The sequence below is a fragment of the Anaeromyxobacter soli genome, assembly GCF_022808855.1.
In the GTDB taxonomy this organism is placed as follows: domain Bacteria; phylum Myxococcota; class Myxococcia; order Myxococcales; family Anaeromyxobacteraceae; genus Anaeromyxobacter; species Anaeromyxobacter soli.
Window position 1 is genome coordinate 1 of sequence record NZ_JAKZLF010000039.1, and the last position, 40828, is coordinate 40828.

Annotated in this window: 38 protein-coding genes and 1 pseudogene; 29 read left to right on the plus strand and 10 right to left on the minus strand. The window is 74.3% G+C overall.

Annotated elements, in window-relative coordinates:
• Positions 1-483: 483 nt before the first annotated feature.
• The 11 genes from MLV88_RS24335 (at position 484) to MLV88_RS20475 (ending at position 11424) form a co-directional block, all read left to right on the plus strand.
• Positions 484-915, plus strand: coding sequence for a hypothetical protein (locus tag MLV88_RS24335; RefSeq protein WP_279324354.1), 432 nt, complete (start codon positions 484-486; stop codon positions 913-915).
• Positions 916-995: 80 nt separating this feature from the next.
• Positions 996-4145, plus strand: coding sequence for a valine--tRNA ligase (locus MLV88_RS20430; RefSeq protein ID WP_243338539.1), 3150 nt, complete (start codon positions 996-998; stop codon positions 4143-4145).
• 9 nt (positions 4146-4154) lie between these two features.
• A complete protein-coding gene (nadC, locus tag MLV88_RS20435) occupies positions 4155-4991 on the plus strand; it encodes a carboxylating nicotinate-nucleotide diphosphorylase (protein ID WP_242341087.1) in 837 nt (278 codons plus the stop codon).
• A 12-nt stretch (positions 4992-5003) separates the two neighbouring features.
• Positions 5004-5993 (plus strand): biotin--[acetyl-CoA-carboxylase] ligase, encoded by a 990-nt coding sequence (locus tag MLV88_RS20440; protein WP_243338540.1) that lies wholly within the window; start codon positions 5004-5006, stop codon positions 5991-5993.
• Between the two features lie 59 nt (positions 5994-6052).
• On the plus strand, positions 6053-6817 hold the full coding sequence (locus tag MLV88_RS20445) for a type III pantothenate kinase (protein WP_242341089.1): 765 nt from the start codon (positions 6053-6055) through the stop codon (positions 6815-6817).
• Entirely contained in the window at positions 6814-7359 is a 546-nt protein-coding gene (locus tag MLV88_RS20450; RefSeq protein ID WP_242341090.1) for a tetratricopeptide repeat protein, read from the plus strand. The genes MLV88_RS20445 and MLV88_RS20450 overlap by 4 nt, the downstream gene beginning before the upstream one ends.
• 44 nt (positions 7360-7403) lie before the next feature.
• Positions 7404-8540, plus strand: a complete 1137-nt coding sequence (locus MLV88_RS20455; protein ID WP_242341091.1) for a hypothetical protein — start codon at positions 7404-7406, stop codon at positions 8538-8540.
• Between the two features lie 31 nt (positions 8541-8571).
• Complete coding sequence (gene murJ / locus MLV88_RS20460) at positions 8572-10209, plus strand: murein biosynthesis integral membrane protein MurJ (RefSeq protein WP_242341092.1); 1638 nt, start codon at positions 8572-8574, stop codon at positions 10207-10209.
• Positions 10210-10389: 180 nt separating this feature from the next.
• Positions 10390-10599 carry a glycine zipper domain-containing protein gene (locus MLV88_RS20465; RefSeq protein ID WP_242356701.1) on the plus strand — a complete coding sequence of 70 codons (210 nt, stop codon included), beginning with the start codon at positions 10390-10392 and terminating at the stop codon, positions 10597-10599.
• A gap of 50 nt (positions 10600-10649) precedes the next feature.
• A complete protein-coding gene (locus MLV88_RS20470) occupies positions 10650-10973 on the plus strand; it encodes a hypothetical protein (protein WP_242356699.1) in 324 nt (107 codons plus the stop codon).
• 139 nt (positions 10974-11112) lie between these two features.
• Positions 11113-11424, plus strand: a complete 312-nt coding sequence (locus MLV88_RS20475; protein WP_242341095.1) for an STAS domain-containing protein — start codon at positions 11113-11115, stop codon at positions 11422-11424.
• Between the two features lie 6 nt (positions 11425-11430).
• Here MLV88_RS20475 and MLV88_RS20480 read toward each other — a convergent pair whose 3' ends face one another.
• From MLV88_RS20480 to MLV88_RS20490, 3 genes are all read right to left on the minus strand, one after another.
• Positions 11431-12957 carry a response regulator transcription factor gene (locus MLV88_RS20480; protein WP_243338542.1) on the minus strand — a complete coding sequence of 509 codons (1527 nt, stop codon included), beginning with the start codon at positions 12955-12957 and terminating at the stop codon, positions 11431-11433.
• Between the two features lie 102 nt (positions 12958-13059).
• Positions 13060-13890, minus strand: a complete 831-nt coding sequence (locus MLV88_RS20485; RefSeq protein ID WP_242339800.1) for an anti-sigma factor family protein — start codon at positions 13888-13890, stop codon at positions 13060-13062.
• A gap of 20 nt (positions 13891-13910) precedes the next feature.
• Complete coding sequence (locus MLV88_RS20490; protein WP_242339798.1) at positions 13911-14549, minus strand: sigma-70 family RNA polymerase sigma factor; 639 nt, start codon at positions 14547-14549, stop codon at positions 13911-13913.
• Between the two features lie 336 nt (positions 14550-14885).
• Here MLV88_RS20490 and MLV88_RS20495 point away from each other — a divergent pair, with 336 nt between their 5' ends.
• A complete protein-coding gene (locus tag MLV88_RS20495) occupies positions 14886-16220 on the plus strand; it encodes a radical SAM protein (RefSeq protein WP_242339796.1) in 1335 nt (444 codons plus the stop codon).
• A complete protein-coding gene (locus MLV88_RS20500) occupies positions 16217-17443 on the plus strand; it encodes a class I SAM-dependent rRNA methyltransferase (RefSeq protein ID WP_242339794.1) in 1227 nt (408 codons plus the stop codon). Before MLV88_RS20495 ends, MLV88_RS20500 begins: the two co-directional genes overlap by 4 nt.
• Positions 17444-17502: 59 nt before the next feature.
• Here MLV88_RS20500 and MLV88_RS20505 read toward each other — a convergent pair whose 3' ends face one another.
• Both MLV88_RS20505 and MLV88_RS20510 read right to left on the minus strand, forming a co-directional pair.
• Positions 17503-18087 (minus strand): alpha/beta hydrolase, encoded by a 585-nt coding sequence (locus MLV88_RS20505; protein ID WP_242339792.1) that lies wholly within the window; start codon positions 18085-18087, stop codon positions 17503-17505.
• Between the two features lie 71 nt (positions 18088-18158).
• Positions 18159-19718 (minus strand): hybrid sensor histidine kinase/response regulator, encoded by a 1560-nt coding sequence (locus tag MLV88_RS20510; protein WP_242339790.1) that lies wholly within the window; start codon positions 19716-19718, stop codon positions 18159-18161.
• A gap of 196 nt (positions 19719-19914) precedes the next feature.
• Between MLV88_RS20510 and MLV88_RS20515 the strand changes: the two genes are divergently transcribed.
• Positions 19915-20460, plus strand: coding sequence for a hypothetical protein (locus MLV88_RS20515; protein WP_242339787.1), 546 nt, complete (start codon positions 19915-19917; stop codon positions 20458-20460).
• A gap of 57 nt (positions 20461-20517) precedes the next feature.
• Here MLV88_RS20515 and MLV88_RS20520 read toward each other — a convergent pair whose 3' ends face one another.
• Complete coding sequence (locus MLV88_RS20520) at positions 20518-21501, minus strand: type II CAAX endopeptidase family protein (protein WP_242361244.1); 984 nt, start codon at positions 21499-21501, stop codon at positions 20518-20520.
• Between the two features lie 128 nt (positions 21502-21629).
• Between MLV88_RS20520 and coaBC the strand changes: the two genes are divergently transcribed.
• On the plus strand, positions 21630-22850 hold the full coding sequence (coaBC, locus tag MLV88_RS20525) for a bifunctional phosphopantothenoylcysteine decarboxylase/phosphopantothenate--cysteine ligase CoaBC (protein ID WP_242339783.1): 1221 nt from the start codon (positions 21630-21632) through the stop codon (positions 22848-22850).
• Positions 22851-22939: 89 nt separating this feature from the next.
• Here the strand turns inward: coaBC and MLV88_RS20530 are convergent, their stop codons facing one another.
• Positions 22940-23884: a zinc dependent phospholipase C family protein gene (locus tag MLV88_RS20530; protein WP_242339781.1), complete on the minus strand. Its 945-nt coding sequence runs from the start codon at positions 23882-23884 to the stop codon at positions 22940-22942.
• A 75-nt stretch (positions 23885-23959) separates the two neighbouring features.
• On the opposite strand from MLV88_RS20530, the gene MLV88_RS20535 reads away from it, so the two are divergent.
• The 4 genes from MLV88_RS20535 to MLV88_RS20550 all read left to right on the plus strand — a co-directional run bounded on the left by MLV88_RS20535 (position 23960) and on the right by MLV88_RS20550 (position 27795).
• The gene (locus MLV88_RS20535; protein ID WP_242339779.1) at positions 23960-24784 is read left to right on the plus strand and encodes a uracil-DNA glycosylase; all 825 of its coding nucleotides are present in this window, start codon (positions 23960-23962) and stop codon (positions 24782-24784) included.
• Positions 24785-24786: 2 nt separating this feature from the next.
• A complete protein-coding gene (locus MLV88_RS20540; RefSeq protein WP_242339777.1) occupies positions 24787-26148 on the plus strand; it encodes an NfeD family protein in 1362 nt (453 codons plus the stop codon).
• Positions 26149-26201: 53 nt separating this feature from the next.
• Positions 26202-26966 carry a slipin family protein gene (locus tag MLV88_RS20545; RefSeq protein ID WP_242339775.1) on the plus strand — a complete coding sequence of 255 codons (765 nt, stop codon included), beginning with the start codon at positions 26202-26204 and terminating at the stop codon, positions 26964-26966.
• 115 nt (positions 26967-27081) lie between these two features.
• Positions 27082-27795, plus strand: a complete 714-nt coding sequence (locus tag MLV88_RS20550; protein ID WP_242339773.1) for a head GIN domain-containing protein — start codon at positions 27082-27084, stop codon at positions 27793-27795.
• A 159-nt stretch (positions 27796-27954) separates the two neighbouring features.
• On the opposite strand, the gene MLV88_RS20555 is transcribed toward MLV88_RS20550, so the two are convergent.
• The gene (locus tag MLV88_RS20555) at positions 27955-28467 is read right to left on the minus strand and encodes a hypothetical protein (protein ID WP_243338543.1); all 513 of its coding nucleotides are present in this window, start codon (positions 28465-28467) and stop codon (positions 27955-27957) included.
• A 350-nt stretch (positions 28468-28817) separates the two neighbouring features.
• Complete coding sequence (locus MLV88_RS20560; RefSeq protein ID WP_242339764.1) at positions 28818-29753, minus strand: isoaspartyl peptidase/L-asparaginase family protein; 936 nt, start codon at positions 29751-29753, stop codon at positions 28818-28820.
• Positions 29754-29896: 143 nt separating this feature from the next.
• Here MLV88_RS20560 and MLV88_RS20565 point away from each other — a divergent pair, with 143 nt between their 5' ends.
• The 7 genes from MLV88_RS20565 (at position 29897) to MLV88_RS20595 (ending at position 37044) form a co-directional block, all read left to right on the plus strand.
• The gene (locus tag MLV88_RS20565) at positions 29897-31078 is read left to right on the plus strand and encodes a thiolase family protein (protein ID WP_242339762.1); all 1182 of its coding nucleotides are present in this window, start codon (positions 29897-29899) and stop codon (positions 31076-31078) included.
• A 9-nt stretch (positions 31079-31087) separates the two neighbouring features.
• Positions 31088-31789 carry a CoA transferase subunit A gene (locus MLV88_RS20570; protein ID WP_242339755.1) on the plus strand — a complete coding sequence of 234 codons (702 nt, stop codon included), beginning with the start codon at positions 31088-31090 and terminating at the stop codon, positions 31787-31789.
• Positions 31790-31802: 13 nt separating this feature from the next.
• Positions 31803-32459, plus strand: coding sequence for a 3-oxoacid CoA-transferase subunit B (locus MLV88_RS20575; RefSeq protein WP_242339751.1), 657 nt, complete (start codon positions 31803-31805; stop codon positions 32457-32459).
• Positions 32460-32487: 28 nt separating this feature from the next.
• The gene (locus tag MLV88_RS20580) at positions 32488-33258 is read left to right on the plus strand and encodes an SAM hydrolase/SAM-dependent halogenase family protein (RefSeq protein ID WP_242339749.1); all 771 of its coding nucleotides are present in this window, start codon (positions 32488-32490) and stop codon (positions 33256-33258) included.
• A 126-nt stretch (positions 33259-33384) separates the two neighbouring features.
• Positions 33385-33744, plus strand: coding sequence for a TIGR02266 family protein (locus MLV88_RS20585; RefSeq protein WP_242339746.1), 360 nt, complete (start codon positions 33385-33387; stop codon positions 33742-33744).
• A 67-nt stretch (positions 33745-33811) separates the two neighbouring features.
• The gene (locus tag MLV88_RS20590) at positions 33812-35137 is read left to right on the plus strand and encodes a class I SAM-dependent RNA methyltransferase (RefSeq protein WP_242339744.1); all 1326 of its coding nucleotides are present in this window, start codon (positions 33812-33814) and stop codon (positions 35135-35137) included.
• A 110-nt stretch (positions 35138-35247) separates the two neighbouring features.
• Complete coding sequence (locus tag MLV88_RS20595) at positions 35248-37044, plus strand: AMP-binding protein (protein ID WP_242339742.1); 1797 nt, start codon at positions 35248-35250, stop codon at positions 37042-37044.
• A 78-nt stretch (positions 37045-37122) separates the two neighbouring features.
• Here the strand turns inward: MLV88_RS20595 and MLV88_RS20600 are convergent, their stop codons facing one another.
• On the minus strand, positions 37123-38400 hold the full coding sequence (locus MLV88_RS20600) for a M48 family metallopeptidase (RefSeq protein ID WP_242339740.1): 1278 nt from the start codon (positions 38398-38400) through the stop codon (positions 37123-37125).
• Here MLV88_RS20600 and MLV88_RS20605 point away from each other — a divergent pair.
• From MLV88_RS20605 to MLV88_RS20615, 3 genes and pseudogenes are all read left to right on the plus strand, one after another.
• Positions 38357-39082, plus strand: coding sequence for a hypothetical protein (locus MLV88_RS20605; RefSeq protein ID WP_242339738.1), 726 nt, complete (start codon positions 38357-38359; stop codon positions 39080-39082). The genes MLV88_RS20600 and MLV88_RS20605 overlap by 44 nt on opposite strands.
• 10 nt (positions 39083-39092) lie before the next feature.
• A complete protein-coding gene (locus tag MLV88_RS20610) occupies positions 39093-40496 on the plus strand; it encodes a VWA domain-containing protein (protein ID WP_243338545.1) in 1404 nt (467 codons plus the stop codon).
• Positions 40497-40510: 14 nt separating this feature from the next.
• Positions 40511-40828: pseudogene (locus MLV88_RS20615) on the plus strand (hypothetical protein); the annotation flags it as partial.

Genomic DNA, 40828 nt, shown 5'->3' on the forward strand with positions numbered 1-40828 from the left:
TACCCCGGCGCGATGCCGCCCGGCGCCCGTCCTGGCCCCGCCGCCCCCGCGGCTCCCCCCGGCGCGCGACCCACGATGCCCGGGTTCCCCCCCGCCGCCGCTCCGCGGCCGGGCGCCCCCATGCCGCCGCCCGGGGCGCGTCCGGCAGGCCCGTTCCCCGGAGCCATGCCTGCGCAAGCTCGTCCGGGCGTCCCCGGCGCGGGCATGCCCCCCGGCGTCCGTCCCGGCATGCCACCTCCCGGCGCTGCCGCCGCGCGCGCGGGGGCTTTCCCGCCCGCCGCCGCTCCCGGCGCGCGGCCTGGCGTGATGCCGCCGGGCGCGGTGCCGCCGCCGGGCGCCTACCGCCCCGGCGCTCCGGTCGCCCCGTCCGCCGGCCCGCGTCCGGCGTCCTTCCTCGGCGCGCCGCCGCAGGCAGCTCGCCCGGCAACGCCGGTCCAGCCGGCCCGGCCGGCGCCGCCCGCGGCGCAGCCCGCGCCCGCGCCGGTGCGCAAGGATCCCTTCGGCTTCGGAACGCCCGCCCAGCCCGCGCCCGTCGTCGCGCCGCGCCAGGACGACGACTGGAGCGACGTGGACATGGGAGAGGCGGCGCAGGCGCGCCACGAGCCGCTCGACCTCGGCCTCGGCCTCGGGCTCGACGCGGCGCCGCGCGCGCCCGCGCCGATCGAGCTGCCGCCGGCCGAGGCGCCCGCGCCGGAGCTCGCTCCGATGCACGAGTTCGTGCCGCCTGCGGCCACGACGGGCCACGCGCCCGCCGCGGCCTCCGCCGCCGACGGCGGCGAGACGGCGCTCCGCGACGCGCTCTCGAAGGCCTCCCGCGAGGTCATCGAGCGCATCGTATGGGAGGTGGTACCCGAGCTCGCGGAGACGATCATCCGCGAGAACCTCGACCGCCTCGTGAAGTCGCGCCAGGGCTGAGCGCCCGGCGCCATCCCGCAAGGACAACCTCATCAGGCCCTCCCGTCCGCACGCCGGGCGGGAGGGCGAATCGAGACGTCATGGAGAACGACAACCGGACCGAGCTCGCGAAGGGCTACGAGCACCGCGAGGTCGAGGCCCGCTGGTATCCCTTCTGGCTCGAGCGCGGCTACTTCCACGGCGACGAGAACGACCGCACGCGCCCGCCGTTCTCGATCGTGCTGCCGCCGCCGAACGTGACGGGCTCCCTGCACCTCGGCCACGCGCTCACGGCGACCCTGCAGGACGTCCTCATCCGCTGGAAGCGGATGAGCGGCTTCAACACCCTGTGGCTCCCCGGCACCGATCACGCCGGCATCGCCACGCAGATGATCGTGGAGAAGGAGCTCAAGAAGACGGAGAAGGTGAGCCGCCACGACCTCGGCCGCGAGGAGTTCCTCCGCCGCGTGTGGGCGTGGAAGGAGCGCTTCGGCTCGCGCATCGGCGAGCAGCACAAGGCGCTCGGCGCCTCCCTCGACTGGGAGCGCGAGCGCTTCACGATGGACGAGCGGTCCTCCCGCGCCGTGCGCGAGGTCTTCGTGCGCCTGCACGAGGAGGGGCTCGTCTACCGCGAGAAGAAGCTCATCAACTGGTGCCCCGACTGCCGCACCGCGCTCTCCGACCTCGAGGTCGAGCACGAGGAGGCGCACCCCGGCGAGCTCTGGTCGTTCGCCTATCCGCTCGCCGACGGCTCCGGCGAGATCGTCGTCGCCACCACCCGGCCGGAGACGATGCTCGGCGACACCGCCGTCGCCGTCCACCCGGAGGACGAGCGCTACCGGGGGCTCGTCGGCAAGAAGGTGCGCCACCCCCTCCTCGATCGCGAGATCCCGATCGTCGCCGACGCCATCCTCGTCGATCCGAAGTTCGGCACCGGCGCCGTGAAGGTGACGCCCGCGCACGACTTCAACGACTTCGAGGTCGGCAAGCGCCACGGGCTCGAGCAGCTCACGGTCATCGGGCTCGACGGGCGGATGACCGAGGCGGCCGGGCCGCTCGCCGGCCGGGATCGGTTCGACGCGCGCGAGGAGGTGAAGCGCCTCCTCGCCGAGAAGGGGCTCGATCGCGGGACGAAGCCGCACGTCCTCCCGCTCGGCCGCTGCCAGCGCTCGCAGACCGTGCTCGAGCCGCTCCTCTCCGACCAGTGGTACGTGAAGATCGAGCCGCTCGCGCGGCCGGCGATCGAGGCGGTGGAGCAGGGGCGGACGCGCTTCATCCCGGAGCAGTGGACGAACACGTACATGGCGTGGATGCGCAACATCCACGACTGGTGCATCAGCCGCCAGCTCTGGTGGGGCCACCAGATCCCGGCCTGGTACTGTCCGGACGGCCACGTCACCGTCGCGCGCGAGACGCCGTCCGCGTGCGCCACCTGCGGCAAGGGAGCGCTGCGCCAGGACGAGGACGTGCTCGACACCTGGTTCTCGTCGGCGCTCTGGCCGTTCTCGACCATGGGCTGGCCGGACCGGACGAAGACGCTCGAGACGTTCTACCCCACGTCCGTCATGGAGACGGGGCACGACATCATCTTCTTCTGGGTCGCCCGGATGATGATGATGGGGATCCACTTCATGGGCGAGGTGCCTTTCCGGACGGTGTACCTGCACCCGATGGTGCGGGACGAGAAGGGCCAGAAGATGTCGAAGACGAAGGGGAACGTGATCGACCCCCTCGTCATCACCGAGCAGTACGGCGCGGACGCGCTCCGCTTCACGCTCGCGGCGCTCACCGCGCAGGGGCGCGACATCAAGCTCGCGAAGGACCGCATCGAGGGCTACCGCGCGTTCGCGAACAAGCTCTGGAACGCGACGCGCTTCGCGCTCATGAACCTCGAGGGCCACGTCCACCGCGACGTGGACCCCACGAAGCTCGCGATGACCCCCGCCGATCGCTGGATCCTGGCGCGCACGCAGCGCGCCGTGAACGACACCCTCGCGGCGCTCGAGGGGTTCCGCTTCAACGAGGCGGCGAGCACGGTCTACCAGTTCGTGTGGGGCGAGCTCTGCGACTGGTACATCGAGCTCGCCAAGGAGGCGCTCTACGGCGACGACGCCGGCAAGAAGGCGGCGGCGCAGGCGACGCTCACGCACACGCTCAAGACCGCGCTCCTCCTGCTGCATCCCTTCATGCCGTTCATCACCGAGGAGCTCTGGCACGTGCTCCGCGCGCGCGTCGGCGCGGACGGCTGGCCCGACTCGATCCTGGCGGCGCGCTACCCGCGCGCGGCGGAGGTGGACGAGGCCGCCGAGCGCGGGTTCGGCCCGGTGATCGGCGTCGTCGACGCCATCCGCAACATCCGCGGGGAGATGAACATCCCGTTCAAGGTCGTGCTCGAAGACGTGGAGCTCGGCTCGCTCGACGCGGAGGCCGAGGCGACCGTTCGCGAGGAGCTCGGCCGCATTCACCGGCTCGCCAATGTGAAGGACGCGCGCGTGCTCTCCGACGGGGCGGTCCCCGCGAAGCGCGGCCAGAGCGCGGTGGCCGTCGGCGCCGGCTTCGAGGTCCGCGTCGGCCTCGCCGGCGCGATCGATCTCGCTGCGGAAGCGGCGAGAATCGAGAAGGAAATCGCCAAGTTGGATCAGGATCTCGCCTCGGTCGGGAAGAAGCTCGAGAACCCCAGCTTCGTCGCGAAGGCGCCGGCGGAGGTGGTCGAGAAGGACCGCGCGCGGCTCGTCGAGCTTCGCGAAAAAAAGCACAAGCTCGAAGCGCATCGTGCAATGCTCTCGGGTTCCGAGACGCTTTCCACGAGGAGGCAATCCATGGAGAACCAGAACGAGCAGAAGCCCACGACCGAGGAGTCGCCGTCCACGCCGGCCGCGGCCGTCCAGGAGGCCGCCGGTCAGGTGCAGACGGCGGTCGCCGGGGCCGTCGAGAAGGTGGTCGCCACCGCGACGGAGATCGCGAAGGCAGCCTCGAGCGCGGTCGTCTCCGGCATCGAGGGCCTCCGCAAGGAGAAGAAGCCGGCGCGCCGCTCCGCCCGCAAGCCGGCGAAGAAGGCCGCGGCCAAGAAGGTCGCCGCGAAGCCGGCCCGCGGCGGCAAGAAGGTGGCCGCGAAGAAGGCCCCCGCTCGCAAGGCGGCGGCTCGCGGCGGCAAGAAGGCGGCTGCGAAGCGCGTCGTGAAGGCCCCGGCGCGCAAGACGGCCGCGAAGAAGGGCGCTCGCAAGGCGGCGGCGCGGCGCGGCAGGAAGTAGCACCGCGGGATGCCTCGGCTCTCGGCCCACGCGGAGCGCCTCGTCGATCTCGCGCTCGAGGAGGACCTGCTCCTCGGGGACGTCACGAGCGAGGCCACGATCGACCCGGCTGCGATGGGGGAGGGGCAGTTCCTCGTCAAGGAGGAGCTGACCCTCGCCGGGACGGCCGTCGCCGTCCGGGTCTTCGAGCGGCTCGGCGCCGAGTGCCGCTTCGATCGAGCGGACGGGGCGCGCGCCCTCCGCGGCGAGGTGGTCGGCGTGGCCACGGGGCCGGTCCGCGCGCTCCTCGCCGCCGAGCGCACCGCGCTCAACTTCCTGCAGCGCCTGTCCGGCGTCGCGTCCGCGACGCGCCGCTGCGTCGACGCGCTCGCGGCCGGCGGCACCCGGACGCGCCTCCTCGACACGCGCAAGACCACCCCGGGCTGGCGCATGCTCGAGAAGGCCGCGGTGCGGGCCGGCGGGGGGAAGAACCACCGCTTCGCCCTCGGCGACGGGATCCTCATCAAGGACAACCACGTCGCGGCCTGCGGCGGGGTGGCCGAGGCGGTGCGCCGCGCCCGCGCCCAGGCCGGCGCGATGCTCAAGATCGAGGTCGAGGTGGTGGACCTCCCGGGGCTCGAGGCGGCCGTGGCGGCGGGCGCGGACATCGTCCTGCTCGACAACATGGACGACGCCGCGATGGCCGAGGCGGTCCGTCGCGCGAACGGCCGCGTGCTCCTCGAGGCGAGCGGGAACATGACCCTGGAGCGGCTCCCGCGGGTCGCCGCGACCGGGGTCGACTTCGTCTCGATGGGTGCCATCACGCACTCGGCCCGGGCGGTCGACATCTCCTTCGAGCTCGCGTAGCGTCCTCGCAGCATGGCGGAGGCCTCGAGCAGCGAGGAGCTGGTGCTCGCCTTCCTGGCGGAGGCGGGCGACGAGTTCGTCTCGGGCGAGGCCATCTCCGGCAAGCTCGGCCTCACCCGCGCCGCCGTCTGGAAGCACGTGGACGCGCTCCGCGCGCAGGGCTACCGCATCGACGCCGTGCCCGCGCGTGGGTACCGCCTCGCGGAGGTCCCCGACCGGCTCACCGCGCTGGAGCTCCGGCCGCTGCTCAACACGCACGACCTGGGCCGGGAGCTGCACTGCCACGAGGAGCTCGGCTCGACGAACGACCGCGCCAAGGAGCTCGCCGAGGCGGGCGCCGAGCACGGGACCATCGTCGTCGCCGAGACGCAGACCGCCGGCCGGGGGCGCCGCGGCCGGGCGTGGGTCTCGCCCCCGCGCCGCAACCTCTACTTCTCCGCGATCCTCCGGCCCGACCTCTCGCCGGCCCGCGCCCCCGAGCTGACACTCGTCGCCTCGATCGCGATCTGCGAGGCGATCCGCCAGGCGGGGGTGGAGGCGGGGATCAAGTGGCCGAACGACCTCCTCGCGTCGGGGAGGAAGCTCGCCGGCATCCTCACCGAGCTCGCCGCCGAGCCGGACCGCGTCCACTGGGTGGTGATCGGCGTCGGGGTCAACGTGAACGCGCGCACGGAGGACTTCCCGGAGGAGCTACGCGCGGAGGCGACGAGCCTCGCCATCGAGCGCCGCACCCCCGCGCCCCGCGCGCTCTTCGCGGCCGCCTGCTTCACCGCGCTCGAGGACTGGATCGACCGGCACGCGGAGGAGGGGTTCGGCGTCATCCGCGAGGCCTGGCGCGAGCGCTCCGTCACCCTGGGCCGCGAGGTGACCGTGAGGACGGACGGGCGCGAGATCGTGGGGATCGCCGAGGACATCGACGCGACCGGCGCGCTCCTCGTGCGCGGGCGCGCGGGCGTGGAGCGGATCCTCTCGGGCGACGTCGCCCTGCTCCGGCCGCGATAGCGGCCCGGGAGGCGCCGACCGCGTTGACCCCGGCTGGGAGGCGACGCTAGGCTCCGGCCGTGCTGCTCGCCATCGACGTCGGCAACACCAACACCGTCCTGGGTGCCTACGAGGGCGCCTCGCTCCGCCATCACTGGCGGATCGAGACGAGCCACACCCGGACCTACGACGAATACGGCATCCTGGCCCGCCAGCTCTTCGCCGCCGCCGGGCTCGACCCCGCGGCCGTGACGGCGGTGGCGATCTCGAGCGTCGTGCCGCCCCTCGCCTTCACCCTGGAGCAGATGTCGCTCCGGTACTTCAAGGTGAAGCCGCTCTTCGTCGGCCCCGGCGTGAAGACCGGGATGTCCATCCTGTACGAGAACCCGCGCGAGGTCGGGGCGGACCGGGTGGTGAACGCGGTCGCCGCGTACGAGCGGTGGCGCTGCGGGCTCATCGTGGTCGACTTCGGCACCGCGACCACGTTCGACGCGGTCTCGCCGAAGGGCGAGTACCTGGGCGGCGCGATCTGCCCCGGCATCGCCATCTCGATGGACGCCCTGTTCCGGCACGCGTCGAAGCTCCCGCGCGTCGAGTTCCAGAAGCCGCCGCACGTGGTGGGCAAGAACACCGTCGCGTCCATCCAGAGCGGCCTCGTGTACGGCTACGTCGGCCTGGTGGACGGGATCTGCGCGCGGATGGCGGACGAGCTCGGCTTCGGCCCCAAGGTGGTCGCCACCGGCGGGCTCGCCGCGCTCATCGCCGGCGTCTCGAAGACCATCACCGAGGTGGACGAGCACCTCACGCTCGACGGCCTGCGCCTCCTCCACGAGCGGAACCGGTGACTGAGCCCCTCTCCCCGCCACGGGCCGCCCCCGAGCCGGCGGGCGACGCCGCCCTCGAGGAGGGGCTCGCCGCGTTCGCCGCCCGCGACGTCGACGGCGCCCACGCCGCCTTCGAGCGCGCGTTCCGGCGCGACTCGCGCGCGCCGCGGGCGATGTCCTGGTACGGCGTCACCCTCGTCCTCGTCGAGCGGAACTCGAACCTGGGCGTCTCGCTGTGCGACCAGGCGGTGCGCGCCTCGGGCCCGGACCCGGAGCTCCTGCTCAACCTGGCGCGGGTGCACCTCGCCCTCAACCAGCGCGACCGCTCCGTCCGCGCCATCGCGCGCGGGCTCGAGCTGTGGCCCCGCGACGTCCGGCTCCTCGCCGCCCGGGAGGCGCTCGGCACCCGGAGCGACCCGGTGCTGCCGTTCCTCTCCCGCAAGAACCCCCTCAACCGGACGCTCGGCAAGCTGCGCCACCGCTGGCGCCGGCGCCGCGCGCCGGTCTACGAGGTGTCGCCCGTCGCGCTCGGCTCACCGGCCGAGGCGCCGGAGGCGCCCTGAACGGACGATCCGATCGGATCGCGAGCCGTCGTCTAGGAGCCGAGATGCCCGGGTGTCCGCTGCCGCTCGACACGCTGCCGAAGCCGCTCCAGAAGCACGCCGACGAGAAGGCGCCGGCGGCGCTGCGGACGATGGGCGCGAAGGGGCTCGTCCCCGCCGTCGCGCCCGGGGACCTCGTCACGCTCCTCTGGTTCCTGTCGTTCGACGGCGACGCGACCGTCGCCGCCACGGCGCAGAAGACGGCGGAGGGGCTCCCCGACAAGCTCTGGGGCGTGGCCCTGCGCGCCGAGGGGGTCCCGGGGCAGGTCCTCGACTGGCTCGCCGACAGGCTCGCCGGCAAGGACGCCGCGCTCGAGCTCGTGCTCCTCAACCCGGCGACGCCGGACGCCACCGTGGCGCGCCTCGCGGCCTCGGTGTCGCAGCGGCTCGTCGACATCGTCCGCCAGAACGAGCTCAGGCTCCTGCGCTGCGACGAGATCATCCGCGCCCTGTGCCGGAACCCGAGCGCGCTCGCCTCGACGGTGGACGGCGCGTGCGACTTCTGCGTCCGGAACGGCCTCACGCTGCTCGACGTCCCGCAGCTCGTCGCGGCGCACGTGCGGATCCACGGGGTGGACCCGAGCGCGAGGGCGCCCGAGCCGGTCGAGACCGCGGCCGCCCTGATGCGCGACTACGGCGCGGAGCTGGCCCAGGAGCAGGGCGCGGCCGCGGCGGCGCAGACGGCCGAGGACGAGAAGAAGAAGCTCAACATCACGCAGCGGGTCATGCGCATGTCGGTGGCCGAGAAGATCAAGCTCGCCACCCTCGGCAACAAGGAGGCGCGCACGCTCCTCCTGCGCGACTCCAACAAGCTCGTGTCGATGGCGGCCGCGACGAGCCCCCGCATCACGGACGGTGAGATCCTCGGCCTCGCCAACTCGCGGACGGTGAGCTCGGACGTGCTCCGGTACATCTACTCGAACCGGGAGTTCACGCGGACCTACGCGATCAAGATCTCGCTCGTGAAGAACCCGAAGGTCCCGCTGCCGACGGCGCTGAAGATGATGTACACGCTGCAGGAGAAGGACATCAAGGAGCTCGCCCGAGACCGGAACGTCCCCCAGACGATCCAGGCGCAGGCGAAGTCCTTCCTGATGAAGAAGGAGGCCGCCGCGCGCGGCCCCGCGATGGGCAAGCACTAGCGGCCGCCGCCGAGCAGGGACCACGACCCAGATGACGCAACCGACGCAGGCGCCCGCGGGCGCGACCCCGGGCGCAGCCTCGGGGGCCACCTCGGCCGCGCCGGTGCGCGTGGGCCGGGCGCTGTGGCTGTCCGCCGCGACCATGATCTCGCGCGTCCTCGGCCTCGCGCGGGACCAGCTCTTCGCGATCCTCATCGGCGCGAACCGGTTCTCCGACGCCTTCGTGGTCGCGTTCCGGATCCCGAACCTCCTGCGGGACCTCTTCGCGGAGGGGGCGCTCTCCTCCGCGTTCGTCCCGGCGTTCGCCGACGCGCACCGGAACCGCGGCCGCGAGGCCGCCTACCGGCTCGGGAACGCCGTCGTCGCGCTCGTGCTCCTCGCGGTCGGGATCCTCACCGCGCTCGGGGTCGTCTTCGCGGGCGGGCTCGTGGCGGTGATCGCGCCGGGCCTCGAGGCGTCCGGCCTCGCCGCGCTGCTCGCGCGGATCATGATGCCTTTCCTGCTCCTCGTGTCGCTCGCCGCGGTGGCGATGGGCATGCTGAACGCGCAGAGCCGCTTCACCGCGCCGGCGATCGCCCCCGCGCTCTTCAACGTGGGCTCCATCGCGGTGGGGCTCGGGCTGTGGGCGGCGGGCTGGCCGCCCGAGCGCGCGGTGGTCGGCTGGGCGGTGGGGACGATGGTCGGCGGGGTGATGCAGCTCGCCGCCCAGCTCCCGGCGCTCCACGCGCTCGGCTTCCGGATCCGGCCGACCCTGGCGCGCGACGCGCTCGCCGACCCGGGGCTGCGCCGGATCGGCAGGCTCATGGGGGCCGCGGTCGTCGGCCTCTCCGCGACCCAGGTGAACATCCTCGTGAACACGGTCTTCGCGTCGCACCAGGTGGGCGCGAACACGTGGCTGCAGATGGCCTTCCGGCTCATGCAGCTCCCGCTCGGCGTGTTCGGCGTCGCGATCGCGACGGTGGCGGGGGCGGGGGTCGCGCAGCGCGCCGCCGCGCGCGACATGCCGGCGGTGAAGGCGACACTCGGGGCGGCGATGCGGCACGTGGCGTTCCTGAACGTGCCGTCCGCGGTGGGGCTCGCGGTCCTGGCGCGCCCGATCATCTCCATGATCTACGAGCACGGCCGATTCCGCCCGGAGGACACGGCGGCGACGGCGCAGGCGCTCGTGTTCTACGCGATCGGGCTGTACGCGTACTCGGGCGTGAAGGTGTTCGCGCCCGCCTTCTACGCGCTCGACGAGGCGCGGGTGCCGGTCGTCGGCAGCGTCCTCGGGATGGCGTCGAACGTGGCGCTCAACGTGACGCTCTGGCCCGTGCTCGGCTTCCGCGGCGTGGCGCTCGGGACCTCGATCGCCGCCGGGGTGAACTTCCTCGTGCTCGCCTTCGCCTGGCGGCGCCGCCACGGCGGCCTGGGCGGCGTCGGGATCGCGGCCCAGCTCGGGCGCGTGCTCGTCGCGACCGCCGTGCTCGGCGTCGCCGCGTGGGCGACCGAGCATGGGCTCTCGCGCCTGCTCGGCGCGGGGGGCGGGCTCGGGCGCCAGCTCTCGCTCGGGCTCGTCCCCGTAGCCGCGGGAGGCCTCGCCTACCTCGCCGCCGCGCGCGCGCTCGGCATCGCCGAGCTGACGGAGCTCCTCGGAGCCGTACGTCGGCGGCGCGCGGCGCGCCGCTGAGGCCCGCCGCCCGCCCGGGCGCTCCGTCGCGAGCCTCGAGCCCCGGGGGGGTGCAGGACGATCCGCCGGCCACCGGGACGCCCGTCCGGACCGCCGCCGCCGCCTCCACGGGGCTTTGGCGCGTCCGGCACGTTGCCTCTACCTTGCCGAGAGGATCCCTTTCACGCTCGAGGTTGGCACATGGAGAACGGCGGCAGCACCGTGTCGCACATGAGGCAAGGTGCGGGCGACATCGCCCAGGACGTACAGGATCGGATCGAGGAGCTCCGCGGGTACGCGGAGGACGCGGGCGAGATCGTCCGGAACTTCGCGCGCGAGCGCCCGGTCGCGGCGATCGCGATCGCCGCCGGGCTGGGCTTCGTGCTCGGCAGGCTCATGTCGCGGACCTGAGCGCGCCCATGGACGACCGAGGGACGAGGGGGGCGGGAGACATGGCGGCGATGGACGACATGAACGAGGTGGGCGAGACGCTGAAGTCGGTGAGCCGCCAGGCCCGCGACGCGGTGACGCGGTTCGCCGAGCAGGTCGAGCTCGAGCGGCACATGCAGGAGCGGCCGATGGCCGTCCTGGGGGTCGCCGCCGCGGCCGGGTTCGTCCTCGGAGGCGGGCTGTGGCCGGTCATGCGCCCGTTCGTGAAGGCGGCGGCGCGCGCGGCGCTCTCGCCCACGAACCTGATCGCGATCGGAGCCGCGCTCGGCGCCATGCGGGCCGCGAGCGGCGGCGACGAGATGTCGCAGGAGATCCCCGGAGCCGAGACGCACTAAACGGCCGAGCACGATTCGCGAACAGGCGAGTGAAACCCCGCGAGACCGCGTCGCAGTGGGGCTCGCTTGGGGTCGGAAGTTGACCGCCCGGGAGGGCGGCCACACCCTAGACGCTCGCAATCGCGAGGTGAACGAGATGATGGACGTGACGCGAGGCGCGCACGGGGAGCTGGTCATTCGTATCGGTGGAACGTTCGACGGGCGGGCCGCGACGCGCCTCACCGGCTGGCTCGGCGAGATCCCCTCGAGCGACGCGCTCGTCGTCGACTTCTCGCAGGTGCGGGACTGCCAGGACTTCGGCCTCGCCGCCGTCGCGCGCGATCTCGCGCAGCGCGGCGAACGCCTCCAGCTCCGCGGCCTCACGCGCCACCAGCAGCGGATGCTCCGCTACTTCGGCCTGGATCTCCGCCTGCACGGAGAGCTTCACGAAGAGGAAGAGGCGCTGGGGTAGGCCGCGCTACTCGCGAGGGGGCGCCGCGCGCGGGTCCTTCGCTCCCGGCTCCGCCGGCGCACCCTCGTCGAGGAGCTGCGCCGCGATCGCGAGCGCCTTGCGCACCTTGTCGCGCACCTTCTCGTCGCCCTTGATCTTCTGGTAGGCGCGGAGCACGCGCTCCTCGTTCTTGGCGTTCGCCGCCTCGAGCTCCTGCACGCGCTTGCGGAGCTCGACGGTGCGCTTCTCCGCCTCGCCGCGGGCGCCCTCGGCCTCTCCGCGCGCGACGACGAGGTCGGTCCGGAGCGCGTCGAGCTCCTGCTCGAGCGCCTCCGCGCGGGCGATCGCGCCGGAGGCCTTGGCGGACTCCTCGCCCTTGCGCCGCGCCTCGGCCTCGGCGAGCTCCGCGCGGCGCTCGGCGTCCGCCGCCCGGCGGCGCGCCTCGGCCGCGTCGCCCTCGGCGCGACGGGCCTGCGCCGAGAGCGCGTCGATCTTCTCGCGCGCGCCGGCGAGCGCGGCCTCCGCGTCGGCGGTTCGCGCGCGCGCGTCCTCGAGCTCGCGCTCGAGCCGCCCCACGTCGGCGCGGGCCGCGGAGCCGGAGGTCGCCGGCGCGGGCAGCTCGTCGAGGAGGGGGATGCCCGCGGCGCGGAGGAGGTCTGCGCTCGCGCCGCGGACGGGGGCGCGCGGAGCCGGCCGGGCCGCCCGGGCCGGCGCAGCGTCGTCCGGCCGGTCGTGCTCACGGAAGGGCGGGCGGTCGTCGTCGCCCTCGGGGAGCCCGAGCGAGTCCGGCCCGTCGGAGAGCGCGTCGAGCCCGAGCTCGGGCTCCCCGCCGTCCGCGGGCGCGCCGGTCTCGAGGACGCCGTCGTCGAGGCGGAACGGCTCGCCGTCCTCGGGCTGCGGCAGCCCGAGCTCCAGGTCGAGCCCTTCGTCCTCGCCCGCGGTCCGCGGGGCGGCGAGCTCCTCGAACGCGTCGTCGAGCAGGCGCAGCTCGTCGTCCGCGCCCGCGCTGCGCGGGCTCTCGACCGGCTCGTCCGGGAGCGCCGACAGGTCGAGCGCGGGGAGATCCTCCACCGGCTCGTTGGGGAGCGCCTCGAGGCCCATCGCGTCCTCGAGGCTCACGAGCTCCTCCTCCTCGAGATCGTCGGCCGGGCGCGGGATGTCGTACTCGTCTGCCGGCTCCGGCGCGCCGGCGACCCGAAGCACGGCGTCCACGAGCGCCTCGGTGGCGTACGGCTTGAAGAGGTACTCGTCGGCGCGGACCTTCAACGCGCGGTGCTTCTCGAACGTCTCCTCGGTGGCCTCCGCGCTCGTGAGCACGAGCGGGATCGACTTGAGGGCGTCGTCCTTCTTGAGCCGCTGGCAGACGAGGTAGCCGCTCATGCCCGGGAGCTCGACGCAGAGCACCACGGCCTGCGGGCCCCACTCGCGCGCGAGGTCGAGCCCCTCCTTGCCGTCCCCGGTGGCGCGGACCTCGAAGCCTTCGGACTCGAGGGCGTCGGTGAGCGCCGACGCGAGGGCGGCGTCGTTCTCGATGAGGAGGATCTTCGTGGGCATCGCGCGTTCCGGGAGGGGCGGGACGGGGCGCGGCGATGAGGCAACCGCGCGGAAAAGGCTGGGAAACTCTACCCCAGCCCGGGCGCGGATCAAAATGCGCGGCTAATGAGAGGCGTCGGCCTGCGCAGTCTGGACGAGATCGAAGAGCTGAGCTTCGTCGAGGTCGGAGACGAGGGAGTAGACGATCTCGTCCTGGCGCCAGACCGCCACGTTGTAGCCGCGGGCGGTCGCGATCTTGACCTTGTGCGGCCCGATCTTCACCTCGCGCCCGGACGCGTCGAACCGGCCGTCGGGATCGTCGACGATGAACAGGCCGGCCTGGCCGCGGGGGAGCTGGTAGCGGATGTAGGCGGCCGGCCACGCGCCGATGTGCGACAGGCGCGCGCCCAGCACCTGCACGCCGGCGGCGCGGAAGCGTGGCGGAGCCGGGTTGAAGTCGAGCTTCCCGGCGAACCAGCCGGGGATGCCGCTCTCGGGATCGGTGAAGGTCACCTCGAGCGGGAGCTCGCGGTGGTGCTTGCGGATCGCGTCCTCCAGGAGCGGGCTGCCGCCGTGGCCGAGGGGATCGAGCCAGAGCACGAGCAGGACGCCCGCGACGCAGGCGGCGAGGGTGGCGATCGGGATGGGCGCGAGGGCGCGGCGCCAGAGCGGCTTGCGGCGGCGCGCGAGGGCCCCCTCGATGCGGGTGCGGAGCGCGGGCGGGGCGCGGCCGGAGGGTGCGTCCTCACCGAGCGCCTCGCGGAGCTTCGCGCGCAGCGCGGCGCGCATCCGGGCCTGCCGCTCGACGAGCGCGCGGCAGCGCGGGCACGCGGCGAGGTGGACGTCCATCTCGGACCGCTCGCGCTCGTCGAACTCGCGGTCGAGGTACGGATCGACCGAGCGCTCGACGTCGCTGCATTCGAGGGCCGCGATGAGCGTGGGTTCGATCGCCATGGGCGCGTTCCGCCGGGGCCTTACGCCGACTTGCCGCGGCGCTTCCGATACGTCTCGAGGTCGATGCTGCCGTCTTCCCCGACCTCCTGCAGCACGCCCGAGACCACCGCGTAGCTCGCGAGCGCCTTCTGGAGGAGGCGCCGCCCGCGGTACAGGCGGCTCATGACGGTGCCCACCGGGACGTCCAGGATCTCGGCGATCTCCTTGTACGAGAACTCCTGGAGGTCCGCGAGGATCACGACGAGCCGGAAGTCGATGGGGAGCGAGTCGACGGCCTTGAGCACGTCGTCGGACAGCAGCCGGTCGAAGAAGTACTGCTCCGGGTTCGCGGCGAACTCCGCCGCCTCCCTCGACACGAACCGCTCGTGCACGGCGTCGCGCTCGGATCCCTCGACGATGTTCCGCTCCTTCACCGACCGCCGGTAGCGGTTGATGAAGGTGTTCGTCAGGATCTTGAACAGCCAGGCCTTCATGTTGGTTCCTCGCTCGAACTTCTCGAAGAACCGGTAGGCCCGCAGGAACGTGTCCTGGACGAGATCCTCCGCGTCGCGGTCGTTCTTGGTGAGCCGGAGGGCCGCGGAGTACAGCGGGTCGAGGTGCTTGAGCGCGAGCTCCTCGAACTCGCCACGCGTGAGATCGGTCTGTCTCAGATCGAACATCAGGGGTTCGTGTCTCCCACCCGGGTTCTATTCCGCTCGTCCGTGCTCCGCTTCCCTCGTACCACGACCCAGGGAACGAGCAGCCGGCCGAAACGATTCCCGCGCCTCACCCCCGCGCCCGGTCGCCAGGGGTGCATGCAGTCGAGATGACGGAAAGGACCCGCGAATTCTAATCGGCCCTGAGGGGGTACGCATGCCTCCGAGGCGCGAGCCGGAGCGGAGGCACGGGCGCGGAGGCGGGCGCCTGGCCGGCCGCCTGCGTGGTATGACCGCGGGCCGCGAGATCGTACCCTCCGCCCGGGCGACGCCGCGCGCCACGCTTAGATAGAACGCCGAATGCCGAAGCTCCTCTTCGCGGACGACCGCGGAAACGTCTACGACCACCCCGAGCTCGACGCCGCCGTGCGGAGCGGCGACGAGATCCTCGCGACGCGCGAGCGCCCGCTCGACCTCCCCGAGGGGGCGTCCCTCTGCATGCTCCCGGGCCGGCGGCCCGTGGGCCTCGATCCGGCGACGGGCGAACCGATCGTCCTCCACGAGGTCAAGATCGGGCGCAGGAGGGTGAAGCCGCACGCCGTGGGCGCCACCTTGCCGCCGGGGTACACGCGGACGTTCCTGCCAGCCGCGGCCAGGGCGGCCCTCCCCACGACCGGCGAGGCGCCGATCCTCCCGCAGTGGGCGTACACGGCCGCGGCCCTCGGCGCGCGCGGTCCCGTCGCGTGGGCCCTGCACACGGATCGCCGGAGCCACTGGAGCCCGGCCGCGCACTCGACCGAGGAGCTCCCCGACCTCGTCGCGCGCACGCTCGAGGAGTCCGACAACCCCATCTACCGGCAGCTCGCGCGCTGCGCGCTCGAGTGGCGCTGCTTCACCGCGCAGAACACGTTCTACGGCCGGGACGAGGGGGCGATCCCGGCGTCGGCGTCGTGCAACGCCTCGTGCGTCGGCTGCCTCTCCGAGCAGCAGGAGGGGATGCCGCCCTCGAGCCACGAGCGGATCGCGCAGGCGCCGACCGCGGACGAGATGGCGGAGGTGGCCCTGCGCCACCTCGCGCGCGCGACGGGGCACGTGATGGTGAGCTTCGGCCAGGGCTGCGAGGGGGAGCCGCTCACGCGCTGGAAGGAGATCGAGCGGGCGCTCCGGCGCGTGCGGGCGGAGACTCCGCGCGGCTCGCTGCACGCGAACACGAACGGCTCGCTCCCGGCCGCGCTCGGGAAGCTCTGCGACGCGGGGCTCGACTCGGTGCGGATCTCGACGAACTCGGCCTCGCCCGACCTGTACGCGGCGTACTACCGCCCGAGCGGCTACGGCCTCGAGGACGTCGTGCGCTCGCTCCACGTCGCGAAGGCGAAGGGCGCGTACGTCGCGCTGAACCTGCTCACCTTCCCGGGCGTCACCGACCGCGAGGGCGAGGCGGAGCGGCTGTGCCGGCTCGTCGCCGAGACGGGTGTGGACCAGGTCCAGACGCGGCCGCTCGCGCTCGATCCGGACGTCTACGCGGAGCTCGCGCGAGGCCGCGGCGGGGCGGGACGCGCCCTCGGGATCCGGCGACTCGTGGCCGAGCTGAAGGCGGCGCGGCCGGGGCTCGTCGTGGGGAACTTCTCACGCGCGCGCGAGGAGCGCGCGCGCACGGGCCGGCGCGCGAGGCGCGCCAGGGCGGAGGCGCGATGAGGGCAGTCGGCAGCGCGGTGCGCGGCGAGGCGGAGCTGGAGCTGCGCAAGGACCTCGCGCGCCACCTGCGCGCGGGCCATCCGTGGGTGTTCCGCAAGGCTGTGGAGCGGGCGCCGAAGGGGCTCCCCGCGGGCGCCATCGTGGACGTGACCGAGGAGGGGCGGTTCGTCGCGCGCGGCTACTACGATCCGCACTCCGCCATCTCCGTGCGGATCCTGACGCGGGAGCCCGCCGAGGCCATCGACGCGGCGTACTGGCGCCGCCGGATCGCGCGCGCGATCGCGCTCCGGCGCGAGCTCGTCCACGGCACGACCGGCTTCAGGCTCGTGCACGGCGAGTCGGACGGGCTGCCCGGCGTCGTGGCGGATCGCTACGACACCTTCGCGGTGCTGAAGCTCTACTCCGCCGGCCTCACCCCCCACCGCGCGGCGATCGTGGAGGCGCTGCGGGCGGAGGCCGAGGGGCTCGCCGGCGTGTTCGGACGGGACGAGATCCCGCGCGACGACCTCGACGACGCCGACGCCGGGGCGCCGCAGGGCCGCGTCCTGTGGGGCGCGGAGCCGCCGGAGCGGATCGCCTACGACGAGCACGGGATGCAGGTGCTCGTGGACGTGCGGCGCGGGCAGAAGACCGGCCACTTCCTCGACCAGCGCGAGAACCGCCGCCGCGTGCGCGCGCTCGCAGCGGGGCGGCCGGAGGCGCTGAACCTGTTCAGCTACACGGGAGGCTTCTCGGTCGCGGCCGCGCTCGGCGGCGCGCGTCACGTCGTGTCGGTGGACGTGGACAGGGACGCCATCGCGCTCGCGCGCGAGAACTTCCGCGCGAACGGCCTCGACCCGGCCGATCACGCGTTCGCGACCGAGGACGCGTTCGAGCTGCTCGCCCGGTACAAGCGGGAGGGCCGCCGGTTCGATCTCGTCGTCTGCGATCCCCCGGCGTTCGCGAAGTCGCAGAAGGCGGTCGACGCCGCGCTCGCGGGCTACGCGTCCCTGAACCGCGCCGCGCTCGCCGTGCTCGCCCCGGGCGGCCTGCTCGTCACCGCGAGCTGCTCCGCGCGCGTCTCGGCCGAGCAGTTCACCGAGGCGGTGAAGGAGGCCGCGTACAAGGCGAAGCTGGAGCTGCAGCTCGTCGAGGAGACGCGGCAGACCCCGGACCACCCGGTGTCCCTCCAGTTCCGGGAGGGGCGATACTTGAAGTGCCTCGTGCTGCGGCGGGTGGGGTAGGGGGCGGTCGAGGTCGGGGTCGCGGTCGCGGTCGCGGGTTCTGCTACCGGCGGACCCCCTCAACCCCTCCCGATCCACTCCACCGCCCTCCGCCCCATCTCCGGCAGCCCCGCCCGGAAGAGCGCGTCCGCGTCCGGCACCGTGTCCACCTGCGCTCCCTCGCACTCCCCGGTCTGCACCCGCGCGCCGTGCTCCGGGACGAGCACGAGCACGCGCGCGCCGGCCGCCGGGCGCGGCGCGCGCTCCGGGGCGACGAGCACGAGCCGCGCGAGCTCGGGACGCGCCGCCGCGAGGGCGAGCGCGGTCTCGCAGCCGGACCCCACCCCCGCGAGCGCGATGGATCCACCGGCGGTCTCGGCGAGGTGTCGCAGCGCGGCGAGGGCGTCGTCGAGCGCGCGCGCGGGATCCGGCGCGCCCTGCGAGGCGCCGACGCCCCGGTGCTGGAACCTGAGCGAGGGGTGCCCCGCGCGCGCCGCGCTCCAGGCGAGCTCGGCCACGGGCGGCGCGTCCATGCCGCCGCCGCCGAGGGGCGGGCAGACGAGCAGCGCCGGGCGGCGTGACCCGCGGTGATAGAGCGCCTCGAGCACGAGCCCCTGCACGTCCACGAGCGCGGGCCGCTCCAGGAACTGGCCGGTCATGACCATGCGGAGGCGATTGTAGCCGCGGCGCCGGGGCGACGCGCAGCGCGCGCGCCCGGGCGGCCCGGAGCGGCGCGTCAGCCCGCGGCCGCTCCGACCGGCGACGACCACGAGCCCGGCTTGAACAGCCGGAAGAGCGTGTCGTAGTCCACCGGCTTCGTGAGGTGCTGGTCGAAGCCGGCGGCGATGGCGCGGCGCCGGTCCTCCGGCTGCCCGTAGCCCGTCACGGCGACGAGCTTCACGCCCTGGCCGAGCGCGCCGCGGACCCGCCGCGCGACCTCGTAGCCGTCGAGCCCGGGCAAGCCGATGTCCACGAGCATCACGTCGGGGTGATCCGAGAGGGCGCGCGCGACGCCGCGGAGCCCGTCCTCGACCGCGTCGACCTCGTGGCCGAGGTGCTCGACGAGCAGGCGGAGCGCGTCGCGGTTGTCCTCGTTGTCCTCCACGACGAGGACGCGGAGCTTGCCCGCGCGCGGCTCCTGGCGGGGCAGGGGCCGCTCCCCCGCCTCGGTGACCGCGGCGATCGGGAGCGACACCTCGAACTCGCTCCCCAGGCCCGGCCCCGGGCTCCGCGCCTCGACGGTGCCGCCGTGCTGGTCGACGAGCCGCTTCACGAGCGCGAGGCCGAGCCCCAGCCCACCCTGGGCGCGGTCGATGGTCGTCGCGGCCTGGGTGAACGGCTCGAAGATGCGGGAGATCATCTCGGGCGGGATGCCGATCCCGTCGTCGCAGACGCGGATCGAGGCCTTCTCGTTGCGCCGGGCGACGAGCACGGTGACGCGCCCGCCGGAGGGCGTGTACTTGAGCGCGTTCGCGAGGAGGTTCGCGACGATCTGCTCCACGCGGACCGAGTCGGCGTGGACGGGGACGCGCTCGCGCCAGAGGGACACCGCGAGGTCGAGCCCCTGGAGCCTCGCGGCCTCGGCGAGCCCCGCCACCGCCTCGCCGACGATCTCGTTGAGGTCGACGACCTCGCGCCGCAGCGTGATCTGCCCGCGGGTGACGCGCGAGACCTCGAGCAGGTCGTCGACGAGCCGCGCGAGCCGCCGCGCCTGGCGGTCGATGATCCCGCGGGGGCGCTCGTCGTCGGAGGCGCGGACGAGCGGCAGCGCGAGGAGGATCGCGCCGAGCGGGTTGCGCAGCTCGTGGCCGAGCATCGCGAGGAACTCGTCGCGGGCGTCCACCGCGCGTCCGAGCTGGCGCATGAGGTCGCGCGCGGCGTACTGGCGGCGGCGGTTGCGTACCGCGAGCTTCACCGCGCCGAGGAGGGTGAGGACCTGCGCGGGCCGCTCGACGAGCGTCACGTTGCCGAGCGCCTCGAGGGTCTCCGGCGCAGGCGACGCGGCGGGCAGGCGCAGGCCGGCGGGGCACAGGACGATGACCGGCAGGTCCGACCACGCCTCCTGCAGCCCGAGCGCGCCGGAGAGCTCGGTGAGGGCGTCCGGGCCGAGGGCCTCCGCCTCGAGCACCAGCGCCGCCGCGCCGCGGCCGAGCTCGCTGGCGAGCGTGGTCGTGTCGGAGAGGGAGACGACGTTCAGCCCCGCGCGGCGCAGCGCCGGCCCCGCCAGGTCGGCGCCGTGGGCGGTGGGCATGAGCAGGAGGACCCGGTCTTCGAGCTGCGAACCATCGTTGCCCATCGAATGCCTCCGGTCCCCGCCTCCGCCGCCCCGCAGGGCGCCCGCACCCCGCCGCCGTGGGTCGATAGCTCGCTTACCCGCACCGCGTTGTCGAGGGGCCTACCGAGGTTCCGCCCCAAGGAGGAGACGGTGCGGTCGCGCTCGACGTGTGGCGCGACCCATGCTCGGATCCGGCCCACCTGCTCCGGAGGTCCACGTGATCCGCCCGCTGCTCGTCGCCACCGCGCTCGCGCTCCTCGTCCCCGCCCTCGCGGGCGCGCGCGGACCCTCGACGGCCGAGGAGCGCCGGCGCGCGGTGCAGACCACGCGCAAGCTCGAGAAGGACCCGCTCGCGCGCGACGCGAACGACTCCCGCCGCTGGCTCCTCGACTGGATCGTCGCGATCCCCGACGTCCAGGTGCGGAGCTGCTCGGGTCCGCTGGACGTCCTCGTGGAGGACTCCGGCCCTCACGGGCGGGCTCTGTACCTCCAGTCCATCTTCGGGATGGCGACCTACCTCATCGAGCACCCGCGCGCCAAGGACGACTGGGTGGCGGTCCAGACCGCGGGCATCGAGAGCGTGCTCAGGGCGTACCGCTCCCTCCTGCGGGCCGACCCCGAGGCGCGGCGCGACGAGCTCGACGCGCTCCTCGACACGCAGAAGCGAGGGCGGCTCGCGCAGCTCGTCGAGGACACGATGGCCGAGTGCGGCAAGCCGCCCAAGGACGAGGGGATGGGGCCGGCGCCGCGCGGGTCGATCTGACGGACGCGGCCGCTCGCCTCGATCTCCCCCGCTCGTGCTTCGCGCCCCGAGGGCGGCTCAGCGCCGCGCGCCGGGCAAGAGGCCCATCCGGACGGCGAGGACGAGCGCGAGCAGGATCTGAAGGCCGAGGAGCAGCGTGAGCCGGAGCCACGCGGGCACCCGCCCCGGCCGGAAGCGGGTCGAGGGATCGGCCGGATCGCGCAGGACGAGCGCGGTCTCCGGGGAGAGCGGCCCCGCCGCGACGGAGCGGAACGCCGCGAGGAGCGGCGCGAGCGCCGCCGCGCCGAGGACGAGCGCGCCGAGCAGCGCCAGGAGGGGCGGGTTCTCCACCTCGGGCGCCGCGCGCGGCGCGGCGATGGCGAACAGCGAGACGAGGCCGTTGTTCGCGGCGTGGGCGGCGACGGCGGGCCACAGCGAGCCCGAGCGCCACGCGAGCCACCCGAACACGGCGCCGAGCACGAGCAGGGCCGGGAAGCGGACCGGGTCGAGGTGGATGACCGCGAAGAGCAGGCTCGAGCCGGCGATCGCGACGGCCGGCGCACGCCGCGCGAGCAGCGTCGTCTGCAGGTACCCGCGAAAGGCGATCTCCTCGCACGGCGGGGCGACGAACGTCGCGACGACCGCGAGGAAGACGCGCTCGGCGAGCGGGCGATCGAAGAGCTTCGCGACGTCGAAGGTCTCGATCCAGGAGCGCGGCATGACCTGCTGCGCGGCCGCCATGACGGCCATGGCGAGGAGGGTCCCGGCGACGCCGCAGAGCGCGCCCAGCACCACCGCGGCGGGGCGCACGCGCCCGAGCCGGAGGTACGGGACGGCGCGCAGGTTGGAGCCCAGCGTGAGCACGAGCGCGGGCAGGAGGAAGACGAACAGCTCCGACCAGACGAGGCCGGCGAAGACGTGGAGCGCCTGCGCGAGGAGCCCCGGCAGGAACAGCACGAGCAGCACCCCGAAGAACGCGAGCGCGCTCTTCCTCGCCGGCCGGGGCGCGGCCGTCGGTTCGGATGGGGCGGGGCTGGGATCCACGCCCGCGCAGGATGGCATCGGGTGGGCCCGCCGCAAAGCGCTTCGAGCGCCGCCCGTCCGGGCCTTTCGCTTGCCCGGAGCGCGACGCCACCCTCGCGCCTCACGACGGGCGCGGTCCGAACGGGCAACGCTGTAAGATGGCCCGCATGAACTTCCGCAACCGCACGGTCGTCCTGTGCGTCGGCGGCGGCATCGCCGCGTACAAGGCCTGCGAGGTCGGGCGCCTCGTCGTGAAGGGCGGCGGCACGCTGCGCGTCGCCATGACGCCGGCCGCGACGCGCTTCGTCGGGCCGCTCACCTTCCAGGCGATCTCCGGCGCGCCCGTCCTCGTCGACCTGCTCGATCCCGCGGCCGACCTCGCCTACGGGCACCTCGGCCTCGCCCGCTCGGCGGACCTCGCCATCGTCGCGCCGGCCACGGCCGATCTCATCGCGCGGATCCGTGCGGGCATGGGCGACGACGGCGTGACGACCACGCTCCTCGCGATGCGGTGCCCCGTGCTCGTGGCGCCGGCGATGAACACGCGGATGTGGGCGAACGCGGCGGTCCAGGAGAACCTCGCGGCGCTCCGCGCGCGCGGGATGCACGTCGTCGGCCCGGAGGCGGGGGAGCTCGCGGACGGGGACGTGGGGGAGGGGCGCCTCGCCGACCCGGCGCAGATCGCGCTCGCGGCGGCGCGGCTCCTCGGCCGGCAGGACCTCGCCGGGCGCCGCGTGGTCGTCACCGCGGGGCCGACGCGGGAGCCCATCGACCCGGTGCGCTTCATCTCGAACCCCTCGACCGGGAAGATGGGCTACGCGGTGGCGGCGACGGCGGCGCGCCGCGGCGCGGAGGTGACGCTCGTCTCCGGGCCCACCGCGCTCGCCGACCCCGCCGGCGTCCGGGTCGTGCGCGTCGAGACCGCGGAGGAGATGGCGCGCGCGGTGGACGCGGCGGCCGGGGGCATGGATCTCTTCGTGGGCGCGGCAGCGGTGTCCGACTACCGGCCGCGCGAGGTCGCGCCGCAGAAGCGGAAGAAGTCCCCGGGGGAGGAGACGCTCGTCCTCGCGCGCACGCCGGACATCCTCGCCGGGCTCGGCGCGCGGCTCGCGGACCGTCCGGACGCGCCGGTGCTGGTCGGGTTCGCCGCCGAGACGGAGGACGTCATCGTCCACGCGCGCGAGAAGCTGAAGGCCAAGCGCTGCGATCTCGTGGTCGCGAACAAGGTGGGCGCGCCCGGCGCCGGCTTCGGCTCGGACACGAACCGGGTCGCCCTCGTCTCGTCGGGCGAGCTCGCCGAGATCGAGGGGACGAAGGAGCAGGTCGCCGAGGCGATCCTCGACTGGATCCTCCCGGTGCTCGACGGGCGGCGGCCGAAGGCGAGCTAGCAGGCCGTCGAGGAACGGCGCTTCACGGCGCCGTTCCGGAAGGCGCTCGCCAGCCACGGGGATGAGCGGGGCCGGATCGCGGTCCGTCTTCAGGCGACCAGCTTCGCGAGCGAGGACGGCAGGACGAGCTTGCCCTCGATCGCGCCGCGGAAGCTCTCGCGGGTCTCCGCCGCGATCTCGTGGGCGTCGCGGGCGAGGACGTACCGCCGCGCGGTGCGCTGCTTGAGCTGCTTGCGGAGGTCGCTCGCGAGCCGGATGTTGCGCGCCCCGGTGGCGTCCGCGCGGGCGGCCTGGCAGCGCTCGCCCTCGGTGAGCAGGCCGAGGATCGCCTCGAGCGCGAGGCCGTTCGTCTCGGTGACGAGGTCCGGCTCGAGCACCAGGTTCCGCTCGGGCGCGAGCAGCGAGCGCGACACGTGGTGGAACCGGGTCATGCGCGCGCTCGCCAGGAGCGAGCGGAAGAGCTGCTTCGAGACGCCGAAGGGGAGCACCGACGCGCCCGCGAGCGTCCGGTCCAGGAAGGCGTCGTGCTCGCGCAGCGCGCGGGTCGAGACCTGCCGGGCGAGCCGCGACAGCGTCCGGTCCATGCGCTGGTCGTAGCGCAGCTCCCAGTAGGCGTGGCGCGTGTTCGTCTTGTGGAACGAGGCGACCGTCTTGAACGGGACGTAGTAGTTGTGGGCGACCGTGTCGGCGGAGAGGTGGGCGAGGAAGCCGAGCGCGAACGCCTGCTCCGCGCCGGGCTTCGCTTGCTTGAAGACGTTGAAGCCCACGCGCCAGTTGTGACAGTGGTACAGGTACCTGGCCATGTTCTTGCCGACCACGATGTCCGCCGCGAGCGACCCGTACAGGAAGTCGTGGCCGAAGTCCTGGAGCAGGCCGCGCATCGAGGGCTGCACCGCGCCGAGGCTGGCGAGCGCCTGCGCCGAGAAGCTGAGGTGCGCGAGCGGGCCCCACGCGTGGGCCTCGGACGGTAGGAACAGGACGAGCAGCGCGACGACGGCAAGTGGCAGGGTGGCGAGCAGGCGCTTCGTGGTCATCTGGTCGGGATTCTAGGTTCCGGATCAGTCGCGTCGCAACGCGCGGATCCGTATTTCTCGTGGGGTCGAGCGGCCGTGAGCAAGCACGTCGGGCAGGGGAGCGAGGAGCTCGCGCGAGTCGCCGAGGAGGCGCTTCGCCACCTCACGTGGCTGCGCTCCGCGGGCGTCGCCGAGATCCCCGAACCGGTGTTGCCGCCGTCCACCTCGAGGGAGCCGCCGCCGCAGGGAGCGATTCGAGCCGCCCCGACCGCCCCGGCCGCGCCACCTCCTCCCGGCGTGGGGAGCTCGCCGGCGCCCTCCGAGGGCGAGTACTCCCTCGCCGGCAAGGGGTGCGGCAGCCCCGCGCTGCTCGCGCTGCGGCAGGACCTCGGCGAGTGCACGCGCTGCAAGCTCGCCGGAGGCCGGACGCACCTCGTGTTCGGCGTGGGCAACCCGCAGGCGGAGCTGATGTTCGTCGGCGAGGGGCCGGGGGCCGACGAGGACGCGCAAGGAGAGCCCTTCGTCGGCAAGGCGGGGCAGCTCCTCACCCGGATGATCGAGGCGATGGGCTTCCGGCGCGAGGACGTCTACATCGCGAACGTGGTGAAGTGCCGCCCCCCCGGGAACCGCAACCCCGAGCCGGACGAGATCGCGGCGTGCGAGCCGTTCCTGCGCCGGCAGATCGACGCCATCTCACCGAAGGTGATCGTCGCGCTCGGCAAGTTCGCGGCGCAGACCCTGCTCCGCGACCCGACGCCCATCAGCAGGCTCCGCGGTCGCTGGTCGACCTACGGCGGCGTGAAGCTCATGCCGACGTTCCACCCGGCCTATCTCCTCCGCAGCCCGGAGGAGAAGAAGAAGGCGTGGGAGGACCTGCAGCTCGTCATGAAGGAGCTCGGGCGGCCCACGCCGCGGAGGTAGCCATGCGCCTTCTCTCGAGAGCGCGCCTCACCGTCGCGGCCACGGCCGCGATCGCGGCGGCGCTCGCGCTCGCCGCCCCCGTCGCGCCGCCCGCTGCCGGCGCGCAGCGGGTGCTCACGCTGGAGATCCGCGGTCCGATCACCGGCGGGACCGCGGAGTACGTCGAGGCGGGGCTCGCGAAGGCGCGCGAGGGCGGCTACGCGGCGCTCGCCGTCACCCTCGACACGCCGGGCGGCGCGCTCGACGCCACCCGCGAGATCGTGCAGGCGATGCTCGCCTCGCCCACCCCGATCGTCGTGTGGGTCGGCCCCGCCGGCGCGCGGGCGGGCTCGGCGGGCGTGTTCCTCACGCTCGCCGCGGACGTCGCGGCGATGCACCCGACCTCCAACATCGGCGCCGCCCATCCGGTGACCGGCTCCGGCCGCGACGTCGCGGAGGAGGCCGGCAAGGACATGGCGAAGAAGGTGGAGAACGACACCGCCGCCTTCGCGCGCAGCGTCGCGGCCGCCCGCGGCCGGAACGCCGACTGGGCGGAGCGCGCGGTCCGCGAGAGCGTCGCCATCACCTCGGCCGACGCGGTGAAGCAGCGCGTCGTGGACTTCACCGCGCCGGACCTCCGCTCCGCGCTCGACGCCGCGGACGGGCGCAAGGTGAAGACCTCCGCCGGAGAGAGCACGCTGCGGACCCGCGGCGCCGCGCTCGAGCCCTACGAGAAGACGCTCCGCCAGAAGCTCCTGTCCTTCCTCGCCGACCCGAACGTCCTCGCGATCCTCATGCTCGTCGGCACCCTCGGGATCGCGCTCGAGCTGTACCACCCCGGCTCCTTCGTGCCGGGCGTCGTCGGCGCGTTCGCGCTCTTCCTCGGCTTCATGGGGATGCGGGTCATCCCGGTGAACGCGGGCGCGGTGATCCTCCTGCTCGTGGGGGCGGCGCTCCTCGTCGTGGAGGCCTACGTCACGACCCACGGCCTCGCGGGCCTCGGAGGGACGGCGTGCCTCGTGCTCGGCCTGCTCTTCTTCGTGGATCAGGCCTCGCCCGACTACCGCTTCGCGCCGGGCGCGCTCCGGATCTCCCCCTGGATCGTCTGGCCCACGCCCATCGCGGTCGCGCTCGCGCTCGGCTTCATGGCCTGGAAGATCGCCGCGACGCGGCGGCGCCCGCTGCAGCTCGGGGCGCCCGGCCTCCTCGGCAGCGCGGGCGAGGCGCTCTCGGACGTCGGCCCGGCCGCGGGCGAGGTCTTCGTCCACGGTGAGTACTGGCAGGCGCGCAGCGCGCTCCCGATCCCGAAGGGGGCGCGCGTCCGCGTCGTCGCGGTCGACGGTCTCACCGTGAAGGTGGTCGCGGAGGCGGCCGCCGCGGGATAGTAGGGCCACGCTGCGAAGCAAGCCGCTCCACGAACGGTCCTGGAGGTCCAGACGTGCCGCTCATCGGAATCGCCATCCCCATCGCCGTCGTCCTGCTCTGGTTCCTCTCCGGCATCCGGATCATCAACGAGTACGAGCAGGGCGTGATCCTGCGGCTCGGCCGGTTCGCCGGCATCCGCACCGCGGGGCTCAAGTGGATCATCCCGTTCATCGACCGGATGATCATCATCGACATGCGCATCACCGCGGAGCAGGTGCCGCCGCAGGACGTCATCACGCGGGACAACGTCTCCGTGAAGGTGAACGCGGTCATCTACTTCCGCGTGCTCCAGGCGGACCGCGCCTTCCTCCAGGTGACGGACTTCCTGTTCGCGACGAGCCAGTTCGCCCAGACGACGCTCCGCTCCGTGCTCGGCCAGGTGGAGCTCGACGACCTCCTCAGCCAGCGCGACAAGATCAACCGCCAGCTCCAGGAGATCATCGATCGTCACACCGAGCCGTGGGGCGTGAAGGTCACCGCGGTCGAGGTGAAGCAGGTGGACCTCCCGGACGAGATGCGGCGCGCGATGGCGAAGCAGGCCGAGGCGGAGCGAGAGCGGCGCTCGAAGGTCATCGCGGCCGAGGGCGAGTACCAGGCCGCCGAGAAGCTCGGCCAGGCCGCCGACGTCATCGCCCGCTCCCCCGGCGCGCTGCAGCTCCGCTACCTCCAGACCCTCGTCGAGATCGCCGCGGAGAAGAACTCCACCGTGGTGTTCCCCCTCCCCATCGACCTCGTGAAGCCGTTCCTCGACCTGGGGAAGCTCCCGGCCGCGAAATAACTCCGCGGCGCGCGCGTAGAGCGATCCGTCCCTCTGGGGAGAGAGGACCGGCGGGGGGTGTCCGGCGCACGGGCCGGGCATCCCTCGGCCGCTTTTCGTCCGATCGGGAGCCTCCATGCGCCTCGCCCTCGCGGCCGTCGCCGCCGTCGCCACCCTCTCCGCCGCCACGCCCGCCCTCGCTCGCGGACGCCTGGACGGCGACGGGAACGTCACCACCGAGCAGCGCGAGACCGGCGCCTTCGATCGCATCTCGCTGCGCGGCGCCGTCGACGCGGTCGTGAAGGTCGGTCCGCCACGCGCGGTGTCGGTCGTGGTCGACTCCAACCTCCAGCCTCACGTCCGCGCGCGCGTCGAGGGCAGCACGCTCGTGGTGGACACCGATGACGACGTCCGGCCGTCCCGCGAGGCGCGCGTCATCGTGACCGTCCCGGAGCTCCGGGCGCTCGAGACCCGCGGCTCGGGCGAGGCGGTCGTCGACGGCGGCAAGGGAGACCTCGCGCTCGACACGACCGGCTCGGGCGAGATCCGCTGGCGGGGCGAGGCGGCGCGGCTCGAGGTCACGACGAGGGGCTCGGGCGAGATCACCCTCGCGGGCAAGGCGGAGACCCTCGTCGGGCGCACGATGGGGTCGGGCGACATCCGCGCGCGAGAGCTCACCGCGCACGACGCCGACGTCCGTACGTCCGGGTCGGGCGCCGTGGAGCTGACGCTCGGTGGCGGAGCCCTCCGCGCGCGCACGAGCGGCTCGGGTGACGTGACGTGGCACGGCGAGGGGCGAGTGGAGGAGGCGAAGTCCGCGGGGAGCGGCAGCATCTCGCGCGGAGGCTAGTGGCTGGAATGCGAGAGGCCGCCCCGCGACGGGACGGCCTCTCGATGCCGGGACCCGCTCGTGCTTGAAGCGCTCAGCAGGAGCGGAGCAAAGACTGCTCGCCTCCGAGCCTGTCGAAGGGCGAGCGGTGGGCCGGGTCGACTCGAGCGATCAGCGCCATCAGTCCGCCGGCGGCGTGAAGGGCGGCGGCGGCACGTAGCAGCAGGTGCACGCGGTCGCGTCCTTCTCGTCGCAGATCCAGAGATCTCCCTGGCCCCACACGTGAACGTAGACGTAGTCGGAGTGGGGGTTACCCGATTTGCTGCCGGCCATCAGCTTCCAGCCCGGCGCCTTGCCGTTCGCCTCGGTGTACTTGATGGCGGTGCCGTCCGGGACGACGAGCGCGTCGATCTGCTCGCCGTCGCCGTTCCCGTCCTCGACGCCGCCGATGCCAGGGCACCCGTTGTAGAGCTTGAGGCCGTGCCCATCCGCCGACTGCAGGAGGAAGAAGCCGTCCGGATTCTGCGGCGTGGCCTCGTTCTTCGTGCCCGGAGCGGTCGACCACCCGCCCGGAACCCCATCGAACTTCTCGGGCTGCGCCGCCGGGTTCCACGTCTCGGGGCACGAGGGTGGCAGGTGGGCCGCCGCCAGGGTCGGTAGCGTCAGCATCGCGCCCATCGCACAGCCGAACACGCCCGTCCTCACTCGCTGACTCCAGTTCATCCCCCGACCTCCTCCGTTCGCCGGGTCTCCATGGCCCGTCGGCCCGAGGCTGTGCGTCGCGGAGGCCCGGCGCATCCCCCGCCGACGGCGACGCGCGGCGAATTCGACGGTCAGGTGGAGTTCATCCAAGGCGTGACCCCGGGCCATGACGCGAGACCGTGGGACTTCCCCTGCGGCGTCGCGCTCGCCGGGCTCCTGAGCGTCTTCCCATCGAGGAACGTGATGAGGGCCCGGGCAGGCGGGCGAAGGAGATGAGGCGCGCACCGCGCGCGGAGCCGACCGGCTGGCTGGGTCGAGATGGAGGACGGCGGCGCTCATGATCAGAGCTCCGCGACCACGTCTCCGTCCGGAGTCGTCCAGGCCCGGCTCATCACCGGGGTGTTGTGCGCGAAGCCGACCTCTCCGCGCGGTCCGACGACGATCACGCCGCCCTCTCCTCGCACGCGACGGCCGAGCGCGGCGATGGCCTCGCGCGCCGCGTCCATGGGCGTCGCGCCGCGACCGACGCGATCCGCGACGAAGCGCGCGAGCGTGAGCTGGATGATCCGCTCGCCATGGCCGGTACACGAGACGGCGGCGAGCGCGTCGTCGGCGTAGGTGCCGCAGCCGATGAGCGGCGTGTCGCCGACGCGGCCCGGGAGCTTCAGCTGCATGCCGCCCGTCGAGGTCGCGGCGGCGAGGTGTCCCCGCGCGTCGCGCGCGACCGCGCCGACCGTCCCGAACTTCTTCCCGGGCAAGGTCCCCGCGGGCCCGGTCCCGGCCGCAGCGGCGCGCGCCTCCTCCCATCGCGCGCGCTGGCGGGCCGTCACGAGCAGCGCGTTCTCGTACGGCGGGATCCCCGCCTCGCGCGCGAACGCGGACGCGCCCGGCCCGGCGAGCAGCACGTGCTGCGACCGCTCCATCACCGCGCGCGCTAGGGTCACCGGGTTCCGCACGTCCTTCACCACCGCGACCGCGCCGCAGCGGAGCGTCTCGCCGTCCATGATCGAGGCGTCGAGCTCCACGTCGCCCGCGGCGGTGAGGGTGGCGCCGGTGCCCGCGTTGTAGGTGGGGTCGTCCTCGAGCACCCGCACCGCGGTCTCCACCGCGTCGAGCGCGCTCCCGCCGGCGCGGAGCACCGCCTGGCCCGCCTCGCAGGCCCGGCGGACGCCCTCCAGGCGCGGGGCGTCGGCGCCCCCGGATGAGGCTGGGTCATCGGAACCGAGGCTTCCGGCTCCGCCGTGGACGATGATGGCGGGCGAGGCGGCAGGGGGCATGTCGGGGTCGGCAGGTTAGAGAGGGCGCCGCGCGCGGGCAAGGCCGGCGCGGTAAAGCTTCGGTTGGCGCGCCGGATCGGCGCATCCTATGTTCCCGGGCGCCCGGAGGTCCCTCCGGAGCTCCCGACGACGAGAGGTCATCAATGCCCGGACGCGAAGTGGTCATCGTGGGGGCGGCGCGTACGCCCATCGGCTCGTTCCTCGGCTCGCTCGCGAGCGTCACCGCCCCGCGGCTGGGCGCGACCGCCATCCGGGCGGCGCTCGAGCGCGCGGGCGTCGAGCCCTCGGCGGTGGACGAGGTCGTGATGGGGAACGTGCTGCAGGCGGGCGTGGGTCAGGCGCCCGCGCGGCAGGCGGCGCTCTTCGCGGGCCTCCCGGAGAAGACGCCCTGCTGGACGCTCAACAAGGTCTGCGGCTCCGGGCTCAAGGCGGTCATCTCGGGCGCGCAGGCGATCGCCCTCGGCGACGCCGAGGTGGTGGTGGCGGGCGGGATGGAGTCGATGTCGAACGTCCCGTACTACGACCGCGCCGCGCGCACCGGCGCGCGCATGGGCAACGTCGAGCTCGTGGACGGGCTCGTCCACGACGGCCTGTGGGACGTGTACAACCAGCAGCACATGGGCATGTGCGCCGAGGCCTGCGCGACCACGCAGGGCATCTCGCGGGCCGCCCAGGACGAGTACGCGCTCGAGTCCACCCGCCGCGCGATCGAGGCGTGGCGGAGCGGCGCCTTCAAGGCCGAGATCGTCCCGGTGGAGGTCGAGGCGAAGCGTGGCGAGAAGACGCTCGTCTGGGACGACGACGGGCCCAAGAACGCGAAGCCCGACAAGATCCCGGGCCTCCGGCCGGTCTTCAAGAAGGACGGCAGCGTCACCGCAGCGAACTCGTCGTCCATCAACGACGGCGGCGCCGCGGTGGTGCTCATGAGCGCCGAGCGCGCGGCGCGCGAGGGCCGCACCGTCCTCGGCCGGCTGCGCGCCTGGGGCGGGGCCGCCCGGGCACCGGTCGAGTTCACCATCGCCCCCGCGGACGCGGTGAAGCTCACGCTCGAGAAGGCGAAGCTCGCGACGAGGGACGTCGACCTCTGGGAGATCAACGAGGCGTTCGCGGTGGTGTCGATCGCGAACAACCGGCTCCTCGACCTGGACGCGAAGAACGTCAACGTGCGCGGCGGCGCGGTGGCGCTCGGTCACCCCATCGGCGCCTCGGGGGCGCGCATCCTCGTGACGCTGCTCCACGCGATGAAGGACCTCGGCAAGCACCGCGGGCTCGCGTCGCTCTGCATCGGCGGCGGCGAGGCGGTCGCGCTCGTGGTCGAGCGCTGAGGAGCTCCCATGAACAAGCTCGTCGAGTCGGCCGACGCGGCGGTGGCGGACATCCGGGACGGCGCGACCCTCATGGTCGGCGGCTTCGGCCTGTGCGGCAACCCGGAGAACCTCATCGCCGCGCTGCACCGCAAGGGCGTGAAGGACCTCACCGTCATCTCGAACAACTGCGGCACGACGGACCAGGGCCTCGGCATCCTCCTGAAGGCGCGCCAGATCCGGAAGATGGTCTCGTCGTACGTCGGCGAGAACAAGGAGTTCGAGCGGCAGTTCCTCTCGGGCGAGCTCGAGGTGGAGCTCGTGCCGCAGGGCACGCTCGCCGAGCGCATCCGCGCCGGCGGCGCCGGCATCGGCGGCTTCTACACCGCGACGGGCGTCGGGACGCAGGTCGCCGAGGGCAAGGAGACGCGGGTCATCGACGGGCGCGAGTACCTCCTCGAGCGTCCGCTCAAGGCCGACTTCGCGCTCGTGTACGCGTGGAAGGCCGACACCTGGGGCAACCTCCTCTACCGGAAGACGACGCGCCAGTTCGGCCCGATGATGGCAAGCGCCGCGAAGATCACGATCGCGGAGGTGGAGCACGTCCTCCAGCCGGGCGAGCTCGACCCCGACGCGGTCCACACGCCGAGCGTCTACGTGAAGCGCGTCGTGAAGGGCGAGCGGTACGAGAAGTGGATCGAGCGGCGGACGGTCCGTCCGCGGCCTTCCTGAGGAGGACCGAGACATGCCGCTCACCCGCGAGCAGATCGCCGGCCGCGTCGCCCAGGAGCTCCGCGACGGCTTCTACGTGAACCTCGGCATCGGGATGCCGACGCTGGTGTCGAACTACGTGCCGCCCGGCGTGGAGGTCGTGCTCCAGTCGGAGAACGGCATCCTCGGCGTCGGCCCGTATCCGTACGAGGGCGAGGAGGATCCCGACCTCATCAACGCGGGCAAGGAGACGGTGACCGTCCTCCCCGGCGCCTCGTTCTTCTCCTCGGCCGAGTCGTTCGCGATGATCCGCGGCGGCCACGTGGACCTCGCCATCCTCGGCGCGCTCGAGGTGTCCGAGCACGGCGACCTCGCCAACTGGCTCGTGCCCGGCAAGATGGTGAAGGGGATGGGCGGCGGGATGGACCTCGTCGCCGGCGCGCGGCGCGTGGTCGTGATGATGGATCACGCGACCAAGGACGGGCGCCCCAAGGTCCTGCGGCAGTGCGCGCTGCCCCTCACCGGCCGCCGCTGCGTCTCCGCCATCTGCTCCGACCGCGCCTGGCTCGACGTCACCCAGGACGGGCTCGTGCTCCGCGAGCTCGCGCCGGGCGAGACCGTGGACTCGGTCCAGCGGCTCACCGAGCCGAAGCTCATCGTCGCGCCGGACGTGAGGACGATGAAGGTCTGAGGCGGCGCTCACCCTTCGACGGGGAATCTTGGGCCCGCTCTTCACGCTCCTCACGGACTTCGGCGCCGGCTCCGGCTACCCGGCGCAGCTCAAGGCGGTGCTGCTCGCCGCGCATCCGGACGCGCGGCTCGTGGACGTGTCGCACGAGGTGCCCGCGTTCGACGTCCTGGCCGGCGCGCTCCTCCTCGAGGCGTGCGTGCCCTGGTTCCCGCCGGCGGCGATCCACCTCGCCGTGGTCGATCCGGGCGTGGGGACGGCGCGGCGCGCGCTGTGCGTCGTCGATCCCGCGGGGCGCCTGCTCGTCGGCCCCGACAACGGGCTCCTCACGCCCTTCCTCGGCGCGGGCGCGCGTGCGTTCGAGATCACCCCGGGCGTCGCGGTGCCGGCGCCGCGCAGCGCGACCTTCCACGGCCGAGACCTCTTCGCCCCCGCCGCGGCGTTCCTCGCCGCGGGTGGCGCGCCGGAGCGGCTCGGCCCCTCGCTCTCCGATCCGGAGCGGCTCGCCTGGCCCGGGGCGGAGCGCCGCGGCGGCGCCCTCGCCGGCGTGACGCTCGCCGCCGATCCGTTCGGGAACCTCGTCACCTCGGTGCGCGAGGCGGACCTCGCCGGCGCCGCGGTCGCGGAGGTGCGCGTCGGGGGGGAGCGCGTGCGCTTCGTGCGCACCTTCGGTGACGGCGCCCCCGGCGAGCTCGTCGCCTACGTGGGGAGCGGGGGCCGCGTGGAGCTCGCGGTGCGCGAGGGGAGCGCCGCGGCGCGGCTCGGCGCGCGCGGGGTCGGGGTGGAGCTCGTCCTCGCGTGAGCGCGTGAACGAATGGGCCTGCTGCACCTCGCGAAGGCCCCGATTCCTTCACGAGCTCTGGCGGGGTGCCGGTGAGGCGCACGCAGCGTCCTTGGCCGCCCCGATCGCTGCTGCTACAGTTTCGACATGCAACGCCCGCCGGGGAACAAGCGCAAGACCGCGCGCCTCCACCACGAGATCCCGGTGGCGTACCGCAGCGTCGGCAGCTTCCTCACGGACTGGGCCACGAACATCAGCCAGGGCGGGCTCTTCATCAACACCCGCAGCCCGCTGCCGGTCGGCACGGGCGTGAAGATCCTCATCCAGCTCCCCGGCGCGTCGTTCCCCTACCAGCTCACGGGTCGCGTCGCGCGGGTCACCGAGTTCGACAACCGCGTGAACCTCGTGCCCGGCATGGGGGTCGAGTTCACCGACCTCGACGACTCCAAGCGGAGCGACCTCGAGGCCTTCGTGAACCGGCTGCGCCACCAGCTCGAGGAGGCGTGAAGCCGCGCCTCTGCCCGCGCGAGCGCCGCGGTGACACCGGGCGCCGTCCGCGCTAACTCTCCTGGCCGTGCGAACCGAGCTCACGATCGACGACCTCGCCTCCGGCGGCGAGGGGGTGGGGCGCTCCGGCGCGCGGACGGTGTTCGTGCCGTGGACCGCCCCTGGCGATCGCGTCGTCGCCGACGTCCCCGCGGGCGAGGGGACGTCGCACGGGACGCTCGTCTCGCTCGAGGCCCCCGGCGCCGTCCGCGTCCCCGTGCCCTGCGTGCACTTTGGGCCAGGGGGCCTCTCGGAAGATCCCGATCGAGAGTGCGGCGGCTGCGAGTGGCTCCACGTCTCCTACGCCGCCCAGCTCGCCACGAAGGCGCGGACCGTCGCGGAGGCGCTGCGGCGCATCGCGCGGCTCTCGCCCGGCGCCTACGAGGCGCGCCCGATCCTGGGCTCCCCGTCGCCGCTCCGCTACCGCGCGCGCGCGAAGTTCCACCTCGACCGCGCGAGCGGCCGGCTCGTGTACTTCCGGCGGCGCTCGCACGCGCCGGTGCGGCTCCGCGAGTGTCACCTGCTCGACGAGCGCCTCGATGCGCTGCGCGAGGCCGTCGGGCCGGCGCTCGTCCGGGCGGGCCTCCCCGCGCGCGAGGTCGCCCTCGAGTGGTCCGCCTTCGAGGGGCGCGGAGCGGCGTGGCTCCTCCTCCCCGCGCTCTCGCCCGCGGTGCGCTCGCGCGTCGAGGCGCTCCTCCAGGCGGTGCCGGGGCTCGCCGGCGTGGTGCTGCAGGCCGAGGGTGCTCCGCCGGCCCTCGTGGGCGAGCCCGTGCTGCGCCACGCCCGGGTCCCGGGCGAGGCCGGCGCCGGGCTGCAGCGCTCCCGGCCCGACGTCTTCCAGCAGGCGAACCGCGGCGCGAACGCGCTGCTCGTCCGGGCCGCGCTCGACCTGCTCGCGCCCGACGGCCTCGACGTCCTCGAGCTGCACTGCGGGGCGGGGAACTTCACCGGTCCGCTCGCCGCGCGCGCCCGGGCCGTCGCGGCGGTGGAGGTCCAGGGGCCGGCGCTCGAGCTCGCCCGCGCCGACCTGGCCGGCGCCGGGAACGTCCGGTTCTTCGCAGGGGACGCGCTGAAGCTCGCGCTCGCGTTCGCGCGCGAGACCGGCCCCTCGGCGCGACGGTTCGGGGCGGTGCTCCTCGATCCCCCGCGGGAGGGGGCGAAGGGGATCGGGCCCGCGCTCCGGGAGCTCGGGGTCCCGCGCGCCGTCTACGTCTCCTGCGATCCCGCCACGTTCGCGCGCGATCTGCGCGCCTGCGTCGAGGCGGGCTTCCGGGTGGCGGCGGTGCAGCCGGTGGACATGTTCCCGCAGACGCACCACGTCGAGGCGGTGGCGCTCCTCACCGCGGCCCGCTGACCCTGCTGCGGGGACCCTGTCGCGGGGGGCGCTTGCGCGTCCGCGGTGACACGCGCATGACAGTCTCAGGCCACGCTCCCCACCCGCACGCCCTGGGAGAGAGCGAGAGCATGGACCGGAGACTTTCGATCGAGCGGTTCCCGGAGCGGACGCTGCCGCGGCTCATGGTCGCCGCCGCCCGTCGCGTCCCCGGGAAGGTCTTCATCCGGTACCTCGATCCCACGAGGCCCGACGAACCCCCGCGCGTCCTCACCTTCGGCGACTTCGCCGCCGGCGCGGGCCGCGCCGCCGCGTTCCTCCGCGACGCGGGGGTGGGCCCGGGCACGCGCGTCCTCCTCCTCGCAGAGAACTCGCCCGAGTGGCAGATGCTCGCCCTCGGGGCCCAGGCCCTCCGCGCCGAGCCCGCGACGCTGTTCGCGAGCCTCGCGCCCGAGCCGGTGCAGGGGATCGCGCGCCGCGTGCGGCCGCGCATCGCGTTCGTCGGCTCGGCGGCGCTCTGGGCCAAGCTCGCCCCCATCGCCGCCGAGCTCGCGGCCGCGGGGCTCGCGGCCATCGTCTCGGCCGAGCCGCTCGCGCCGGCCTCCGTGCCGGCGGGCGTCCGCACGGCGACGGTGGCGGAGGTGTTCGCGGGCGAGGGCCTCGACCTCGACGCGCTCGAGGCGCTCGCCCGCGCCGCGGGCGAGGAGGACCCGTTCCTCCTCCTCTTCACGAGCGGTACGACCGGGCGGCCGAAGGGCGTCCGCCTCGCGCAGCGCGCCATCGTGCACGCCATCGAGGGCGGTCACGTCGCCGTCGGCCGCACGCGGGAGGACGTCGGGCTCCACTTCCTCCCGTTCGCGCACGTCGCCGGGCACGATCAGTTCGCCCTCGCGCTGGCGGAGACGCACGGCCTCGTCATGCTCTCGCGCCGCGAGGACCTCGAGCGCGGGCTGGCGCTCGGCCCGACCTATCTGTTCTCCGTGCCGCTCGTCTACGAGCGGATCCGCGGGGCCGTCGAGGCGAAGCTCGCGGCGCTCCCCGGTCCGCTGCGCGCGCTCGCGAACGCGTCGCTCGCCGCCGCGGCGCGGGTCCGCGTCGACGGCGGGCGCTCGGCGCGCGATCGCGCGCTCACCCGGCTCGCCGACCGGCTCGTGGGGAGGGCGGTGCGCGCGAAGCTCGGCGGCCGGGTGCGCGGCCTCTTCTCCGGGGGTGCCCCCGCGGCGCCCGCCCTGTTCCGCTTCTTCGAGGCGCTCGGGATGCCGTTCGTAGAGCTGTACGGCATGAGCGAGACGGCCGGGCTCATCTCCTCGAACCTGTTCTCCGGCGGGCGCCGCGCGGGGAGCGCCGGCGTCGTCACGCCCGACCACGAGCTCCGCTTCTCGCCCGAGGGCGAGCTGCTCCTCCGGGGCCCGCTCCTCCTCACCGGCTACCTCGAGCGCGAGGACGAGCAGGGCGCGTACACCGAGGACGGCTTCTTCCGCACCGGCGACATCGGCCAGCTCGACGCGGAGGGGCTGCTCCGCATCGAGGGGCGCAAGAAGGACCTGATGGTGCTCTCGACCGGCAAGAAGGTGACGCCCGAGCCCATCGAGCTGGCCATCGCGTCGGCCGCGCCGTTCCAGGGGGCGATGCTGCTCGGGGAGGGGCGGCCGTTCGTGGCCGCGGCGGTGTTCGTCGCGGCGGAGGAGCTCGCGCGGATCGCGGCGGCAGGGAAGGACGCGGCCCAGGAGCTGCTCCCGCGCGCCCGCGCCGCGCTCGGCGCGTTCAGCGACTACGAGAAGCCGAAGCGGCTCGTGGTGATCCCCGGCTCGCCGCAGGATCACCCGGCGCTCATCACGCCCACGCTCAAGCTGAAGCGGGACGCGCTCGTCGCGTTCCTCGGCTCGACGGTGACGGACCTCTACGCGGCTCCAACGGGCAGCGCGTGAGCGACGGGGGCTGATTCGCGCGGCACCTCCGGCGTCGCGAGCCCCGATCCGTCCGTTCAGGCCAGGCGTCCTCGCGAGTCACCCCGCCGCGGGCGCCGCCGCCTGCCGCTCGGCGGCGGCGGCCCGCTCTATCGCCGCGAGCCGCTCCACGAGCACCGGGTGGCTGTAGTGCCACGCGCTGTACCAGGGGTGCGGGTGGAGGTTCGAGAGGTTCTCGCCGTTGAGGCGCACGAGCGCGGTCTCGAGCGCCTCCGGCGCGCCGGCGAGGCGCACCGCGTACCGGTCGGCCTCGTACTCGTGCCGGCGCGAGAGCCGCGCCGCGAGGGGCGAGAGCCAGAACACGAACGCGCCGCCCCCGAGCGACACGAGCGCCAGGGCGGCGTGCAGGCTCGGGCCCTCGAAGCCGAACGCGGCGTAGAGCGGCGGCCAGGGCACGAGGCGCGAGAGCGCGAACAGCAGGAGGAGGGTGCCTGCCGCGGAGAGCGCGAGCCGGCGCTGCACGTGGTGCGCGCGGTAGTGGCCGATCTCGTGGGCGAGCACGCTCGCCGCCTCGTCCACGCTCATCTTCTCGACGAGCGTGTCGAACAGCACGATGCGGGGACGGAAGATCCCGGTGAAGTAGGCGTTCGAGTGGCCCGAGCGCCGCGACGCGTCCATCACGTACAGCCCGCGGTGGGCGAACCCGGCCTCGCGCGCGAGCGCCTCGACGCGCGCGCGCAGCGGCCCGTCCGGCAAGGGCTGGAAGCGGTTGAAGATGGGGGCGATGATCGACGGGTACAGCCACAGCAGGACGAGCTGGATCGCCACGTAGAAGGCGAAGAGCCAGACCCACCAGAGCGCGCCGGTGAAGCGCATGAACCCGTAGGTCGCGTAGAGGAGGGGGACGCCGAGCGCCGCCTGGAGGGCGAGCGCCTTCAGGCGGTCCACGAGCCAGAGGCGCAGGGTCGTGCGGTTGAAGCCGAAGCGCGCCTCGAGCACGAAGGTGTGGAAGAGCGCGAACGGGAGCGCGGCCGCGGAGAACGCGAGGCTCAGCGCGACCAGGAAGGCGGCGAACCGGTGCGCGCCCTCGAGCCCCGCCGCCGCGAGCCCCGCGTCGAGCGTGGGGAGCACGCCGGAGAGCAGGATCGCGAGCGTGAGCGCGGTGGAGAACGCCCCGTGCGCGAGCGCGAAGCGACCGTTCGCGAGCGTGTAGGCGCGGCTCCGCTCGGCCGTCGCCTCGTCGACGCGGCCGGAGAGAGGCCCCGGCACCCCGCGCGCGCGGGCGACGTGGCGCAGGTTGAGCAGGAGGAGACCGGTCTCGACCGCGTACTGGATGGCGAAGAGGACGAGGAAGACGGGCAGGACCCACGAGGTCATCGAGGGTGGTGATACCGCGGCCGCGCGGGCGGCGCACCGCGTGTTCCTCCTCTCCCCCGCGAACAGCGGGGGCGAGCGCATGGCGCTCGTCCTCTCCCCGCGCGCCCGCTTCGCCCTCGCGCACGCGGTCCAGGGCGACGGCGCGCCCCTGGGGGAGGTCTTCGCCTTCGCGAGCGGCCTCTACTTCCGGGGCAAGCTCGCCTATGCGCGTGCGTTCGGACGTCCGCCGCGGGACGTCCCGGGCGCGCTCGTGATCGCCCCGGGGGCGGGCCTCGTGCCGGTGGACGCCACGATCCGGGCGGCGGAGCTGCGCGCCTTCGCCGCGGTGCCGGTGGACGCCGGGGACGCGCGCTTCCGCGCCCCGCTCGAGCGCGACGCGCGGCTCCTCGGCGAGCGGCTCGGGCCCGAGGGCGAGGTGGTGCTGCTCGGCAGCATCGCGAGCCCCAAGTACGTCGAGCCGCTGCTCGCCATCCTCGGCCGCCGCCTGCTGTTCCCGCAGGACTTCGTCGGCCGGGGCGACATGAGCCGCGGCGGGCTCATGCTGCGGGCCGTGCGCGCGGGCGAGGAGCTCGCCTACGCGCCGGTGGACGGCGCCGTGCGCCGCGGGGCGCGCCCGCCCCGGCTGCCGCGCCTGCCGAGAGCCCCCGCGGGATCCGGCGACGAGCCGGCCGGCTCCGGTTAGGATCGGCCGCGTGTACGCGCGCGTCGCCGAGTTCGCGGGGCTGCTCCGCACGAACGGGGTGCGGGTCTCGCCCGCCGAGGTCGCCGACGCAGTCGAGGCCGCGGCGCTCGTGGGTGCCTCGGAGCGCGGGAGCTTCCGCGCGGCGCTCCGCGCGACCCTCGTGAAGCGCTCCCGCGACGTGCCGGTCTTCGACGGGCTCTTCGATCTCTACTTCTCGGCGCTCGGGGGCGCGCTCGGGGGGCTCGAGCGCGGCGTCGTGGGCGAGCTCGACGCGCAGGGGCTGCTCGAGGGGGACGACCTCGAGCTCGTCGCGCGGACCATGGAGGAGCTCCTCCGCGGCATGAGCCCGCTCGCGCGCGCCGCGCTGGGCGGCGACCCGGCGCTGCTCGCGCGCCTCCTGCGCGGGGCGGCGCTGCAGGTCGACTTCGGCGCGTTCGCGAGCGCCGGCGCGGCCGGGTTCCAGGCGCGGCGGCTCCTCGCGGCGGCGGGCGGCGGCGCGCTCGAGGACGACGCGGCCGCGCTGGAGCGCGCGCTGCGGGAGCGCGGGCTCGGGGCGGGCGCGCGCCAGCTCGTCACCGCCACGCTGGAGTCGGCGCTCCGCAAGGTGGAGGAGGCGGCCCGTCGCTGGGCGGAGCTGGAGGGGCGGGCGCGCACGCTGCGAGCCGGCCCACTCCCGGGGGGGCTCGCGCCGGTCTCGCGGGAGGAGGCGGCGCGTGTGGAGCTCGCGGTGCGCCGGCTCGCGGAGCGGCTGCGCGCGCGGCTCGTCCGGCGAGAGCGCTCGCGGAGGCGCGGCGCGCTCGCTGTGCGCAGGACGCTCAGGCGGAACCTGGCGCTCGGGGGAGTGCCGGCCCGGCTGGTGTTCCGCCACCGGCGGCGGGAGCGACCGGAGGTCGTGGTGCTGTGCGACGTGTCCGAGTCGGTCCGGCACGTCACCCGGCTCATGCTGCTCTTCCTCTACACGCTGCAGAGCCTCTTCACGCGGGTGCGGACGTTCGTGTTCGTCTCCGACCTCGCCGAGGTGACGGAGCGGCTGCGCGCGGAGCGGGACCCGACCCGCGCGGCGCAGCTCGCCGTCGCGGCGCGCGCGGTGAGCCTCTCCGCGAACTCCAACTACGGCCGCGCGCTCAAGGCCTTTCACGACGACTTCCGGGGGGCGGTCACCCGGCGCACCACCGTGATCGTCATCGGCGACGGGCGGAACAACTACAACGCGCCGGAGGCGTGGGTCCTCGACGAGCTCCGGCGGCGCGCGCGCCGCCTGCTCTGGATCTGCCCGGAGCCGCGCATGGCGTGGGGCATGGGCGACAGCGAGATGCCCCTCTATGCCCCGCGCTGCACGCGGGTGGCCACCCTGAGCTCGCTCGAGGAGCTCGAGGGGATCGCCGACGCGCTCGTGCCCGGGGGCGGCGGGTGAGCGCGCGCGGCGGCGTGCCGGGGTCGCGCGAGGCGCGCGCGCGCGAGCGGCGCTGGCTGGCCCTCGCGGTCGCCGTCTCCGCGATTCTCCACGCCGCCCTCCTCGCTGCGATGCGGGCCGGGCCGCTCGCGCCGCCGCCGGAGGAGCCCCTCACGGTCTCGCTCGTGGAGATCGAGCCCGGCGCGCGCGGCGAGGCCGCGGGCTCCGCCGCGGAAGGGCGGGCGGAGCGCGGCCGGCGGGCGGGCGAGGGCGCTTCTCCGGCTCCGGCGCCACGCGAGCGGGCCCCGGCGGCGGCCCTCGCCCCGGGCGCGGAGGCGGGAGCGCGCGAGCGC

Bases quoted from the DNA above. Each gene is read 5' to 3' on its own strand.
- MLV88_RS20430 (WP_243338539.1), top strand. From the start codon at position 996: ATGGAGAACGACAACCGGACCGAGCTCGCGAAGGGCTACGAGCACCGC.
- nadC (WP_242341087.1), top strand. From the start codon at position 4,155: ATGCCTCGGCTCTCGGCCCACGCGGAGCGCCTCGTCGATCTCGCGCTC.
- MLV88_RS20440 (WP_243338540.1), top strand. From the start codon at position 5,004: ATGGCGGAGGCCTCGAGCAGCGAGGAGCTGGTGCTCGCCTTCCTGGCG.
- MLV88_RS20455 (WP_242341091.1), top strand. From the start codon at position 7,404: ATGCCCGGGTGTCCGCTGCCGCTCGACACGCTGCCGAAGCCGCTCCAG.
- murJ (WP_242341092.1), top strand. From the start codon at position 8,572: ATGACGCAACCGACGCAGGCGCCCGCGGGCGCGACCCCGGGCGCAGCC.
- MLV88_RS20465 (WP_242356701.1), top strand. From the start codon at position 10,390: ATGGAGAACGGCGGCAGCACCGTGTCGCACATGAGGCAAGGTGCGGGC.
- MLV88_RS20470 (WP_242356699.1), top strand. From the start codon at position 10,650: ATGGACGACATGAACGAGGTGGGCGAGACGCTGAAGTCGGTGAGCCGC.
- MLV88_RS20475 (WP_242341095.1), top strand. From the start codon at position 11,113: ATGGACGTGACGCGAGGCGCGCACGGGGAGCTGGTCATTCGTATCGGT.
- MLV88_RS20480 (WP_243338542.1), bottom strand. From the start codon at position 12,957: ATGCCCACGAAGATCCTCCTCATCGAGAACGACGCCGCCCTCGCGTCG.
- MLV88_RS20485 (WP_242339800.1), bottom strand. From the start codon at position 13,890: ATGGCGATCGAACCCACGCTCATCGCGGCCCTCGAATGCAGCGACGTC.
- MLV88_RS20490 (WP_242339798.1), bottom strand. From the start codon at position 14,549: ATGTTCGATCTGAGACAGACCGATCTCACGCGTGGCGAGTTCGAGGAG.
- MLV88_RS20495 (WP_242339796.1), top strand. From the start codon at position 14,886: ATGCCGAAGCTCCTCTTCGCGGACGACCGCGGAAACGTCTACGACCAC.
- MLV88_RS20500 (WP_242339794.1), top strand. From the start codon at position 16,217: ATGAGGGCAGTCGGCAGCGCGGTGCGCGGCGAGGCGGAGCTGGAGCTG.
- MLV88_RS20505 (WP_242339792.1), bottom strand. From the start codon at position 18,087: ATGGTCATGACCGGCCAGTTCCTGGAGCGGCCCGCGCTCGTGGACGTG.
- MLV88_RS20510 (WP_242339790.1), bottom strand. From the start codon at position 19,718: ATGGGCAACGATGGTTCGCAGCTCGAAGACCGGGTCCTCCTGCTCATG.
- MLV88_RS20520 (WP_242361244.1), bottom strand. From the start codon at position 21,501: ATGCCATCCTGCGCGGGCGTGGATCCCAGCCCCGCCCCATCCGAACCG.
- coaBC (WP_242339783.1), top strand. From the start codon at position 21,630: ATGAACTTCCGCAACCGCACGGTCGTCCTGTGCGTCGGCGGCGGCATC.
- MLV88_RS20530 (WP_242339781.1), bottom strand. From the start codon at position 23,884: ATGACCACGAAGCGCCTGCTCGCCACCCTGCCACTTGCCGTCGTCGCG.
- MLV88_RS20540 (WP_242339777.1), top strand. From the start codon at position 24,787: ATGCGCCTTCTCTCGAGAGCGCGCCTCACCGTCGCGGCCACGGCCGCG.
- MLV88_RS20550 (WP_242339773.1), top strand. From the start codon at position 27,082: ATGCGCCTCGCCCTCGCGGCCGTCGCCGCCGTCGCCACCCTCTCCGCC.
- MLV88_RS20560 (WP_242339764.1), bottom strand. From the start codon at position 29,753: ATGCCCCCTGCCGCCTCGCCCGCCATCATCGTCCACGGCGGAGCCGGA.
- MLV88_RS20565 (WP_242339762.1), top strand. From the start codon at position 29,897: ATGCCCGGACGCGAAGTGGTCATCGTGGGGGCGGCGCGTACGCCCATC.
- MLV88_RS20570 (WP_242339755.1), top strand. From the start codon at position 31,088: ATGAACAAGCTCGTCGAGTCGGCCGACGCGGCGGTGGCGGACATCCGG.
- MLV88_RS20575 (WP_242339751.1), top strand. From the start codon at position 31,803: ATGCCGCTCACCCGCGAGCAGATCGCCGGCCGCGTCGCCCAGGAGCTC.
- MLV88_RS20585 (WP_242339746.1), top strand. From the start codon at position 33,385: ATGCAACGCCCGCCGGGGAACAAGCGCAAGACCGCGCGCCTCCACCAC.
- MLV88_RS20595 (WP_242339742.1), top strand. From the start codon at position 35,248: ATGGACCGGAGACTTTCGATCGAGCGGTTCCCGGAGCGGACGCTGCCG.
- MLV88_RS20605 (WP_242339738.1), top strand. From the start codon at position 38,357: ATGGCGAAGAGGACGAGGAAGACGGGCAGGACCCACGAGGTCATCGAG.
- MLV88_RS20600 (WP_242339740.1), bottom strand. From the start codon at position 38,400: ATGACCTCGTGGGTCCTGCCCGTCTTCCTCGTCCTCTTCGCCATCCAG.